This is a genomic window from Staphylococcus sp. HMSC061G12, from assembly GCF_001838465.1.
GTDB classification, from domain to species: domain Bacteria; phylum Bacillota; class Bacilli; order Staphylococcales; family Staphylococcaceae; genus Staphylococcus; species Staphylococcus simulans.
Genome location: NZ_KV837157.1, coordinates 84,285 through 136,133, shown reverse-complemented (window position 1 = coordinate 136,133; position 51,849 = coordinate 84,285). Strand labels below are relative to the sequence as shown.

Below are 51,849 nucleotides of genomic sequence, written 5' to 3'. Positions count from 1 at the left end.
TATTCTAAAGGCATGAAGGAGTTTGAAAAAATCATGGATACTGAAAACAATAAAGTAATGCGTGCAAAAAAATCGGGTAGATTTATAGCATATGCATCACTCTTTTTAGCAATGATGTACGGCACATACATTTTTGTAGTGTTGGATAAAAGTGTTATTACAGACTTATTGACTTCTCATCAGATTGATGCAACGAAAAACGCAGTCGGAAATTTCTTAAATAGTTATCGCTTAACAGGAATTATGTATTTATTGGCTTATTTATGTGGATTGATCGCAATTTGGAATCAACACCCTTATTTATGGTGGTTCTTATTTGCGGTTTATATTTCACAAACATTCTTTACAGCAGTAAACGCAGGCCCAATCTTACAAAGTATCGTCCATGTGAAATCATTCTATATGACATTACCATTATGGATTACACTAGCAGGATCGTTGATTTTGGCGCTGTATATGTTGATTATTTCTATCAAACGAAAAAGTACTTTTAATCGATAGAACCCTCAGTGTGTTATGAATTGAATTTGATAAATAGACACCTAACGTGTTATAATTGCTAGGTATATTATGAATGGAGGAGTAAAGCATGCACATTTTGTTGACAGTTTTATTAGTTATAGACTGTATCGCATTAATCACAGTTGTGTTACTCCAAGAAAGCAAAAGCAATGGACTTTCAGGAGCCATCAGCGGGGGCGCTGAACAGCTCTTTGGTGGAAAACAGAAACAACGCGGCGTGGATTTATTCTTAAACCGTGTCACAATTGTCTTATCTATTGTGTTTTTCGTTTTAATGCTCGCAATTACTTATCTCAATATGTAAATGTAAGGTCCGACAATGTTAAAGTCGGGCTTTTTTCATTATAATGGTAATTGTGTATTGTATATTTAGAAAGAGATGAAGGGATTGAACGACATGCAGATTAAATTGCCTAAACCGTTCTTCTTTGAAGAAGGTAATAGAGCAGTGTTATTATTACATGGATTTACAGGGAATTCATCAGACGTGCGCCAATTAGGCCGTTTTTTACAAAAGAAAGGTTATACTTCTTATGCGCCGCAATATGAGGGACATGCAGCACCGCCGGAAGAGATTTTACAATCTAGTCCGCATGTTTGGTTTAAAGATGCGTTAGATGGCTATGATTTCTTAAAATCTAAAGGCTATGATGAAATTGCGGTAGCCGGCTTATCCTTAGGTGGAGATTTTGCTTTGAAATTAAGCTTAAATAGAGATGTAGAGGGTATTGTAACCATGTGTGCGCCTATGTTTATTAAGACAGAAGGCTCAATGTACGAAGGTGTCTTAGAGTATGCACGCAACTTTAAGAAATACCAAGGAAAAGATCAAGAGACGATTGATCGAGAAATGGAAGCTTTCCAACCTACAGGTACATTAAAAGAATTACAACAAACAATTCAAAATGTCAGAAATCATGTAGATGAAGTCATGGATCCATTATTAGTCATTCAAGCTGAAAAAGATGACATGATTAATCCTGATTCAGCAAATGTGATTTATGAAGAAGCATCTTCTGACGAAAAAGATATTAAATGGTATGCCGATTCAGGGCATGTAATTACCATTGATAAAGAAAAAGAACAAGTCTTTGAAGATATATATGAGTTTTTAGAAGGACTTGATTGGTCAGAATAAGACGAATAAAAAATTATAAATAAGAAAGAAAGGAGGGGGCATCATGGATTTAAAACAATCTGTCACAGAAATTATAAAACAACCTGATTATGAACCCATGTCAGTTTCAGATTTCCAAGACCGTTTAGGTTTAGATAATGCCGACTCATTTAGAGATTTAATAAAGGTGTTAGTTGAACTGGAACAATCAGGTTTAGTTGAACGAACAAAAACAGACCGCTACAAAAGAAAGGGTAATCAAAAAAATATGAAAGATAACTTAGTAAAAGGAACGTTAAGCCAAAACAAAAAAGGGTTTGCCTTCCTTAGACCTGAAGACGAAGATATGGAAGATATCTTTATTCCACCGACAAAAATCAACCGTGCGATGGATGGCGATACTGTTATTGTAGAAGTACAGCCCTCACGCGGAGATTTCAAAGGTAAAGTCGAAGGTGAAGTCAAATCTATTGAAAAACACTCAATCACACAAGTGGTAGGAACTTATACAGAAGGCCGTCACTTTGGATTTGTGATTCCTGATGACAAACGTATTATGCAGGATATCTTTATCCCTAAAGGTCAAAGTTTAGGTGCTGTTGAAGGCCATAAAGTGTTAGTTCAAATTTCTAAATATGCTGAAGGAAATGATAATCCTGAAGGTCATGTGTCTGCGATTTTAGGACATAAAAATGATCCAGGTGTAGATATTCTTTCTATCATTTACCAACACGGTATTGAAATTGAATTCCCTGATGAAGTCTTAAAAGAAGCAGAAGCTGTACCAGAATATATAGAACCGTCAGAATTAGAAGGACGTAAAGATTTACGTGATGAATTGACGATTACAATTGATGGTGCAGATGCGAAGGACTTAGATGATGCGATTGCGCTTAAGAAATTGAAGAATGGTAATACGCAATTGACAGTCAGCATTGCGGATGTCAGCCACTATGTAAAAGAAGATTCAGCATTAGATAAAGAAGCGTATGATCGTGGAACAAGTGTTTACTTAGTAGACCGCGTTATTCCAATGATTCCACACCGTTTGAGTAATGGTATTAGTTCATTGAATCCTAATGTTGACCGTTTAACATTAAGCTGTCGTATGGAAATTAATTCAGATGGTAAAGTTGTTAAACATGAAATCTTTGATAGTGTCATTCAATCTGATCATCGTATGACGTATGATGAAGTCAACCAAATCATCACTGATCATGATGAAAATGTGCGTGCACAATACCCAGATGTGACACCGATGTTAGACTTAGCAAAAGAATTAAGTGAAACATTAATTCAAATGCGTAAACGTCGTGGTGAAATCGACTTCGATATTGATGAAGCGCAAGTGATTGTCAATGAAGAAGGAATTCCAGTAGATGTGAAGATGCGTGAACGTGGTGAAGGTGAACGTTTAATTGAATCATTTATGTTAGCAGCGAACGAAACGGTTGCTGAACACTTCAATAAAATGGAAGTACCATTTATCTATCGTGTCCACGAACAACCTAAATCAGATCGCTTAACGCAATTCTTCGAGTTTATTACGAACTTCGGTATTCTAGTAAGAGGCACAGGAGAAGATGTATCTCCAAGTACGCTTCAAGAAATTCATGAGAAAGTAAAAGGTCTGCCAGAACAAACGGTTGTATCTACAATGATGTTACGCTCAATGCAACAGGCACGTTATGAAGATGTGAACTTAGGTCACTTCGGCTTATCTGCAGATTATTATACGCACTTCACATCGCCAATTCGTCGTTATCCTGACTTAGTAGTACATCGTTTAATCCGCAAGTACTTGATTGAAGATTCAATGAGCGGCAAAGAACTTCGCAAATGGGAAGACAAATTGCCGGAAATTGCGGAACATACGTCTAATCGTGAACGTCGTGCTATCGAAGCAGAACGTGATACAGATGAACTTAAGAAAGCAGAGTTCATGCTTCAACATATTGGTGAAGAATTTGAAGGTATTGTCAGCTCAGTCGCGAACTTTGGTATGTTCGTAGAATTACCGAATACTGTTGAAGGTATGGTTCATGTATCAAGTATGACAGACGATTATTACCAATTCGCTGAAGGTCAAATGGCTATGATTGGTGAACGTACAGGTAATGTTTTCCGTATCGGTGATACAGTGAAGATTAAAGTCGTCAACGTAGATGTTGATCAACGTATGATTGATTTCCAAATCGTAGGTATGCCTGAACCAAGACGTAGAAAATCAAATGAACGTCCTGCACGTGGCACAACGATTCAAACGAAAACACGTGGTAAAAGCTTAGGCGGCGACAAGAAAAAAGGGAAGAAGAAACAGCGTAAAGGTAAAAACCAACGTAATCGTGATAAACAAAAGGACACGGACCACAAACCGTTTTACAAAAGTAAAAAGGTAAAACAAAAAGCGCGTAAAAAGAAAAAATAAGAGAAATTGAGTGGGATGGCCGCTCCTCTCTTTTTATAAAATTTTTCACAACAAGAGGTGAACACGATGTCGAAGAAGAAGAAAAAGTCTCCTGGTACTTTAGCGGAGAATCGTAAAGCCAGACATGACTATAATGTAGAAGATACGATTGAAGCGGGCATTGTGTTAAAAGGTACAGAGATTAAATCGATTCGTCGTGGCAGCGCAAACTTAAAAGATAGTTTCGCTCAAGTAAAAAATGGTGAAATTTACGTTCATAATATGCATATTGCGCCATACGAAGAAGCCAATCGATTTAATCATGATCCAGTGCGACCAAGAAAATTACTCTTACACAAAAGAGAAATTGAAAAATTAGGCACACGTACAAGAGAAATCGGTTATTCGATTATCCCATTAAAACTGTATCTGAAACATGGTGTATGTAAAATGTTGATTGGCGTCGCAAGAGGTAAGAAGAAATATGACAAACGTCAAGATCTTAAAGATAAAGCAATTAAACGCGACATGCAGCGTGCGATGAAAGATCGTTATTAAGGGAAAGCAGGTTAAACCTGCTTCCCGCATTCTTAGTTTATTTGAAAATCATTTATAAACAATTATATTGATTACTAAATGCATATTTGATATGATAAAGAGTGCTATTGGATTCTAGTGAATAGAATCTATTTAATATTATTTCGGGGGCGTTTTGGATTCGACAGGGGTCCCCAGAGCTTATTAAGCGTGTCGGAGGGTTGTCTCCGTCATCAACACACACAGTTTATAATAACTGGCAAAACAAACAATAATTTAGCAGTAGCTGCCTAATCGCACTCTGCATCACCTAACAGCATCGCCTATGTGCTGTTAACGTGATTCAACTTTAGTAGGATACGCTAGGCACTGCTGTTCGAAGTCTGTCTAGAAGAGATTAATCGAACTAGCATGATGTTGGTTGTCTATTTCCTACCATCATGTGAAATTTGAATAATAGACTACACACGTAGAAAGATTTGTATCAGGATCCTTGGACGCGGGTTCAAATCCCGCCGCCTCCATACATAGAGCCTTTAACCATTGCGGTTAGAGGCTTTTATTTTTTGTTGCTACAGAAAAAAGAACGGTGAGAAATTCACCGTTCCTAAATTGTTTTAGAACATAGACATTTATTTTAATTCGATTTTTGCTGTTTCTGTTCCCCAAAAACCAGACTGTACTTGCAATACTAAATTATCTTTTTCGGCAATACTAGGTGCTACATCAAATACAAGTTTTGCATTTTTTGTACTTTCGGGATTGATTTTGTCACCAATAAAACCTAAATCATCAGGCGATACAGCTTGGTTTGCAGTGATTGTTGCAGAACCATCAGCTTCAAATGTTTTTTTATCGCTTAAAAGTTTAAAGAACGAATCGGTAATGTCTACAGCTTTATCTCCGTTATTTTTAACTGTAATATCTAATACTATGAATTTGCCTTTTGCATTATTTGTCATTACATCTCCAACTTGATCTACAATGGCTTTATTAGTTACATTAAACTCCATTTTTCCGACTTTAACAACTTCGTTCATTTTATTCGATGATTTTGTTTCTGGTTTTTTATCATCTTTTTTTGCCTCTTGTTTATCTGATTTTTGTTCTGTTTTAGTCTTGCTTGTGTTATTGTCAGTCGGTGTCTTATTAGTCATTATATTAACCACACTTATTGCAACTAACACAGTAATCAAGATTTTTACCCATAACTTCCAGTTTTTCTTAAACTTCCACATTAGGAATAATCCTACTGGGAATACAAATAATAGCATTAAAATTGTGAACCAAGTTGACTGATACCACTTTTCTTTTTCTTTCATGTTGATTCCTCCTGATGTTGTTTGTTTTTATAATTAAGCGTAAGAAAACTCAGTTATCAATCTTAGATTTTATGAATCAAGTAAAGTTAAATACAATTTCCGCTTATTTATCAATGTAAATAAGTAGTTAGTATCTAAATTGCTGTCTTCATATAGAATCGAAGAGATAATAGATAACTAAATAGTTCAATATAGTCACCTTAATTATTTTATAACGTTTAAATTATATCACTTTAATCTTTGTTTTTAACAAAACGGGCTAAATAATTCAAAAAAATTGAGGTGACTGTCAAAAAAGTCTCATGAAAATATCACTAAAATATTTTAATATTAATCTTTGTGAACTGAATTAAATGACTTGTTCATGTATAAGTCCTTAAGATTTATGATGGTGCAGAAATATTATAGAATGTATGAATATGAATGAGAAAGGTGATATGAGTATGTATATAAATCCAAAAGACTTAGAAACAGGAAATATGTATAAAATGTTGATAGGTACAGTGACACCTAGACCAATCGCTTTTGTCACTTCACAAGATGAAAAAGGTAATGTAAATGCAGCGCCCTTTGCATTCTTTAATGTAGTGTGTCCTGAACCACCAATGTTAATGATATCTGTAGGTAAAGATAATGGAGCGCTAAAAGATACAAGTGCAAACATTCTAAGTACTAAAGAATTTGTGGTGCATATTGTAGATGAAGATATCGTAAAAGATGTAGTAAAAACAGGCGATAATTATGAGGCTGATGTGAACGAACTAGACATGACTGATCTTACAACAACTGATTCTAAAGTTGTGAATGTACCTAGTGTGAAAGAAGCCAAAGTTCGATATGAATGTGAATTAGTTCATCATTTAGAATTAGGAGATGAACAAAAAGGAACAGACATGCTTGTAGGACAAATAAAGTCAATTTACATTGATGATGAAATTTATGATGTAGATAAAGCTTATGTGGATGTTGAAAAATTAAATCCAATTACACGTGTAGTAGGTAATCATTATGTAAGAATTGGTGAGCCTGTAGAAGATTTATTAGATAAATAAAAGCCACTATTTGTATAAAAAGGTCTAACATTGATGGATGAATTTTATCAATGTTAGACCTTTCTTTTTTAACTTAAGCGTCTAGCAATGTGATCAAAGAGTCTTGCTGGTAAAATGGCATGTAAGAAAACAAGAGGTTTTGCTCCCATACCGATTAAATAACGTGCTTTAGGTTTCTTTTTTGAAGCGGCTTTTAAAATAGTATCGGCAATAATTTTAGGGTTTGAAAGTAAATTAGAATTATATTGTTTGTGCATACCTTCTGCTGCTTTAAAAGCCGCTTTTTCATATGCACCGCCTTTAGCTGATGCTGCTAATTGATCTGCTGCGATATGACCCCAATCAGTTTTGATGCCACCAGGTTCAATAATAGAAACTTCAATGCCAAATGGCTCAACTTCCATTCTTAAAGCATCACTGAAAGCTTCTAAAGCGTATTTAGTGGCATGATACCATGCGCCAAAGTATGAAGTGAAACGGCCACCCATCGAGGATATATTAATGATTTTCCCAGAATGTTGTTTACGCATATAGGGCAACACTAATTGAGTGAGTCGTGCTAAACCAAAAAGATTTACTTCAAATTGTTTTCTTGCTTCTGAAATTTCTACATCTTCTATAGCTCCGTACGAACCATAACCCGCATTATTAATGAGAATATCGATACGATTTTGTTCTGAAATCACTTGTTCAACAGTTTTTTGTATGGATGATTCATCTGTAATATCCATTTTTATTGCATGTATATTTTTTAAAGCGTTCAGTTTTTCTATTCTTCTACCAACGCCATAAACAATGTATCCTTTATCAGCTAAAAGTTGTGCTGTTTGAAAACCAATTCCACTTGTTGCACCTGTAATTAATACGACTTGTTTGGTCATATCATCACTCCTTTTCTATTTAGTGAATTAATCATACCTGATTAATGAAAATTATGGAATTAAATTGCATTCTAATCAATTTTACTTGATTTATTATAGTTTTATAGGTTTCGTTTTCCATCATCTTAATGACAAATATTTGTGATTTTAATGATTATATTGTCTGAATAATTGTGGTATCTAAATTATTTTGAAGAAATGAGGCAAAAGGGTATACAAACCTAAATAATGGGTGTAGTATAGTACTTAAGTAATTGTTCGTGAAATTGATTTGCAGTTTTAATTCGTATGAATTTACTCCCATTGATTTTTATAAACAAGTTACAAATATTCGTGCAAAAGCACATACGGAGGATTTTTATATGAATAGTGGTACAGTTAAATGGTTTAACGCAGAAAAAGGTTTTGGATTTATCGAAAGAGAAGATGGTAACGACGTATTCGTACATTTCTCAGCTATCCAAGGCGAAGGTTACAAATCATTAGAAGAAGGCCAAAAAGTTGACTTCGACATCGTTGAAGGCGACCGTGGCGAACAAGCTGCAAACGTTGTAAAAATGTCATAATTTTTACCTAAGCTGATTAAAACAGCACAACAATCTGAAAAGGTTGTTGTGCTGTTTTTTATTTACCTTCTTATTTATTGTTTGTAGTGATCGAATTTACCAGCTTCGATGTCTGCTTCTCTTCGTTCTATTTCATCATAAACTGCTTGTTGTTCAGCTTCATCACCATCATAGTATCCTTGTTCAATCGCATGTTTGGTTTGAATTTCAGCTGAAGATAATCCACCGTTATATTTTTTTCGTAAAGCATCGATATATTCTTCTTCTGTTTGCGCTGCATTGATTTCCGCATTTACATCTTCTGTTGGCTCCTCAGCTTGTGACTGTGCATTTTGATCATAGACAGATTGTTCAGCACCACTTTCTACACGAAGTGAGCTTTCATATGCGGCACTTGCAGGACCTTCTGTCACGTTGCCTTGTGGAATTACGCCATTCGCAACGGCACTATTATAAGCTTTGATCTTATCAATTTCTGCATAATTACCATAAATTACATTTTCTAAAGTTGTTCTGTCGGTGATATTGCTTAAATCAACTTGTTGGCTTTGTTGATTTTGTTTTTCTGCAGATGATTCATCTTTATTTTGCTGTTCAGTGTTTGCTTGTTGTTCGTTTTGCGTATTATTTTCTTTCTGTTGATTTTTGTCTGTTTGTTTTTTCTTTTCATTTTCTTCATTTTTAGATTGTGATTTGTCTTTCTTTTCAGTAGCTGCTTTGTCTTCGGTATCTTCTTTTGGTTTTTCATCATTTTGCCCGCATGCTGAAACGATTAATATACTCATGGCTAAGAGTGCGAATAACTTTTTCATTGAATCAACAACCTTTCTCTCTTTATGTGTATTACTTAACTATAGCCCTCTTTCAGATGGTATGAAACCCTTTTCAAAATAAAAAAGACCTGTAAAAACAGGTCTAGTGAAGATTAGGTTATAAATAGATATTACCTTTTGCATATTGATAAAATCGTTTTTTACTTGGGATGAAGAGTGCTAATACTGTGACAACACCTAATTTACCGCAAATCATCACAATAATAATGATGATTTTAGTTAATGTACCGTATTCAGAAGTGAAGTTCATACTTAAGCCGACTGTACCAAAAGCAGATACGACTTCGAAGATGACTTTCATGAAAGGTGTTGTTTCATTTAATAGACTAACAATAAATGTGACAGTTAATACAAAGATAAAGCTGACTGTTGTGACCGCAATGGCTTTCGCAATTGTTTTAGGCTTGATTGTTCTGCTGAAGATAGTGGTATGGTCTTCATTACGTAAAGTACTATAAACAAACATAATCATAACAATGAAAGTTGTGACTTTAATCCCACCAGCAGCACTAAACGGTGCACCACCGATAAACATAAGTACCATCATCATTAATGCGGTAGGGGTATGAATTAATTCTAAGTCAACAGATTGGAAACCTGCTGTTCTTGTTGTAACAGATTGAAAGAATGAAGTCCCAAGCTTACCCCACATACTGAAAGGTTTTAAAGTATTGTTGAACTCTAATAAAAAGTAAAGCGCCATGCCGCCAAAAATTAAGACTAATGTTGTTGAAAGCACAACTTTGGTATGTAGCTTTAGTTTATTTAATCTTCTAGTTTTTACTAAATCTGACATGACTACTGGTCCCAGTCCGCCCATAATAATTAAAATGGGGATGACAAGCGTAACAACTGGATCATCATTAAATCCAATCATATTCTTAGAAAATAATGCAAATCCTGCATTATTAAAGGCTGAAACAGAAGTAAAGATGCTGATAAATAATCCTTTGCCGAAGCCATATCTAGGTACGAAAGATAAGGCAAGTAATAACATGCCTATAAATTCTGTAGACAAGCTATAGAGTGTTAGTTGTCGAATTAAACGAACCATTCCGCCTGGCTCATCAACATTCCAAGTGACCATGATTAATTTGCGTTCATGCATAGAAATTCTGCGATTCGCTATGATTAAAGTGAGTGTTGTAATGGTCACAATCCCTAAACCACCGATTTGAATTAAAAACATAATAATAAGGTCACCAAGCCAGTTGAATTGCGAAGTAATATCCACAGTTGATAGGCCAGTGACTGTAAATGCGCTAGATGCGACAAAGAATGCATCAATAAAAGATGTATATTGTTTACCAGTCCATGGCAAATATAATAACAGTGCACCTAGTAATGTCGTGCTCAGAAATAGTAATAAATAAACAGTTAAGGGTTTCTTTAGGAAAGCCACATAAACACCTTCTTTAATAGGGTAGATTTTGGTGTATATTTCAAATACAACTGTTATTATACATCCATTTTCTGTAATTGCATCTGTCAATTATCAAAAAATAAAAATTAATTTTTTGTAAAGATTTTAAAGGTTGATTGCAATCTTCAACTTTAGCCAGATAGGGTATCAATATTGTATAATTAAAATGAATAATTTTAAGCAAAAGGAGAAATATATGAAGAAAATACTTACACCGCTTATTATTATCGGCATTGTTATTGTCATCATTGGAGTTACAATGATTGGCCCATATAATAAACTTGTCGGTATGGACGAAGATACGAATACAGCACTTTCAAACATCGATAACCAATTACAACGTCGTGTAGACTTAATTCCTAACCTTGTGAACACTGTTAAAGGTTACGCTAAGCATGAAGAAGATGTATTTAAACAAGTTTCTGATGCACGTAGTAAACTTGCAGGTGCATCAACACCAAAAGAGAAAGCGGAAGCTAATGGCGAAGTCAATTCTGCATTAAGCAGATTATTAGCTATCAGTGAAAACTATCCTGATTTAAAAGCAGATAAACAATTTACAGGATTACGTGACGAGCTTGCAGGTACAGAAAATAGAATTGCAGTAGCACGAAATGATTATAATACATCTGTTAACAAATATAACCAAGCGATTCGCCATTTCCCAACAACCATTGTAGCTAAGCTATTCGGATTTGATAAGAAAGAATACTTTAAAGCCGAAAGTGGTGCAGACAAAGCACCTAAAGTTGATTTCGGCACTGACTCATCTCAATGATCAGAAAAAGTGCCAGCGTCTTAGCTGTCATATGGGTTGGGATGTTACTCGTCGCACAAAGTATGTTTGCGGCATCAGATAAATTTCCGGAATTAGAACAACCTGTTTTTGTACAAGACCACGCAGATTTGATTACGAGCCAAGACAAAGATGAGATGGCTAAAAAAGGCCAAAAACTTCAAGACGGTACAGATTCAGATATTTTGGTGATGACCATGAAATCAATCGGACAAACACCAAAAGAAGATTATGCTTATCAAGCAGGCCGACATTATAAAGTCGGTGATCAAAAGCATAGTCGAGGCGTTGTAATTTTAGTCAATTTAGATAACGGCAATGAATATCAAAATCGTGGTATTCAAGTTGCGGTTGGCCGAGGGTTAGAAGGTGTCTTAAATGATGCTAAAGTCGGCGCATTGATTGATGATAACTTCATGCCTTATGCTGAAAAAGCAGGACAGACTGATAATAAAGAAAAACAAAAAGCATATTACAGTCAAGGCATTACACAACTTTATAATGCAATTTGGAAAGAAATAGCCAAAGCTTATGGCTATGATGGTGAAAAATTTACTGAAGATACACCTAAAGCGCAAAACCAATCAGAAGGTGATGGGCCATTCAGCTTATTTGGTATTATTTTTATTATTATCATTATCATCATTATTATCTCCATTAAAAATGGTGGCGGCGGACCTCCAAGAGGAGGCGGTCGCAGAAGAGATAATACAGGTACTTGGTGGGTCGGCACTGGAGGTTTTGGTGGCGGTTCATCAAGTGGCGGTGGTTTCAGCGGCGGCAGCTTCGGCGGAGGCGGCGGCTTCGGCGGCGGAGGTGCTGGACGCGGATTCTAACAACCGAATTGTATTTATCAGAAGCAGAGCATTTCGTGCTCTGCTTTTTTATGAGGTTTAATTGTTTAAAATGTAATGTTCATTCTGAACTCATAACTATTTAAAGATTCGCACGAAATTATGAATTTTATGTAAAAAATGTGTATAAAATATATCAATTTAAATAAGAATATCTTGTATTTCTTGTGTGTTTAGGCTAACTTTATAATTAAGATGTATAAATGATTGCATATAGAGAACAAAGTCATCTTAAAGTTTTCGAACATTGCGTTACAAAAGAGAAAAGGTTTGGATATAAATACAGTTGTTTGTTAAATAAGATTTTTTTATTAACTGTATTTTATTCCGATGCTTATGTTATACTGTTGAAAAAGCCTATTTAACTGATAAGAATGATTTCCTCTTTGGTGGAAATTTATCGTTGTTAATATTTTTTCATTCAGAAATATCTTTAAGTGGGGTTGTTACATGAGTTTTTATAAGTTTATTATTACTTTTATGGAAGATGATACGCCATTCGGACAATTAGCTGATTGCATTGTAAGAGATCATAATTTTCCTAAAGAAGAAACAGATATAGATAATATATATGATTATGTACATGAGAATTATTTTGAACATCATCTTTTAGAATCAGCTAACAGAGCCATCAGTGTATATAAAAGTAACTAAAAGAAAAGCAAGTGCATCTCAAAATTGTGCACTTGCTTTTCTTATAGATAAAAATAAATCGTAAAAATTACGATTTATGGTTTACAAATGACGAAACGTCATGTAATATAAAACGTAACCGTTACGATTTACGGTCACTTAATTACAACTTACTTTACTTAATCAATTCGGTACACGGGAATGTACCGAATTTTTTTGCGTTCACTAGTGTTTTTCACAACGTATTAATTAACGTCTGCAGCCTTTTTAATAGGATAGATCAACCAATGCTCATCAATATATTCATCGCCATATTTACGAGAATTCGTTTCAAAACCTATTTTTGAGAAACCGTACTCACTATAGAAAGTCAGTGCACTGATATTATTTGAAGCAACAGGGGCCATAATTTTCTCAATTTGAAGTTCAGTACAAAAGTTTGCGACAGTATTTAATAACTTCTCATCCAAATGGTCAATATCCTTCACATACATATTTTCAATTATAGCTTTATGTTGTGTTCCAACTATAATTGGATGGAATAATGTCAAAGCTCCCACTAATTCATTATTAAAAAATACACCGAACAGATATTGTGCATTGTTATTGGCGTCTATCAACTTTTTGAAATATTCCCTGCACACTTTGTCCTCATCATAAATCGCCCAAGTATAAATATTTTTTGGATCACTTGTAGCTTCTTTAAATAGCTGATAGACCTCTTCTAAATCATCAGGATTTAGTAATCTAATTTCTTTCATGGATTTAACACCTCTCTTATGACTTTCTTAACTTTTGCTTAAATTTAATAATGTGGTCATTATTGATAAGTTTAATTTAATATTATTATATACTTTTAATCAAAGCAACACTTAATAGGTGTCCCTAAGAAAAAAGTAAAGTTTGAAAAGCGATTGTTCACAATATTGGACGATTTTAACGAAAATATATGGTATATCAAAAAGCTAATCTTATTTTAAAGTAGTTTTTAATCACACCATGAATATTTCGCCAATAAAATATCTGCAAACTTTTAATATGAAACTGTCTAATGATTGGTAGTTTAAAAGTATAAAATAACGCGCATTACACTCTAATACGCTGACTAATGTTAAACTATTATTAAAGAAACAAACTGGCCATATTATATAAGCAAGGGGTAGATAGGATGACGCAAGTGGAAATTGCTGTAACGATAGCACCAGAAGCTGACATAACACAGAAGTTGCAAACGGAGTTGATTGAAGCGCAAGCAGCCATCGATATAATTGAACTAAGAATTGACCAACGTCAAACGATTGAAATTGCTGAGATTGAAACACTTATTGCCGCGTTACGAAAAAGTCTTCCTAAAGTTAAGCTGTTAATCACATATCGCACAGCTTCACAAGGTGGAAATGGCAATAAAGCGCAAGAATCTTATTATGCGCTATTACAAGAATTAATGCAAGTTCAAGGTTATGACATGATTGATATTGAATGGGAAGAAGCGTATAAGGAAAAAATCACTGAATTAGTGGCTGAAGCGCAAGCAGCAGGTTTAGAAGTGGTACTGTCTCAACATGATTTTGAAGAAACACCAGCAATTGAACAATTGAAATTCACTTATTTTAAAATGAGTAAAACAGAAGCTGATTATCTAAAACTAGCAGTAATGCCAAAAGATCCTGAAGATGTGACCTATCTGTTAGATGCACTCTATGTATCTTCTCAAAGTGTCGAAATGAAAGTAGTAGGTATATCTATGTCTCATCTTGGTTTAGTATCAAGAACGGCCCAAGGTGTATTTGGTGGAAGTATTTCTTATGGTTGCTTGGGAGAGCCGCAAGCGCCAGGACAAATACATGTTACTAAATTAAAAGAAATTTTGACATTATACGAATCAAACAAATAATTTGATATAATATGTATTTCAATCTATACTGTAATTGATAATGGTTATCATTAATATAAAGGAGAGTTAGATTGTGGAATTAAGAGATGCAATTTCATCAAGAAGAAGTGTGAAGATATTCGACCATGATATGCATATAGATGATACAGCGCTATATGAAGCACTAAAACTCTCTACAGATGCACCAAATCATGGGATGAGAGAACCATGGAGAATCATTCATGTCTCAAAGGACAGACTAGGGGATTTAAGTCGAACTGTTTCTCGTTATGCATTTAGAAATGAACCAGAGAAACAACAAAGTCACTATGATGCAGTGACAAAATTGGGTGGATTACTCGTATTAATTGTAAAACGAGATCCTAGACAAAAAGAAAATCTTGAAAATCATCTGGCATTCGGTGCTTATGCACAAAACTTGATGCTGCTGTTGCATGAAGCGGGTATCGGTACGTGCTGGAAGACACCGCCATATATTTTCATGCCTAAAGTGAGAAAAGTAATAGGTGTTGAAGATGATGAAGATTTAGTTGGATTTTTATATCTTACTGATATGGACACGAAGATTCCTCCAAAGAAACCACGTCACACTGAGAACTTTATTTCAGAGTATTAATTATATGAGTAAAGCCAAGCTGAAATCAGCTTGGCTTTATTTAGTCTATATTAAGTTATTTAAATGACTTAATTAAATGTTTCACTTAAGAAGTCTTCAACTTGCTCTGGTGATTTAGCATTTGCTGAGTGCAAGTGTGCTGTTTTTTCACCGTTTTTGAAAACAAGTAAACTTGGAATACCCATTACTTCGTAATCTTGAGCAACATCTTCTAATTCGTCACGATTTACGTTGTACCATTTATAGTCGTTGTATTTTTCAACAATTGGATCAATCCACATATCCATTGCGCGACAATCAGGGCACCATCCTGCTTCGAATTTAATAATCACAGGTTCGTTACTTTCGATAATTTTATCGAAATCTTCACGTGTTTTAATTGCTTCCATTTTCATTTCGCTCCTTTTTCTAATCCTATTATATATATTATAGCGAATTTGAACGTAAATTTAAAAATATTAAACCGACAATTTAAAGCGTTATTTTTAGAAATTTGGTATATTAGACATAATAGTTAAAGGAGGTCAAAAGATGATTAGATTTTATCAGTACCAAAACTGTACGACATGCAAGAAAGCAGCAAAATTTTTAGATGAATATGGTGTAAGTTATGAACCTATCGACATCGTAGAACTAAACCCTAATAAAAGAGAACTACAAGATATTATTGATAAAACCGGCGTTGAAATTGATAAGCTATTCAATAAACGCGGAGGTAAGTATCGTGAACTAGGTCTGAAAGATAGACTTGACAGTTTGTCTGATGATGAAAAACTAGATTTATTGGCTTCTGACGGAATGCTTGTTAAAAGACCACTTGCGGTTTCAGGCAATAAAATCACACTTGGTTTCAACGAAAAAGAGTACAAAGATACTTGGGTAAACTAATTTATAGTCATTATAGGTAGTAAATATCTTATTGCTATGCGCTTTATTTACACAAAAAATTAAAAAACTACAAGATGTCTATAAATAGTTGAATGAAAAGGTTTCATATGGCATCATAAAAGAGTATTCATTTATTAATTAGGAGGGGATTCGTGTGGCAGTGCCAGAGGAATTAAAATATTCAAAAGAACATGAATGGGTTAAAGTTGAGGACGATACAGTAACTATCGGTATCACTGAATACGCACAAGGAGAACTTGGTGACATCGTATTCGTTGAATTACCAGAAACTGACGATGATATCGAAGAGGGCGAATCTTTCGGAAGTGTAGAATCAGTTAAAACTGTTTCTGAATTATACGCACCAGTTTCAGGAACTGTAGTTGAAGTCAACGAAGAATTAGAAGACAGTCCAGAATTCGTAAATGAATCACCATACGAAAAAGCATGGATGGTTAAAGTAAAATTAAATGACACAAGCCAATTAGATGATTTATTATCAGCTGATCAATACAAAGAAATGATCGGTGAATAATCGGCTTTAAAAACCAAACTCCAAGATACTTTGTATTTTGGGGTTATTTTTTATTTGAAATAGGCTATAACAAACTAGAGCGCTAAAGTGCTGAACCTTTACAGCTGAATAATACATAATTTATCGTGTTTATTTAGTTGTTAAACAAGTTGCGTGTCTTTAAAACAACACCTGCGTTACAATGAAAGTATCAACTTACACAACAATTTTATATAAGTTGGCAGAACCTAAGCATTTACGTTTGCGAGTAATGAAGCAATGATATCACGAGAGTATTGGAGTGTAGTGAATATGGCATTGTTAGAAAAAGTAATCGTTGTTGAAGGTAAAACAGATAAAAAGCGTGTACAAGAAGTGATTGATGAGCCTGTACAAATTATTTGTACGCACGGCACAATGGGCATTGATAAACTTGACGATATGATAGAACACTTATATGAACGTCCTGTCTATATATTAGTGGATGCAGATAAAGAAGGCCGTCGCATCCGTCAATGGTTCAAACATTATCTATCAGAAAGTGAACATATCTTTGTCGATAGAACTTATTCTGAAGTCGCACGTTGTCCGCGCCCTTATCTTGCCAAAGTGCTTAGAAATCATGGCTTTATGGTAAAAGGTGAAGCACCCGTGAAAGGATTAGTTTATAAATGAACGTTAAGCAAGAAATTACAGATATCAAACAAAACTTTGATCAAGACAAGCACTTGATTTTCGGTTACACACCGATGTGTGGAACATGTAAAGTTTCAGAGAGAATGTTAGATATAGCTAATGAAATTTTACAGCTTCCGTTGGTCAAAGCAGATTTGAATTTCCATCCTGACTTCAGTGAAGCTTATCAAATTCAATCTGTTCCTGTTTTGTTAGTGATGTCGAAAGATAAGGAGATAGACCGTATTTACGCATTTCAGTCTGTTCCTTATTTGTTAGAAAATTTAAAATAGTTGTTGACTACTTCTGAGTGAAGTGGTAGGATAAATATCAATTAAATAGTTATCTCTTATCAAGAGAGGTGGAGGGATGTGCCCGACGAAACCCGGCAACCGTCTTATTTATAAGAAATGGTGCCAATTCACAAAAAGTTGAACTGCTTTTGAAGATGAGAGAAAGAAATTTCAAATTGCTTTCTCTTTAATGCTCATAGCAGCGATAAGGGAAAGCTTTTTTAATTTGTAGGTAGGTATTGCAAGGAAAGGGGAGAATGTAGTGATTCAACTGAAGCAAATCGTCAAAAGATATAAGACGAAACACCAAGAAGTACTGGCAGTTGATCATGTCGATTTAGATGTGTCGGAAGGTACCATTTACGGTGTCATCGGGTTTTCAGGTGCCGGTAAAAGTACACTTGTCAGAATTTTAAATTATTTAGAAGAACCAACATCAGGTCAAGTCATAATAGATGGAGATGAATTAGGACAACTCAGCAAAGCGCAACTAAGGAAAAAGCGTCAAAAGGTAAGTATGATATTCCAACACTTCAACTTATTATGGTCTAGAACAGTGTTAGATAATATTAAGTTTCCGTTGGAAATTGCTGGCGTGGATAAAGCGGCAGCGGAAAAAAGAGCGAAAGAATTAGTTGAGCTTGTAGGACTCAAAGGACGAGAAAAAGCATATCCGTCAGAGTTATCTGGTGGTCAAAAACAAAGGGTTGGTATCGCACGTGCCTTAGCCAACGATCCAAAAGTATTACTTTGTGATGAAGCTACAAGTGCTTTAGATCCTCAAACAACAGATGAAATTTTAGAACTCTTATTAAAAATCAGAAAAGAAGAAGATTTAACAATCGTGATTATTACACATGAAATGAATGTGATTCGCCAAATCTGCGACGAAGTTGCGGTAATGGAAAATGGTAAGGTCATCGAACGCGGTGAAGTTAAAGAAGTGTTTGAAAACCCTAAACATCAAGTGACGAAACGTTTCGTTAAAGAAGGCTTGAATGACCAATTTGATGAATCAATTCAGGAACTGATTCCAGAGTCGACAAACGGTTATATTGTACGTTTGAACTTCGTAGGTGAAGAGACGACAGAACCGATTGTGTCATATATCACTCAAAAATATAATCTGAATGTGAACATACTAGAAGCGAATATCCGCCATTCGAAAAGCGGACCAATCGGTTTTCTAATTGTACATATTGCAGACTTGAAAACTGAATTTTTCGATGATTTTAAAAACGAATTAGAGAATCGTAATGTAGGTGTGGAGGTGGTTCGTAATGGATAAATCGTTCAGTGATATATTACGTGAAATGGTCACAATGCCGAATGTTCAATGGGACCAAGTTTGGCTGGCTACATACGAAACACTCTATATGACAGCCATTTCTACAATTTTTGCGTTCGTGATCGGTTTAATTCTAGGCGTACTATTATTCCTAACAGCTAAGAGTAAATCACCGACAGCAAAAGTGTTTTATCAAATCGTGTCATTTATTGTGAACTTATTCAGAGCAATTCCATTCATCATTTTAATCTTGCTGTTGATTCCGTTCACAAGTTTATTACTTGGCACAATCAGTGGTCCGACAGGAGCACTTCCAGCATTAGTTATTGGTGCGGCTCCATTCTATGCACGTTTAGTGGAAATCGCATTTAAAGAAATTGATAAAGGCGTTATTGAAGCAGCGCGTTCTATGGGAGCAAACACATGGACGATTATTCGCAAAGTGTTAATTCCAGAATCACGTCCTGCCTTGATTTCAGGTATTACAGTTACTGCAATCGCATTAGTCGGTTCTACTGCAGTTGCCGGTGTTATCGGTGCAGGCGGTTTAGGTAACTTAGCATATTTAACTGGTTTTACTCGAAACCAAAATGATGTCATTTTAGTTTCAACAATCTTTATTTTAGTGTTTGTGTTCATCATTCAATTTGTGGGTGACTGGGCTACAAATAAAATTGATAAACGTTAATTCTATTTTGAAAGGATCAATCCAATGAAAAAAATTATTAGTATTTTAGCGGTTTTAGTATTAACTGTAGTTTTAGCAGCATGTGGCAGTAAGGATAAATCAGCAGGAGGCGAAGATTCTAAAACAATCACAGTTGGTGCTTCACCAGCACCTCACGCTGAACTTTTAGAACAAGCTAAACCTATCTTGAAAAAAGAAGGCTATGACTTGAAAATCAAAACGATCAACGACTATACAACACCTAACAAATTAGTAAACAGCGGTGAATTGGATGCGAACTTCTTCCAACACACACCTTATTTAAACACTGAGAAAAAAGATAAAGGGTACAAATTAGTATCTGTTGGTAACGTTCACTTAGAACCAATGGCTGTATACTCTAAAAAATATAAAAGCTTAAAAGAATTGCCAAAAGGTGCAACAGTTTATGTTTCTAACAACCCAGCTGAAGAAGGACGTTTCTTGAAATTCTTCGTTGACGAAGGTTTAATCAAATTGAAAAAAGGCGTTAAAATCCAAGATGCACACTTTAGTGATATCGTAGAAAACAAAAAAGATATCAAATTCAACAACAAACAATCAGCTGAATATTTACCAAAAATCTATCAAAACGAAGATGTTGATGCAGCAATTATCAACTCTAACTTCGCTATTGAACAAAAATTAAGCCCTAAAAAAGACTCAATCGCTCTTGAAAAACCTGATAATAACCCATACGCAAACTTAGTAGCGGTTAAAGAAGGTCACGAAAAAGATAAAAAAATCAAAGCTTTAATCAAAGCATTACAATCTCAAGATATTAAAGATTACATCAACAAAAAATATGATGGTGCTGTGATCCCAGCCAAATAAGAAATTATTAATCATTCTCAAGTATAGATGCTTGGGAGTGATTTTTTGCGTCTATTAATAGTATAGGAAGCAAGGATACCCTATCATAATATGTGACAAAGATATGGGTAATGATAATAGAAGGACAGAAAATGAGAATCAGTAGCTTTGAAATTCGTGCAACATTTCACATTGAAACGCTTTAACGAAACTCATTACAATTTAAGAATTCTTTTTATTTAGGTACTTAAAAGGTTTATTCTGGGGTTTAATTGCGTTATAATTTATAAATGTACCAATGTAGTGCAGTTTTGACTACAGATTAAAATTATTATAAACTAGTAATTGAAATACTATTTATGTTTACGGAGGGACTTTTAATGCCATCAACATTGGAGATTAAAGACTTACACGTGTCTATTGAGGATAAAGAAATTTTAAAAGGTGTTAACTTAACAATTAACACGGGAGAAATTCATGCAGTTATGGGACCTAACGGTACTGGTAAATCTACTTTATCAGCAGCAATCATGGGTCACCCAGCTTTCACAGTAACTAAAGGTGAAGTATTACTTGACGGTGTTAACGTTTTAGAATTAGACGTTGACGAACGTGCAAAAGCAGGTTTATTCCTAGCAATGCAATATCCATCAGAAATTACTGGTGTTACAAACGCAGACTTCATGCGTTCAGCAATTAATGCGAAACGTGAAGAAGGTAAAGAAATCAACTTAATGCAATTCATTAAGAAATTAGATAAAGAAATGGAATTCCTAGATATGGATCCAGACATGGCGCAACGTTACCTTAACGAAGGTTTCTCAGGCGGCGAGAAAAAACGTAACGAAATTTTACAATTAATGATGTTACAACCTAAATTCGCTATCCTAGACGAAATTGACTCAGGTTTAGATATCGATGCGTTAAAAGTTGTGTCTAAAGGTATCAACGAAATGCGTGGAGATGACTTCGGTTCATTAATCATTACGCACTATCAACGTTTATTAAACTACATTACACCTGATTTCGTACACGTTATGTACAACGGTAAAATCGTTAAAACTGGTGGTCCAGAATTAGCACATCGTTTAGAAAATGAAGGTTATGAATGGGTTAAAGAAGAATTCAGCGAAGCGTAAATCATTTACGTAAAGAAGAAACAACCGATTAAATGTTATAAGTATCGTTAGGAGGATATTAAGTTATGACGACTGAAACTTTGAACATTTCTGAAGCAGAACTTGTTGAGTATTCACAAGCCCAAAATGAACCTTCTTGGATGACAGAATTACGTAAAGAAGCGTTGAAACTAACTGAAACTTTAGAAATGCCAAAACCAGATAAAACTAAAATCACAAAATGGGATTTCGACTCATTTAAACAATTCGAAACAAAAGCTGAAACTTATCAAGATATCAGTGAAATTCCAGATTCAATTGAAAAAATCATTGATGTTGAAAAAACTGAAAACTTAGTGATTCAACACAATAATACACTTGCTTATACACGCGTTTCAGAAGAAGCGAAAAAAGACGGTGTAATTATTGAAGGCTTAGCAGATGCTTTAGTGAATCATGGAGATTTAGTTCAAAAATATTTGATGAAAGATGCGGTTAACGTAGATGAACACCGTTTAACAGCGTTGCATACTGCATTAATCAATGGCGGCTTATTCGTATATGTACCGAAAAATGTAGTCGTTGAACATCCAATTCAATATGTAGTTTTACATGATGATGAAAATGCAAGCTTCTTCAATCACGTTATTATTGTGACTGAACAAAGTGCAGAAGTGACTTATGTTGAAAACTACTTGTCAGATGCGAGCGGCGAAGGCAATCAAGTGAACATTGTTTCTGAAGTGATTGCTGGCGCGAACTCTAAAATCACTTATGGTGCAGTAGACTATTTAGATAAAGGTTTCACTAGCCATATTATTCGTCGTGGTATTACTGAAGCGGATGCATCAATTAACTGGGCACTTGGATTAATGAACAAAGGTAACCAAATTATTGATAACACAACTAATTTAATTGGGGACCGTTCTACAAGTGTATTAAAATCAGTAGCAGTAGGTACTGGAGATCAAAAATCAAACGTAACATCTAAAATCGTTCAATACGGTAAAGAAACAGATGGTTACATTCTTAAACACGGTGTAGTTGAAGAAGCAGCGACTATTATCTTTAATGGTATCGGTTATATCAAACACGGTGGTTCAAAATCAGTTGCGAACCAAGAATCACGTGTGTTAATGCTTTCTGAAAAAGCACGCGGAGATGCGAACCCAATTCTATTAATCGATGAAGATGACGTAGAAGCAGGTCACGCAGCTTCAGTTGGTCGTGTTGATGACGAACAACTTTACTATTTAATGAGTCGTGGTATTTCTCAACAAGAAGCTGAACGTTTAATTATTCATGGTTTCTTAGATCCAGTAGTAAGAGAACTGCCAATCGAAGATGTAAAACGTCAATTACGTGACGTTATTGAATTAAGAGTATCAAAATAAAAAGTATAAGCTAGGCAGGAGAGATTAAAAACAGGAGGAAGTCAGCTGATGATATGTGCATCACTGCGTTGTATTCCTCCTTCTCTTTACGCTTTTGAATAACCTGTTCGCAGTCAATTATTATTCATTAAATCCTGTCAGCTTGTAAGTTATTTTGTACGACAAGTGATTATTAATGAAGAAAGGTCTGTGGATATAGTGGCCGAAACAACACTAAATGTTAATGAAGTTATTGAAGATTTTCCAATCTTGAAACAACAAGTCAATGGCAAACGCTTAGCTTATTTAGATACAACAGCGACAAGTCAAACACCACTTCAAGTAATCGAAGCGATTGACGATTATTATAAACGTTACAATTCTAATGTGCATCGTGGTGTACACACACTCGGCTCATTAGCAACAGATGGTTATGAAGGTGCACGCGAAACAGTAAGACGTTTCATTAATGCACGTTACTTTGAAGAAATTATTTTCACAAGAGGTACAACAGCTTCTATTAACTTAGTCGCACGTAGTTATGGAGATGCGAATGTTTCAGAAGGCGATGAAATTGTCGTAACTGAAATGGAACATCATGCTAACATCGTACCTTGGCAAGAATTAGCACGCCGTAAAGGTGCAACTTTAAAATTCATCCCGATGACAGAAACAGGTGAATTAAACATCGAAGATGTGAAAGCCACAATTAATGACAACACTAAAATTGTAGCGATTGCACATGTATCTAACGTTTTAGGTACAATCAACGATGTGAAAGAAATTGCGAAAGTTGCGCATGAACATGGTGCAATTATCAGTGTGGACGGTGCACAAGCAGCACCACACATGAAAATTGATGTGCAAGATTTAGATGTAGACTTTTACAGTTTCAGCGGACACAAAATGCTTGGTCCTACAGGTATTGGTGTCTTATATGGTAAACGCGGTCTGCTTAAAGATATGGAACCTATCGAATACGGCGGTGACATGATTGACTTCGTAGGTAAATATGAAGCAACTTGGACAGACTTGCCAACAAAATTCGAAGCAGGTACACCTTTAATTGCACAAGCTATTGGCTTAGCTGAAGCAATTAAATACCTTGAAAACATTGGTTTTGATGCGATTCATCAACATGAAAAAGAGTTGACTGAATATGCATACGAACAAATGGATGCGATTGAAGACTTAGAAATCTATGGTCCGCCAAAAGACAGACGTGCTGGTGTAATTACTTTCAACTTGAAAGACATTCATCCACATGACGTTGCGACGGCTTTAGACACAGAAGGTGTTGCTGTACGTGCAGGACATCACTGTGCACAACCATTAATGAAATGGTTGAATCAATCTTCAACAGCAAGAGCAAGTTTCTATATCTATAATACAAAAGAAGACATTGATCAATTAATTTACGCTTTAAACCAAACGAAGGAGTTTTTCTCATATGAATTTTAATAATTTAGATCAACTATATAGATCTGTAATTATGGACCATTATAAAAATCCGAGAAACAAAGGTAAATTAGATAACGGCTCTTTAACTGTTGATATGAATAACCCAACATGCGGAGACCGAATTCACCTTACTTTCGATATTGTTGATGGCATTATTGAGGATGCTAAATTTGATGGTGAAGGTTGTTCAATTTCAATGTCTAGTGCATCTATGATGACTGAAGCAGTTAAAGGTCATTCGTTAAAAGAAGCATTAGAAATGAGTCAAGAATTTTCTAAAATGATGCTTGGCGAAGATTATGAATTAACTGAAGATATGGGAGATATTGAAGCATTACAAGGTGTTTCTCAATTCCCTGCACGTATTAAATGTGCAACACTTGCTTGGAAAGCTTTAGAAAAAGGTACTGTGGAACGTGAAGGTCAAGCAGATACTGATTCTGAAGAAAATGCAAAGTAAACACCCATAACGGGTAAAGAATAAGTAACTGGCAAGGTGGTTTCTAACTTGTCAGTTCCATGATAGACTGGTTTATACAAGTAGCAATATTCAATAGAATGTTGTGAAAGCTATAAATCATCATGAAGTTCTATCAATTGATTGAAATATTGCCACGTGTCTATGTATCGTGTTGATTATATAAAAGGAGTGATTGAAATGGCTAAAAAAGCACCTGATGTTGGGGATTACAAATATGGTTTCCACGACGATGATGTGTCCATTTTCAGATCAGAACGCGGATTAACAGAAAATATCGTAACTGAGATTTCAAAAATGAAAGAAGAACCTCAATGGATGTTAGACTTCCGTCTAAAATCTTTAGAGTTATTCTATAAAATGCCAATGCCACAATGGGGCGGCGACTTGTCAGAGTTAAACTTTGACGATATCACTTACTATGTAAAACCTTCTGAACAAGCAGAACGTTCATGGGACGAAGTACCTGAAGAAATCAAACGTACTTTCGACCGTTTAGGTATTCCTGAAGCAGAGCAAAAATATCTTGCTGGGGTTTCTGCACAATATGAATCAGAAGTTGTTTACCAAAACATGGAAGCTGAATTAGAAGAGAAAGGTGTTGTCTTCAAAGACACTGACTCTGCATTACGTGAAAACGAAGAATTATTCAAAGAATACTTCGCTTCAGTAGTTCCAGCTGCAGATAACAAATTCGCAGCATTGAACTCAGCAGTATGGTCAGGTGGTTCATTCATTTATATTCCTAAGAATATTAAATTAGATACACCACTACAAGCATACTTCCGTATTAACTCAGAAAACATGGGTCAATTCGAACGTACTTTAATCATCGCTGATGAAGGTGCTTCAGTGCACTACGTTGAAGGTTGTACAGCACCTGTGTACACTACAAACTCACTACACTCAGCTGTAGTTGAAATCATTGTACACAAAGATGCACACGTTCGTTATACTACAATTCAAAACTGGGCTAACAACGTTTATAACTTAGTTACAAAACGTACTTTAGTTCATGAGAATGGTAACATGGAATGGGTTGACGGTAACTTAGGTTCTAAGTTGACTATGAAATACCCTAACTGTGTATTAGCTGGTGAAGGTGCGAAAGGAAGTACACTTTCAATCGCATTAGCTGGTAAAGGACAAGTTCAAGATGCGGGTGCGAAAATGATTCACTTAGCACCAAACACATCTTCAACTATCGTCTCAAAATCTATCTCAAAAGATGGCGGTAAAGTTGTTTACCGTGGTATCGTTAAATTTGGACGTAAAGCTAAACGTGCACGTTCAAACATCGAATGCGATACGTTAATCTTAGATAACAAATCAACTTCAGATACGATTCCTTATAATGAAATTATGAACGATGACATTTCATTAGAACACGAAGCGAAAGTATCTAAAGTATCAGAAGAGCAACTCTTCTACTTGATGAGCCGTGGTATTTCAGAAGAAGAAGCAACTGAAATGATTGTAATGGGCTTCATCGAACCATTCACAAAAGAACTACCAATGGAATATGCCGTTGAAATGAACCGTCTAATCAAATTCGAAATGGAAGGTAGTATTGGATAGCTGTAAACCGCGTGGTTGTGTGATTCTTATAGTCGGAAAATGGCTATTGATACCATTTTGATACCATTTACTCATCAAAAATGGCTATCGCATCATGCTTTTTCTGGGTGTATAAATGGCTATAAGTGCCCATCGTTTCAGTGATTTGAGCGTGTCTCATGAGTGACTGTAAAACGAAAATATCTACACCATTATTCGCAAGGTATGATGCATAAGAATGTCTCAGCGTGTGAATATTATAATGTGGGAAAGCCTTTTGAAATTTTTTATGAACATGACTATAATGTTTAGGTGCAATACCACCAAAAATAAAATAGCTACGTTCATCAAAATATTTGTTAGCTGCTTTTTCACGTTGGTAGCGATCAGCTAACATTTGGTTAATAAATTTAGGTAAGGGGACAATATCTTCAGAGCTTTCAGTTTTAGCTCTGGGATATATAGTTCGATTAGAGATGTCCATAGTTTTGTCTATGGATATCTCTCTTTTATATTTATTAAAGTCTGTCCATACTAATGCCATTGCTTCTCCAATGCGCAACCCGGTATAAAACATCAACTTAAATAATTCTTGATAATCTTGTTCTTCCACTTCTTTTACACGCTCATCAAATTCTTCTCTTAACATATACTTTGGTTTAGGTTTAACACGTGGAATCGGTTTGATTGAGATAGTAGGATCTATACGCAAGCCGAAATATTTTTTAGCGTAGTTGATAACTACTTTGAACCCAGACCATATTGTGCGTGCGGTGTTAGTGGAAGGAATATTATCCATTAAATATTTTCGAAACTCTTGACACTGGTTCTGCGTAATTTTATTCATATTAATATGACCGAACTTATTTTTAAAGTGTCTGTTATATTCATTGATTTTACGTTTTTTAGTTTTAGGTCTTAAGTCGCTATGCTCTAAATAATGCATGAACACATAGTGGAAGGTATTCGAATCGCTATAATCCTCATTAATATCATTTAAAAACGCAGCTTCTGCATATTTAGCTTCTCTTTTAGTACTGTAACCTCGTTTCATTTTACGCTTGTTATTACCGTAAACATCTTTATATCTGATAGAAAAATACCATTTGTTTGTACTATCGTCTTTATATACTGGCATTTTTACTCATTCCTCCTCAAAAAAGGTAAAAAATAATAAGGGTACGGTGGTGTACCCTAAAGCTATTGATTTCTTAAGTGGAAATAATTTTACAATTCATCATAAACAGTATTGTGAATTTCAAGTTTCAAAACTTTATTGTCAGCGTCGATATAAAAGTCGCTATTGTAATTTATTTTGTTTACTTTTAACACTCCGCCATTATCTCTTACATACAACGCAACATCGTCGTCTTGGTCGATAATTACTAGGGTGTTCTCGTTTGTAAGAACTTCGTGTTCTCCGTCATACTTTACTTTAATAAGCCAATCGTTAAATTTCATTTTGATCATTCCTTTTTATTCTTATAAATATCTATAATGTGTTAAAATAAATATGCGGTTGAAACCGCAGAGAAAACCCCTCTATTTACAAAAAGTGAAACAACCTCTATTTACTAAAATTGATACCAGCTTCTTTTGCTCCTACGCTATATAGAAGCTGGTATTTTTAAATTGATTTTGGTATAATTAATCCAATCCCAAATTAAGTTTATAAACAACACCCATTTTTTTGGAAAGTAGACTGCAAAACCTCGGCTATTAATATCATTAGTAGTTGAGGTTTTTTGTATTACATACACTACGCTCCTTGTTTATTTTGCTCTAATTTATTAGCTATTTCTATTAACTTCTCTCTTATTTCTCTAACTGTTTGGTCGTCACTAAATACATAGCTGAAAGGTATACCTGACTCTGTCTCAGCATAAATGGTAACGAGATCCCTATAATTGTCATAAGTTAATGAATAATTTTTAATTTTCATGTTTGTTTCCCCCTTTATGTCTACTTATGCAGACGTCTTCTTTTATACCAAATCCCCCAGAGTGGAGGGGGGTTAATATCCGTATTCAGCCCTCATTATTTGGTTATACTCTTCTAATTGTTCGCCGAGCATTTCATCGAGAAATGATATATACGTTTCCATGTGCCTATGTTCAAACATAGATATGTGTTCTTCTAAACCACTATCCATATGTTCATCAAAGATGTCTAACGCTACTTTTGCAGCTTGATAACTTATTTTGAACATATCTGCTACATCACCTATATTTAATACATTACGATATTTGTATCGAATATCCAGAGGGAATAACAAACAAGAGGCAAAGGAATTTGCTTCATATTCCTCAATACGAGTGCGTTGAGCGTCATGAAAAATAGGTGTGCTCTTATAACTCATACCGTCATGTTGCATAATATAATGCCCATATTCATGAGCTAACGTAAAACGTAATCTTCTATTATAAACATTTTCATTGTAAATAATGGCAAACTTACTGCCTTTCTTAATATGAAAAGCTTCATCAGAACCACCATAGGTTAGTAATTCTTTCAATGTATAACCAGTCATGTTGCAAAATTCTTTGAAAGTAAATAATTCCACATTACTATCATTTTCAATAATTTCTTTAATGGGTAAAGGGAATTCATCTATATAGTTAGTTTCAATTACGGCGTTTACAGCACGCGCTGCTTTTAAAAATGAATTTTGATAAATAAAATGCACAATAAAATCCCCTTACTTGTCTTTAGTGTATTCATCCCAATTATCAAAGAAAGTTTCAAACATTTTTAGTGCTTTTTCTCTCTCTTCTTTAGTCATATTTTTTACACCACGATGCATAATACGAATTTCTTCGTCTTCTTGCTCGCCAGTGTATTCATCTTTTTCTCTACCTAATAAGTAGTCAACAGATACATCGAAGTAGTCGGCTACAAGTTGTACTTTATTAATTCCAGGAACTTGCTTTCTCCACTTACTTATTTGTCCGTTAGATAATCCGATTCTTCTTTCTAATTCTGCAACCGTGATCCCTTGTTGTTGACATAAAAATCTAATTTTTTGAACTATATCCATCGTTTTTCTCCTTGTTAAACCAAAATAATTATCCAAAAAGATATTTTGTGTTTGAAAATTATCCAATAAGATAATATACTATGGTTACGCTAATTGTTAAGCCAATAAAAAACACAAAGCTAGTAACGTTGGGGAACGTTGATGTAACAGTACTTTGTTATGTCTTATTTAGCTATGCTTATATATTAGCACATTGGATAATCAAATTCAATATTTATCCAATAACATTATCCAAAAGGAAGTGAAAATTATGGCAACAACAGAATTTGGTATGAAAGTAAGAATGGAATTACTTAAACGTAACATCACGAATAAACAACTTGCAGATATGTTAGGTATTTCAAGTGCTTATTTATCTGACATCTTGCGTGGACGCAGAGATGCATTTGAGCAAAAGAAACGTATTGCAAAAATTTTAGAAATTAAAGAAGAGGTGAAGAATTAATGAACGAAATTCAACAACTTTTTAATTTGAAGCGAAATGAAGATGGAACAGTCGCAGTAAGTGGACGTGAATTACACAAAGGACTAAAAATTAAAACTCCGTATCCAAAATGGATGAACAGAATGATTGCTTATGGATTTGAAGAAAACATTGATTACATTACAAACAGACAAAAAAGTCCAATTGCAAATGGTGGCTACAAGCTTACCGATGACCACATCATGACACTCGACATGGCAAAGGAAATTTCGATGATACAACGTAGTGAAATCGGAAGAAAAATCAGAGGTTACTTCATCAAAGTAGAAAGACAACATAATCAATTAGCAAGCGCTTATGGAATTACTTCATTAGAGGATATGAACCAACTCATTGAACAGTTAGTAAGTGACAAACTTGATTATTTAATTTCAACAGGACAAGTAAGCAATAAGAAATTAGATGAACTCAACAACAAATTTGAAGGCGAATATGTAACGCCACAAGATTTATTAGCAATCAAATATGCTGTTAAGGATAAAGCGGAAGAAACACTTAAATATCAAGGGTTGCAAATGACAATAGATACTATCGGTGATGTGTACGAGCAAGCGATCGCTTATAAAAAAGCAGAAGAACAAGAGAAGTTTCATATAGGCAAAGCCAAACGCAAATTACTCGTACTGACTAAAAAACACTTAGGCATGAAAGGTAACGCACCTAATAATCACATCAAACGTAAAGATGTAGATCTAGCAATTCAATTTATTAATGACGTTAGATTATCAGCGATTGAGATTTAAAGAAAAAGAATCACAAACAACTTAAAGGAGGAAATCACATGCAAGGACTTAAAAGAACAGCGTACCCACAGATTCATAGTATTAATGCAATGAATGATTCACTCAACGATGAACAAAAGCTACTAAAAAAAGATTTAAACGAAGGAATTAAAAACGCCAAACTTTCATACGTAGAAATAAAAGAAGTTCTCTACCTAATAGATAGAGAACAACATTATCTAGCTAATCATCGTCGTTAGATTGGAATTGACTAAAAAAATTCTTATTAGCTTTTTCAGAATCAGCAATGTACTTTTCATACTGTTCCTTAGTTCCGCCAAGAACATATTCAGTATTGTAATAAGCTTGTCCGTTATCCAAAATATCAATCAATTTTGTGCCAACGTGAACAAGTTCCCAACCATCTTTAAGAAAGCTATTAGCAGATTTTTCAGCTACATCATCATAAAAAGTTAAAAGATGATAATAATTTTTCATAATTTATCCACCTCCTTAGGTTGATAACAATATTATACATGAAAGGAGCATAAACATTATGCAAGCATTACAAGTAATACAAATTGAAAACAACTCGGAATTAGGAGCAGTCGTTTCTAGTCGGGTAGTAGCTAATGAATTAAAGAGAAGACATGATCATGTAAAAAGAGATTTGGAGAATATTTTATTATCCCCAAATGTGGGGACATTAATTGTTCCTAGTAACTATAAAGATTCACGTGGACGAAAACAGAAGGAATATCTCTTAACTAAAGACGGTTTCATTTTATATATGTTCAATATTCAAGGTCACAACGATTTTAAAATGGCGTACATTAATAAGTTTAATGAAATGGAACGACAAATCGCACAACCTATCGCAAGTTATATGATAGATGATCCAGTTAAGCGTGCTGAATTGTGGATTGAAGAGCAGAAAGAGAAACAACAGTTACAACTTGAAAATAATATGCAGAAGCAAAAGATTGCTGAATATGAACCTAAAGCATCTTACTTAGACACTATTTTAAACAACAAAAGTTTAGTGACAGTAGGTCAGATTGCAAAGGACTATGGTATGTCAGCTCAAGCACTAAACAAGTTGCTGCATGAATTGAAAGTACAGTACAAACAATCGGGACAATGGTTACTTTATTCAAACCTACACGATAAAGGCTATACGCATTCATCAACTACAGAAATCGAGCATAAAGACGGTAGCACATCAGTACGTATGAACACTAAATGGACGCAAAAGGGCAGACTGTTTATTTATGACTTACTTAAAGATAACAACATCCTACCCACAATCGAGCGGGATTAAAGGAGGTGGAACAAAGTGAACATTCAAGAAGCAACAAAGTTAGCAATGGAAAAAGGAGTTGCTATAAGACGCAATAATCAAAATGCATACGGAATATTACCAACCAATTTGGTCAATTACCAATGTTTGATTGTGACGAAAAATTATAAAACCAAAGGACAAACCGCCTACGCAAGGTGGCAGCCTAGCGCAGACGATTTAATAGCTGATGATTGGGTTTTAGATTATTAGTTTTTTTAGGTCAGAAATAGCTTGTATTAATACGGAATAATTTTTGTTAGTTTCATTCTCACAATAAGCGATTCCTTCATTGGATAAAGCCATTTCGGCAAAACCACCGTCCCCTGCAGCAACAATTGCGTAACCATGACTGCCGATCTGGTGGACAGACGACACATATGTGTCAAAATCCATACCTAAAAAATAATTTCCATGAGAAACTTCGTCACTACCAAAATAAGATGCAGAATTAATAGATTCTCCATCTTCAATTCTATCTAAATAAATTTTGTAAAGATGAAGTATCACAAATTTACTGTTTTTAGTTAGCATCCCTATCACCTCCTCAATAGGAGTATAGCAGAAAATTTATGAACAAAACCCACAATCGAGCGGAATTTAAGGAGGTGAGACACAATGCAAGGAAACAACAAAAAAGTCATCTATTACTACTATGACGAAGGAGGTAATAGACGACCATTAGACCTTCAAGTAAATGAAGGTTATGACTTGATGATTCAAGAAAGGGTTATCGAAGAGATTTTAGAAAGACATCCATATTTAACAAATAATTTTTATGCATTAGTAGATGGAAAGGAATTTAAGTTAAATTAAATTTTTGGGTTAGATATTGAAGGGCAAGCTTACTCAATAGAGTCAGAGACATACTAGAAGTTTTATTTGCAACTTTTTTAACTTCTTTCCAAGTATTATTGTCTCGGATGTTGTCTAAGAACTCATGGCCTTTCCAAGTCACATCATTGATTAAAAAGCTTTCAACAGATCCAGATTCCCAAAGTAACTGAACATTGAGATATTCAGCTTCATTCAGTTTTAACAGTGAATACATCACCGTATCAAAACCATATTTTTTAAAGACGATATTATCTTTGAAATTGTGTTCAGTAAGTGGTTCTCCAATTCTCTTATTAGATTCAATTTCTAATAATAATAGCCTTACACAATCATGATTTAATTTCATATTAACTCATCTCCCTTAACAGGAGTATAGCAGAAAATTTATGAACAAATCCCATAATCGAACGAACTAAGGAGGAAACAAAGTGAACAAACTCAAAGCAATCAAAATAGCACTCCTCTTATATATCGCTGCAAAGATATTAGAGAAAGTGCTGAAAAGAAAAAGTCATGGAATTAAATTATCCATAAATAAAAATGGTACCTCTATAGAATACTTTTGAAATGAAGAAGTAACTATAAATTACTCATCAACAATTAGTTCTTGAATCAGATCAACTAAAGCAACATGTTCAACATGACGAGTTACTAATTGTTTTAATACAAATGATTTTACTTGTTCATCAAGATTAGGCAATTCGTTTTCAATTAAATGATTATAGGATTGTTTAGTTTCGAAATCATTTTCATATTGGCTAATAGCTGAATCTAACTTAGATCTATAAATGTCAAAAAACTCATCTTTAGACATAGAAATCACCTCCTCAGGTGATTATACCAAACAATAGAGCGAACAAATTAAAGGAGGAAACAAAAATGAACAAACTCAAAGCAATTAAAATAGCACTCCTAATCGTCATCTTGGCGGAGGAGATTAGGAATGCTAAGGAAATACAAAACAGATTAAATTACTTAGATTCTGAGATGACAAAGTTAAAAGTTATTCGAAAGTAATATAATCTCCATTTACTGTCACTTTACACATGTTTTTCTTGGCTTCTTCAACAATCTCATTCTTAGACATAATGTAATCATTAACATCTATAGTCGCGTTAGGATTTCGAACATCCTCATCATTGAAGAGAGATTGCAACATCTTATCTAAATCTTCCCAAGATTTTTTACGGTAAAAGTGACCTGGTTTTGGAGAAAGTGACATATCAACACTCCCAATCCATCGCAGTAGCGATAACAACCATTATACACGAAAGGAGACGACACTTTATGATCATAAACTATTTAACTATAAAAGATATTCAAGTTCTAGCAGGAGTTAGTAAAAGTAAAGCAACTTCTATTGTAAGAGAGATGAACAATGAACTTAAGGAAGAAGGATTTATTGCAATTAGTGGAAAAGCACCTATTCAATTAGTGAGAGAGAAGTTTCCATATTGTGATTTATCAGATGAAAAGATACGAGAGTTAAAAGAAATCACCGTATAAAGTAGGAGGTAATTAAAATGCATAAATCATTTTGGATAGCATATGTATTTTGTTTTGTAAGCACAACTATTCTTACATTTGTAACACAAGATTTCATTCTATCTTCAGCGATTTCTTTACTTCTGTCACTTGCGGTATATCTGTTCTTTTTAGTCTGGTACTACGAAGTAGATATATTCAATGATGAAGGTGAAGTAGTAGATGATGGTGAAGAGTATATTACGTTATTCACAATCAAATATTAAAAAAAGACTGAATGCTAGTGGTTAATAGCAAACAGTCGGTAGGATATGAGATTACTCATATCCATATATTACCAAAATTATTAGGGGAGTCAATCATATATGGATAATATAGCAATAACTTTTGAGACATACAATATGAGTAAGCATGATTGCTATAGAAAAGACTGCTAGCACCGAAATTTGCTAACAGTCAAAGATGAAATGAATCCCCTTACATCATAACAAATTTTTACAGGAGGTACTACATGGACCTTAAAAAATATTCACATAAATTTATCGACATGTTAGATGAGTCCGATGTACAAGGTACGATCGAATACTCTAATTATGATAAAAAGCAAACACTAGTACTCACATACAGAAAAGACTTAGACGTCCAACATGTGATTGTAGGTAGCGATAATAGCGAAGAATACAAAAAGCAATGCATAACAAATATAGAAAAAATATTGAGTGACAGAAAAAAGGTGAATTCCAATGCCTAAACAAACAGTTACCTATCTTATTAAGATTACTGATACCAACCTATATGTTACAAACAGACCCACTGAACAAAACACTACAATCAAATATTCAACTAGCCTTAGTGACGCTAGAGAGTTCAACGGAATGGAAGATGCAGCAGTAGATATGACATACCACACTGCGATAAAAAAGACGGTAACTGAAACAACTGAATATGAGGAGGTCGCATATGACGCAAGAAATGAACCTGTTCCAGAAAATAGCTGATGTTAAAGCTAATATAGATGGATTCACTAAAGATACAAAAGGCTACAACTACTCATATGTTAGTGGTTCGCAAGTATTACACAGAATCAGAAGTAAAATGATTGAACATAATTTATTGCTTGTTCCATATACAGAGCATGAAGAAATAATTGAAACTAAAAATGCAAAAGGAAAGACAGAACATATCGTCAAGTTAAAGCTAACTTACATTTGGATCAATGCAGATAAGCCAGAAGAAAAATTAGAAGTTCCGTTTTTTGCAGTAGGACAACAAGATGACGTTTCTAAAGCACATGGTACTGCACTAACTTATGCTGAACGTTACTTTTTAATGAAGTTCTTCAATATCCCTACTGATGAGGATGATGCGGATGCTAAACAAAAGCAAGAAAGGTATGCAACATCAAGTAATCAATTGAAAGAGTTGCTTAGACAAGAAGCAGATAGTTTTATCAAAATTGCTGAAAGAAGCAATGCTGCAAGTAAATATCAAGAACAGATAGCAAAATTAAAAAATATGAACGTAAATGATTTAAACAAACAACAAATCAACTTTACAAGACAACAAATTAATAAATGGCTTGGAGGAATTGAAGAATGATTAACAGAGTCGTATTAGTAGGTCGCTTAACAAAAGACCCAGAATTCAGAACGACCCCGAGCGGTTTAGACGTAGCAATGTTCACACTAGCGGTCAACCGTAATTTTAAGGATAAAAACGGAGAGCAACAGGCGGACTTTATCAACTGTGTTGTATTCCGTAAACAAGCAGAAAACGTCAATAAATATTTGAATAAAGGCAGTTTAGCAGGTATCGATGGTCGCTTACAATCACGCAGCTATGAGAATAAGGAAGGACAAAGAATATTTGTTACGGAAGTTGTGTGTGACAGTGTGCAATTCCTAGAACCTAAGAATACACAACCTTCAAATAATAACCAATCAAATAACCAAGTGCAGCAAAGAGAGAAGGCACTTCAAAGCGACAATCCATTCAATAATAGCAACAACTTTGATATGGATACGGATGATTTACCTTTCTGATGAGGTGATTAAATGCAAAGAATCACTAATTACATTCAAGAAGATGACGGTACAATTACTGCCGTCATCAAGAATGTAAAACTTGGCAACAAAGAAACCTTGTTACTGGATAATGGAATGGATGTAGAAGTCGAAGTAAAGGTAGTAGATCCTTTTCTGATTAGCGATAAACAACGCAGGAAAATATTCGCCTTATGTAACGACATAGAGAGCCACACAGGGCAACCCCGAGACTATATGAGGTATTTGTTCATGGATTACGTAGAAGTCCTCTATGGGTATGAAAAACGCCTCTCATTAAGCGACTGTACACGTACCCAAGCAAACCAAATTATAGAGGTCACACTTGATTGGATATTTCATAACAACATTCCATTAGCTTATAAAACAAGCGATCTGCTTAAACAAGATAAATCTTTCTTGTACTGGTCTACAGTTAACCGTAACTGTATTATATGCGGTAAACCTCATTCAGACCTTGCACATCATTATGCAATAGGCAGAGGAAAGAACCGTAAGACAATGGACCATTACGGATATGAAGTGTTAGCGCTATGCAGAGAGCATCATCAATCCCAACATAATATGGGCGTTGAAAGCTTCGATAAATTACATCATTTAGAAAACAGTTGGATTTCAGTAGATGATCGGCTTAACAAAATGTTGAAAGGAGGAAAAGCGGATGACTGAAACACCTAGTTATTACGCTATTATAACTGCCAATGTCCGATACGATAACAGACTTACTGACAGTGAAAAGTTGTTGTTTGCAGAGATTACAGCATTGAGTAACAAATTCGGCTATTGTACAGCAACAAATAGTTACTTCGCAAGATTATATGAAGTAGTGAAAGAAACAATATCAAGAAGAATATCAAACCTTAATAAATACGGTTATTTAAAAATTGAAATAATCAAAAGTGATAACCAGGTGAAGCAAAGAAAGATGTACCCATTGACGCAATCATCAATACCTATTGACGCAAAAATCAATACCCCTATTGATAATTCTGTCAATACCCCTATTGACGCAAATGTTAAAGAGAATATTACAAGTAATAATATTATAAATAATAATACTACAAGTATAAATAACAATAGCGCAACTGACGTTACGCGTGAGCAATTTGAGGAGTGGTGGCAACTTTATGATAAAAAACTAGACAAAAAGAAAGCTGCATCACTATTCAAGTCAGCACTAAAAAAACATGACTTCGATACTATCATGAACGGTACTAGAGAATATCTGAAAACAATTACTAATAAACAATATCAAAAGTACCCTAAAACATTCCTAGGACAAGAAAGTTATTTAAATGACTTTACACAAGAAACAGTACCAAACGGAATGGATCAACTAGAACGAATGAAATACGACCCTAGTTATTGGGAGGAATAAAATGCAATCATTTTCAAATATTATGCAAGGAAGCAGACTGAAGAAAAATATAGTTGAAGAAGAACACGGACTTAAATGTGAAAGTTGCGGCAGAACTTATGACTATTACAAGTTCAGCAATGGTCAGGAATTTAGACATGGTTGTGATTGCGCAATGATTGAAGCTGGTAAAGAAGCTACTAAAAAAAGACAGCAACGTAAAATAGACGACTCATTCAATCAATCTACAATTAATCCATCTATTAAAGACGCAACAGTTAATAACTATATTCCTAACAATGAATCGCAAGTAAAAGCCAAGAAAACTGCAATAGAATATGTTCAAAATTTTACGACGGAAAAAGACAAGATGAAGTCTATTCTTTTTAGAGGAAGCTATGGTACAGGTAAATCACATTTAGCTTATGCTATTGCAAAAGCAATTAAAAATAAAGGTTATAAAGTTGCATATATGCAGATACCCGATTTGATGGATAGAATTAAAGCAACATATAACAATCAATCCTATGAAACATTTGATGAACTTAAAATGCAGTTAATTAATTTAGACTTATTAGTGTTGGATGACATAGGTGTTAGCAATAGTGATCATGATTTAGGAAAGCTATACACGATTGTTAACAATAGACAGAATAAAAATAATATATTTACTACCAATTTTAAAGAGTCGGAACTTAATCAAAATGTACATTGGCATAGGATTAATTCAAGAATGAAAAAAGGAAGCCGTAAAGTAAATGTTATCGGCGATGATTATAGGGAGCGAGATGCATGGTGATGTTAACCAAAGAGAATATCATTGAAATATTAGGGTGTAGTCCAGTATATGCTCAGTACCACATAGATAAAGCAAACGGCGACCCTTATAAATTAAAGAAACAAATAGATAGGGAACAGATGAAAAGAGCATATACGCCCGGTGTGCGTCAAATAGAGGTGTTTTATGGAGATAGAAATTAAATTCAATGAAACACATAAAGCACCTATGGCTTCACCAAGACCGAGATTTGCGAATAGAGGAAAATATGTACAAACCTATATGCCTGCAACTTATACAGCGCATAAAGACTTTATACAAAAGCAGATGCCTAAACTTATGTTGGAAAATAGCGTGATTGTAACATTGAAATTTATTTTTACACCACCTAAAAGCTGGAGTAAGAAAAAACGTTTGGCAATGGTCGGTAAGTATAAGCGTACAAAGCCTGATGTAGATAATTTGATGAAAACTGTTTTAGATGCCGGTAATAAGCACTTGTGGAAAGATGATGGCCAGATTGTAGATGTAAGAACCTTAAAGCAATACGGTAATGAAGCTAAAATCATCATGGAACTCGAGGAGGTAGATTAATTGAATATCGACAATGACGATGTAGAAATGCAATTCAAATGCACAGTGACGTTTACAGCTAAAGTCAAAGATACATTTCACAAACACACTGACTTACAAGCTATGGAAGATAGTTTGAGAAATAAAATTTATGATGAACCGGAAGCCTACATGGATGATTTAGAAGTCATAGATGTAGAGCGGTTATTGTAGGAGGTTAAAGTAATGGGGAAATTTATTTATAAAGGTGAAACGATTGAGATTGGAACTCAAAAAATCTTATATGCATCTCAAAATTTAAAAGTATCTTCTAAAGATTTGCAAGAAAGATTTGATAAAGGTTGGGATATAGAAGATGCGCTTAAATACAATTTCAATCATGTGATGTACAAAGGTAAAATATGCCGAAAGATTAAACATAAAGGTCTCATTTTTTACATCGTAGCTGAAGATTTGAAAAGGTCTAAAGTTCCGCCGCAAGCGATTATTAAATATTTAAATGATGGACACATTATGGACGATATTTTACCGCTGGAAACAGAGTTTTATATTGTGGAACGTGAAAAAGATGCTTTGCGCAATTTGGTTTATAAAGACCGTTTACGTAAAGAACGTCAAAAAGAACAAGCAGAAGCACGTAAAAGAAAAGAGCGTCCTTGGTTATATGACGGCACACCTCAAAGTGTTAAACCTAGTCCTTGGTACTTACACTTATGTGAAAATGACTTAATTGTAAAGGCGGTGCGCTAATGAATGAGATTAAAGATTTAAGAAGAGATGATTGTATTATTTTATGGCAATATCGTGGATTGAATGTGCAGGACGGACACGCAGGTGTCGTTATTCGAGAGGTTGATAGACTTGGCAAACAATCGGTCATAGTTCAGTTAGATGGTATCGAAGACCCGTTCGAGTTGACTGATGAGGATTACTTCGATAAGAAAGCTGAACATTTCGAAGATTACAAAAATAACTCAGTACATCAACCTAATCATTACCAGTTCGGTCAATTTACAGCAGCAATAATTATTGAATTAGTAGGAAGAACTTACAAATCAGCTCCAGTCTTTTATCACGTAGGTAACGCCTTAAAATATTTGATGCGTGCGCCTAGAAAGAATGGATTGGAAGATATTAAAAAAGCGAGACAGAGCATTGAATTTGCGATTGAGTGTTGGGGTAATTAGATGCGAAATTTATCAAACACAATTAAACAACGTTTCAAATCAGACACACGAGGACGTAGTTTAACGCAGCTAGAGCAAGAGTTACAGAGCAGAGATGTAAAGGGGTTTGTGATTGATGCAAGCCCTACACGCATTACTGCAATCGTTGCTAGAGAGGATTATTTGAATAATAGGAGGGATTGGGATGGGCGAACTTAACTATGAAGATGTGACAAGAATCCAAAGCATAATATTATCTTCGGATTATCCAGATGATTTAGTAGAACGATATGTAGATGGTATCGAATCTGTGTATAAAAAAGCGAGGGCATGGGACAACTATTGTAAAAGTGTAGAAAAAGATTTGAGAAACGAATTTGGTAATGACGATAAAAGAATTCAAGTAGGAATGCAGTTGAATAATAACATTTTTATGGAGGGTGAAGCATAATGGCATACAAATACATGGAAAAACAAGTAGAAGGTGCTAAAGCATTGGCAGAAAAATACCCACACATGCAAACACATCAAGATATTTACAAAGAGCATGTGGAGGTGCTGGAAAAGGCAAAGGCGTTTGACCGCATTAAAGAGATGATTGACGACCAACAAGCAGAAGGCGAACCAGATAGTGAAGTGTTGAGTGGAATTAGATATGAAGTATCAAAAGTGGAGGACAAAAACAATGACTAAACTACAAATTAAGTTACTCTCTGAAAACGCAACAATGCCGAAACGCGCTAATGAAACTGATTCCGGTTTAGACCTATATGTGTCTGAAACAACAGTGATTGAATCTCATACAACAGTAGCAGTTAAAACAGATGTTGCAATTAACTTACCTTATGGTTATGAAGCACAAATCAGACCACGTTCTGGTAAATCGCTTAAAACTAAACTGCGTGTAGCGTTGGGTACGATAGATCAAACCTACCACAAAGAGATAGGAATTATCACAGATAATATCAGTAATGAACCTATAACTGTTAAACAAGGCGAACGTTTAGCACAGCTAGTCATCGCACCCGTTTCTTATATGCAGCCGGTAGAAGTAGAAGAGTTTGAAAATGAAAGTAACAGAGGTGCATATGGAAGCACAGGAGAATAAATGTTAACCGCCTCGAATTCGATACGTATAAAAAATTAAACCGGTTGGATTCGACGGGTTTAAAAAACAAGCTTAGCGGTTCGTCCGCCTTGCTTTTAGGAGGTAGAAGATGAATAAAATAAAATTAATAACGTGCAGTAATAATATATACTTCGCATATACGCATAAGTCATTCGATGAGTATGCTGAAAATATTTTAAATACCATCGGATATGTGCTTGTTGAAAATATAATTAAAAAGAAGTGTTGGGTTAAAACAGAATACATCGAATCGTTAATTTTGGAGGAAGACAATGATTAAAACAATACTCAAACTAATTTTAACTCTTGCACTATACGAAGCAGCTAAATACATCACTGAACAACTTATTATTTACCGTACACAGAACGATGATGTGGAAGCACCTGCAGACTTCGACATACACGATCATATACATCTTAACAATTTAAAAGCAGAGGTGAGTGATTAGTGGTTTTAGTATATTGGCTACCTGTAATCATCTTATTTCTTACGTGTGCATACACATTATACAAATGGATAAAGTCTGAAAGAGAATTAGATAAATCTAAAGAAGAAGTTCAAAATTATCGAGAAGAAAAAATAAGAGCTGAAAATGATTTATATAAATGTTTAACATCTAAAAAACCAATAACGCAAGAACCATTAATAAATACATCAAAACATAAAATAGACTCTAAAAAATGGTTAGATGCTCAAAAAGAAAATGGATTAATACCAATCAAACAATCATTTGTATTGAAAAGTAAAAGTGGTAGATATTTCGAAGATATATTTGAAATACATGCAGAACACGTACTTTTAGAAAGAGTAATGGAAACTACTGATGATATTTTAAAAGCAAAGAAATATCTTACACATAAAGAAGCTAGTGAAGAAGCAATAAAATACGATTTCAAAGTTCTAGCACTTAATACTTACGTAAAGGAGTTGTAATGTATGTGGATAGCACTAACCATTCTCTTCGCTCTCCTCTCTCTTGTGCTTTACATGGCGAACAGAGAGTTGTATGAAGAGTTGGAGTTGAGGGATAATATAATAGAAAAATTGATTGAAAGGAATGGAAGAAAATGAATAAGAGAGATTATTACTTAAAGTTAATTAAACAAGTAGAGGAACGTATAGAGTTCCGCGAAGAAGAAGTGCATGATATTGAGGAAAGTATTAAAAAAATGAGTCGGCGTTTGAATGAGTTAGAAGAAGAACTAAATACACTTGAAGCAGTTAAAGAAGATATCTTCAGTAAATTGTTATAAGATTAGGTTATCGTTTGTCGGCAAAACCATAAGTAAATGTTATAATAGGTGTATACATTATTTGTCAATGGAGGTTATGCATGTATACTCGTGATGAAGTGAGAGAAATGATTCATAGTTATAAGTGGATGCAAAATATCGTAGAGTCTCAAATCTATGATAACGATAGCACATCAATTGCACAATATGGTATCGAAGCAGCAATGCCTAAAGGCAAAGGTGGTACGAGAGATAAAGTGTTCGTTAAGGTGATGGATCGTAATAGGCAGCACAGACGCAATATAAAGTTAGTAGAAAAGATATCTTTCATTGATAAATATGAAGACTGTATTATAGACGAAAGAAACTATCATATGCTCCAGATGTTGAAGTTGCGTATGAAGCATAAGACTATAAAAGATATCTTAGAAATAAATAGCGATTCAAAATTTTATGGCTGTATGAATGAAATTATAAATGTATATATGGATGCACAACGTGGATATTATGATTGAGAAGTGAATCGATGATATCGAGGACATCGAGGAGAAAGAAGTGTATGTGCATTCAATGGATTAGGTTTATTATAATTGAGTTACAACAATATTATCAATTTGCAAAGATACGCGCGATCAATACTATATTATAACTGAGGCACATCACTAACGTGGTGTGTCTCTTTTATTATGAGGTGAACAATGGAATTTAATAAGTATCAGTCTCTAAAGAAACCTAAAGAGAAACAGCATCATATACTGCATCTGATGACAACAGTAGGTAACATTGCTGATGTATATAACAATAATATTGAAAATATAGGTAATGAAGAACTTACAGTTATGTTAGGAGAAGTGTTAGAAGATTTAACAGCGTTAGCTACATTGAATAACATAACGCTAGATACAGTCGCTGGTATCAATATAAATAGTTATCAACCTAACATGCATAAGCTAATTGATGTAGGAGATACTGTTACGTATGAGAAAGAAAAGTATATTGTACATGATGTTATTGGTGGTCAATTGTTGATTGCTAACAGAGATAAAGACTTAGTAATTGATATTAATTCATTAAGAAGGTGAAAATAATGGGGATAATGCGTAGATGTGGTCATCCAACATGTAATACGTTGATAAGCCACAATGAAACATATTGCAACAAGCATAAGACTTATATTAATGATAAATACAATGATTTGAGACAAAGAAATGACCCAGAATACTTAAGGTTTTATAAATCAAAACAATGGCAGAACATGAGGGAACTTGTGATGATAGATAATCATTACTTGTGTAGACAATGTGGAAGGCAAGCAAATGTTGTTGACCATATCATACCAACAAAAATAGATTGGTCGAAAAGATTGGAAAAAGAAAATCTTCAACCATTATGCAATGAATGCCACAATAGAAAAACGAAAAGAGAACAAAGTGAAGTCCCCCACAGGAAATAACGGGGTGTAATATTAAACTACTCGAGAACGAGGCAGAGTTTTCTTCTCAAAAAATTCCCTTTATCTAGAAATTTTATTAGGAGGTACTAAATTTGGCTGGTAGACCTAAAAAATTATTGATGAATTCCAATAAAAATTATACAAAAGAAGAAATTATCGAAAAAGAACGACAAGAAACACAGTTGAGTAAATTCTCCAAAATAGATTCTACACCACCAAGCTTTTTAGATGAAATTGCAAGAGAGGAATACTTACGGATTATCCCTCATATGCAAGAATTACCAATTTCTAACTTAGATAAAGGTCAAATTGCACAATATTGTAGTTTCTATAGTGATTTTGTAAAAGCAAGTTTAATTTTAGAAAAAGAAGAACTAATGATTGAAGACACACGAGGTAATATGAAGGTCAATCCCGCTTTCAATGTAAAAGAGAAGGCGGGTATTCGTATGCAACAAACAGCCAACACATTAGGATTAACTATTGATAGTAGACTGCGAATAGTTGTTCCTGAAGAGGAAGAAGAGGACGACCCATTTGCACAATTTGCGAGTGATGCTCAATGATAGATTTTGTAACACTATACGCTAAGAAAGTTGTTAGTGGAGAAATCTTAGCAAGTAAGAAAAATATAGCAGTGGCTCAAAGACACTTAGATGATTTGAAAAATGCTCCATTAGATTGTTATTTCGATGTTGACCAAGCAAATAAAGCTATTAAATTTATAGAAATGCTTCCTGATCCTAAAACAAATCAACCTATGCCTTTAATGCTATTTCAAAAGTTCATTGTAGGTAGTATATATGGATGGCGTAGACGCGGTGGTTTCAGACGTTTTACGAAAGCTTATATTAGTATGGCAAGAAAACAAGGTAAGTCATTAATTGTCTCAGGTATGTCACTGAATGAATTGTTATTTGGTCAATATCCTAAATATAATCGTCAAATATATGTATCATCTTCGACGTATAAACAAGCACAGACGATTTTTAAAATGGCAAGTCAACAAATTAAATTACTACGTTCTAAAAGTGATTTAATCCGTAAATCTACAGAAGCGCGTAAAACAGACCTTGCGCATATAACATCAGAGAGTGTGTTTGAACCGCTTTCTAATAATCCAGATGCGGTTGATGGTAAAGACCCTACCGTTGCGATTTTAGATGAATTGGCCAGTATGCCGGATGATGAGATGTATTCAAGGTTTAAAACAGGTATGACGCTTCAAAAGAATCCCCTTACTCTCTTAATATCTACAGCAGGTGATAATTTAAATAGTCAAATGTATCAAGAGTATAAATACATCAATAATATTTTATCTGGAGAGGTGAAAGCGGATAATTACTTCGTATATTGTGCAGAAATGGATTCAGAAGATGAGGTAAATGATGAATCTTTATGGATTAAAGCAATGCCTTTGTTGGAATCAGATGAACATAGGGATACAATTCTTCGTAACATTAAAGCGGATATTCAAGATGAGTTAGAAAAAGGGACATCATTCCATAAAATACTAATTAAAAACTTCAATCTTTGGCAAGCTAATAAAGAAGATAGCTTAATAAACATCCGAGAGTGGGAAAATGCGGAAATTGAGAAAGACGTATCAAAAATATATGGAAGCGATGTTTATATTGGGGTTGACCTTTCAAGGTTAGATGATTTAACCAGTGTAGGTTTCTTATTTCCACAAGAAGATAAAACAATGTTGATTGATAGTCACTCATTTGTAGGCTTACGAACTACATTAGAGCAAAAATCAAAAAGAGATAAGATTGACTATCAAAAAGTTATTCATAATGGAGAGGCAGAAACAACCCGTTCACCTTCTGGAATGATTGATTATCGACAAGTTATTGAATTTATTGCAGATATCATAGACAAATACAATCTCAATGTTAAAGCTGTTTGTTATGACCCTTGGAATGCACAATCTTTTATCACTACCCTAGAAACAATGATGATTGATTGGGATTTAATTGAAGTAGGCCAAAACTTTAAACAACTTTCACAGCCCATAAAAGAATTCAGAATGTGGATAGCTGAAAGGCGATTAAAACATTTTGGTAATGACTTGCTAACAATAGCAGTGAATAACGCAGTATTAACTTTTGATTACGAAGATAATGTGAAAATTGATAAACGTATCAACAGACAAAAAATTGACCCTATTATTTCAATAATCACAGCATTTAGTGAAGCACGTATGCATGAATTTGAAATTGATTGGTCATCTATTTATGAAAGTGCTGAATTTGGTTTCTAGGTGGTGAGTAAATGAATTTTAATAAGATATATATTTTTTTGAAATTGCTAATTGTTAATATCGTCAGTATCTTATTTTTAATAGGTTTAACTGTGGTTAATATTGCAATGTATATTGGCTTTGGTTTAGTTTTCGGATTAATTGCTACAGGTTTAACTTTGATTCTGATTGCGTTAATTATCGATCATGAGTCTAAAGAAAGGGGGTAAATAAGTGGGTATTTTCTATAAAACAGAAAAACGAGATTTACAGTACAACGAAGAAGACTTGCAAATGATGGTTAGTACATTGCCAGGATTTCAAGGGAGTAATATTCGTGAATATGCGTCTGTTGATGCTATTAAACACAGCGATGTATTTACTGCTGTCACAATGATTGCATCTGATTTGGCTCGTATGCCCATCAGGCTAATGGAAAACAGAGAAATAGATTATAATAATCGTATTACTCACTTGTTGAATACAAGACCAAATGCAGTATATAACGGCTATATCTTTAAATTAGTTGTGTTTATCAATGCACTATTAACATCTCATGGTTATGTAGAAATTATCAGAGATAAATTGGGGTTACCAGAAGCGTTAGTTTTTAGAAAAACATCAGAAGTTCAATTGAAAGTATCAGATGGTGGTTATTATTATTATAAATTTAGAACAATCACTGAAAATGGAAAGATGATTGAACGAAAAATTAATTTTGATGATATGTTAGATATAAAATTTTACTCATTAGATGGTATTAATGGTTTATCTTTATTAGATACACTCAACAAAACCATTGATGCAGATAATAATGGTAAAGATTTTCTTAATAATTTCCTGAGAAATGGTACACATGCAGGCGGTATTCTTAAAATGAAAGGCGTTTTAAATGATAAGAAAGCAAGAAACCGAGCAAGGGAAGAATTCCATAGAGCTTTCAGTGGTACTAAACAGGCAGGTAAGGTTGTTGTTCTAGATGAATCAATGACATTCGATCAACTTGAGGTAGATACAGAGGTTTTGAAACTTATTAGAGAAAATAAGTCGTCTACTCGAGAGATTGCCGGAGTATTTGGGATACCCCTTCATAAATTTGGTGTAGAAACAACTAATATGAGTATCACAGATGCTAATTTAGACTATTTATCTACATTAAAACCTTATACAACATGTGTATGTGCAGAATTAAACTTCAAGTTTAATGATGAAATCACAGATGATTTTAAAGAGTTTATCTTTGACACTACTGAAATTCGTGTGGTAGATGAAAAAACACAAGCAGAAATAGATAAAATCAACTTGGATAGTGGAAAAACAAATATTGACGAAATTAGAAAGCGTGATGGCTTACCACCTATTCCTGGTGGACACGGCAGTATTCATCGTGTTGACTTAAACCATGTGAATATCAGTCTGGTAGATGAGTACCAAATGAATAAATCGAAAGGTACAGACAACAAACTGAAAGGTGGTGAACAAAATGGATAAAGAAATCAGAGTAGGCGTTGTTGATGAGGTAAGGACTAGTGATGACCAAAAAATGATTATTGAAGGTTATGCGTTAAAGTTTGATACATGGTCAGAAGATTTAGGTGGTTTCAAAGAAACAATCTCTAAAGAAGCATTAAGAAACACAGACTTATCTGATGTACGTTGTTTAGTTGACCATCAACCATCGCAAATCATTGGAAGAACAAGCGCTGGTACCTTAGCACTTCGAGTAGATGATGTTGGATTGAAATATCGTTGTGAGTTACCTAATACAACATTCGCACGTGATTTATACGAAAATATGCGGCTTGGTAACATAAATCAATGTTCATTTGGTTTTATGTTAGATAAGAAAGGCGATGAACTGCGTTATGATGAACAAGAAGGTATTTATAAACGTACTTTAAAAAGCATCAGTCAATTAACTGATGTATCGGTGGTTACTTATCCAGCCTATAAAGATACTGATGTTAAACCAGCAATTAGAAGTATAGAGAATTTTGAACGAGAAAAACGCAAGTTCAAACTTAGAAACAAAATTAATGAATATGCTAATCAAAAATAATATTCGGTGAAGTTGAACACCATAAAAAATACAACCTAGGACATGTCTATAAGATGATGTCTTTTTTTAATATTAAAAATTGGAGGTTCTATAATGAATAAAAAACAAAAACTACAAGCATCGATTAAAGATGCACAACGTCAAATTGACCTAAAAGTAAAAATCGCTACGCGTGCGTTAGATAATGATGAGTTGGAGAAAGCAGAACAACTTGAACAGGAAATTGCAGAATTACGCAAAAAAATTCAAGAAAAAGAAGAAGAATTATCTAAAATTAAAGAAGATGATGATAATAAAAGTAACGAAGGAAATACAGAACCAAGTCAAACTGAAGGTAATGTGAATATACGTTCAATGGGTAAATATGGTAATGTTTTCGATTTAGCTATTCCTGGGCAACAAACACAAGTAACTTCACAAGAAGTTAGGGATTTCCAAAATTATCTTGAAACTCGAGATGACATTCAAGGTGGATCATTAAAAACAGATTCTGGTTTCGTTGTCATTCCAGAAGAAATTGTGACTGATATTTTAAAACTTAAAGAAGTTGAATTTAACTTAGATAAATATGTAACAGTTAAGAAAGTTAATAATGGTTCTGGAAAATATCCAGTTGTACGACAATCAGAAGTTGCAGCGTTACCAGAAGTTGAAGAACTTGCTGAAAATCCTGAGTTAGCAGTTAAGCCATTCTTCCAACTGGCATATGACATCAAAACACGCCGTGGTTATTTCCGAATTTCACGTGAAGCAATTGAAGATGCGAAAGTCAATGTGCTACAAGAATTAAAATTATGGATGGCTCGTACGATTGCGGCAACACGAAACCAAGCTATTATTGATGTAATCCAGAATGGAGGACCAGGAGAAAATGGAGACAGTACAAAATTACGTTCTGTTGAGGCTGCAGGTATCGATGGCTTAAAAGATGCAATTAATTTAAATGTGAAACCTAACTATGAACATAATGTGGCGATTGTATCACAAACATTGTTTGCTAAGTTAGACAAGTTGAAAGACAAAAATGGTAATTACTTAATTCAACCGGATGTTAAAGAGAAAACACAACAACGTTTGTTAGGTGCTAAAGTAGAGATTTTACCTGATGAAATGTTAGGAGATTCTGGAGCGGAAACGTTAATTATTGGTAACTTAAAAGATGCTATTGTGTTATTTGATCGTTCACAGTACCAAGCTCAATGGACAGACTATATGCACTTCGGTGAGTGCTTGATGGTTGCTGTTCGTCAAGATTGCCGTATTTTAGATTATAAAGCAGCAGTGGTTGTTCACTTTAAAGATGAAGCAACTGAAGAAGTACAAACTTTATAAGGAGGAATAGAACATGGCTAAATATAAAGTGAATCAAGCATATATTGATAAAGAATTAAAACGTACCTTGCAAAAGGGTGAAGAAGTAGAAATGACTGTGAAACGTGCAAATGAAGTTAACAAAAATGGCAAACCTAAAAATGGTATATTAACTAGAATTGATGACTAGAGGTGAAGTGTGGTGGACTTAACACTTTTAAAAAAGCATTGTAAAATCGACCACAATTCTGAAGATGACTTGCTAGAAGAATACTACACTTGGGCGAAATACGATATAGCTGATGCAGTTACAGATGATATAGAGTGGTTGGAGGAACAACCGTTGTTTAGAGCGGCTGTATATCCTTTGACCGCTTATTATTTTGAAAATCGTATTGCTTTTGAAGAACGAGATTTGAATTATGCGCCACATATGGTTCTAAGTGTAGTTCATAAGTTGAGGGATGCATATGAAATTCAATTCAAATAGATTAAACGAGCGGGTTACTTTTTGTGAAGACATAAGTAAATCTATTAACGGCTTACCACAAAAACCTGTCCCACAAGAATTATATAGTTGTTATGCAGCCATTCAAGACGCGAGAGAATCAGACACACAAACAAGTATCAGTACAGGATCTAAATTTATTAAAACTATTATCATTAGAGATCCTCGTGGTGAATATAAGCCAAATAACAAGCACTATGTGTTACATGAAGGTGAAAGGTATGACATTATTTATGTAAAGAAGGATTATCAAGATAAAGCTTTCATTCGAGTATATTGTGAGGTTATTTTATAATGCCTGCTAAAATTGAAAAAAATGACATTGAGCAAGGTCTTGTTAGAAAGCAGCTTGAATTTAATGCTAAGCAAAATCAAGTGTTAAGAGAAGCAGCTCAAGCGTTAGTACCTGAATTAGCCAGAACCACTCCCGTCAGCGATAGAAAAAAACATGCAAAGAGTCACGTAACTATTTCTAATGTAAGGACTGATAAAAACAGTTATGAAAAGTACATTGTTGTAGGTTACGAAAAAGGTTATTCACATCGTATACACGCAACAGAGTTTGGAACCATGTATCAACGTCCGCAATTATGGATTACTAAGACAGAGAAAAACAATAGACAACTCGTTTATCGAAAGATGTTAAGTGCCATGAAGAAGGTGATTAAATGAGTATAACCGAATTAATCTATAATGAAATCATTAAAGATGAGCGGATTACTATAAAAGATAATATTTTTAGGTATGTAGTACCTCAAAACTTTCATACACAGACTAGTAAACCAATTGTTAGGATATTTCCTTTGCCTTTTAATCCTGAAGAATATGCTGACAATGAAGAAATGACTAGAGAATACGATGTTCAAGTAGATATTTGGTGGTCTGAAAATGAGCCAAGCGAGCAAGCTGAACGAATTACAAAAAGATTAAAGGAATTAGATTTTAAATCATATTATAGAGAACCCTTGTACGAAGTAGAAACAATGACGTTTCGTGAAATAATTCGTGCAAATGGTTCTCTTTTTATTTAGGAGGAATTTTTATGGAAAAATTAAAGTTAAATTTACAGCATTTTGCAGAAAAGGATACAGGAGTTTCCGGTATTGCAATTGGTGTTACAAATTTCTATTGGGCGCCTATTGTTAAAGATACAAGTGAAAACTGGGAAGTAAAACCAGGTTCTCGTACACGTTTCTTGAAAGAAATCGAAGTTGACCGACCACAAGAAGTGGAAGAAGAATATGGAGATAATATGGTTGCAGCAACTGCTGTTTCTAACGGTAAATTATCAGTTAAAACAACTTTCGTTTCCATCCCTGCAGATCAAAAAGCTTTCTTATCCGGTGCTAAAAAAGGTGACGGAGGATATAAATACGGAGCGAATGATATTCCACCAGATGTAGCGGTAGTATTCGAGCGTACAAACCATGATGGCTCATCTGAATGGGTGGGA

The 51,849-nt window shown here is 34.3% G+C and carries 84 protein-coding genes, 1 other RNA gene, 1 pseudogene and 1 riboswitch (1 of these 87 cut by a window edge); of the genes and pseudogenes, 70 read left to right on the top strand and 16 right to left on the bottom strand.

Features of this window, described 5'->3' with window-relative positions; genetic code table 11:
* The first annotated feature begins 33 nt into the window (after positions 1-33).
* The 6 genes from HMPREF2937_RS11670 (at position 34) to ssrA (ending at position 5,110) form a co-directional block, all read left to right on the top strand.
* A complete protein-coding gene (locus HMPREF2937_RS11670) occupies positions 34-501 on the top strand; it encodes a hypothetical protein (RefSeq protein WP_002481571.1) in 468 nt (155 codons plus the stop codon).
* Positions 502-589: 88 nt separating this feature from the next.
* Positions 590-826: a preprotein translocase subunit SecG gene (gene secG, locus HMPREF2937_RS11665; RefSeq protein WP_002481572.1), complete on the top strand. Its 237-nt coding sequence runs from the start codon at positions 590-592 to the stop codon at positions 824-826.
* Positions 827-919: 93 nt separating this feature from the next.
* Positions 920-1,660, top strand: coding sequence for an alpha/beta hydrolase (locus HMPREF2937_RS11660; RefSeq protein ID WP_070864635.1), 741 nt, complete (start codon positions 920-922; stop codon positions 1,658-1,660).
* A 43-nt stretch (positions 1,661-1,703) separates the two neighbouring features.
* Positions 1,704-4,067, top strand: a complete 2,364-nt coding sequence (gene rnr / locus HMPREF2937_RS11655; protein WP_070864634.1) for a ribonuclease R — start codon at positions 1,704-1,706, stop codon at positions 4,065-4,067.
* Between the two features lie 66 nt (positions 4,068-4,133).
* Entirely contained in the window at positions 4,134-4,604 is a 471-nt protein-coding gene (gene smpB / locus HMPREF2937_RS11650) for an SsrA-binding protein SmpB (RefSeq protein ID WP_002481575.1), read from the top strand.
* Positions 4,605-4,749: 145 nt separating this feature from the next.
* Positions 4,750-5,110: a transfer-messenger RNA gene (gene ssrA / locus HMPREF2937_RS11645) on the top strand.
* Positions 5,111-5,215: 105 nt separating this feature from the next.
* Here ssrA and HMPREF2937_RS11640 read toward each other — a convergent pair.
* Positions 5,216-5,905: a DUF4352 domain-containing protein gene (locus tag HMPREF2937_RS11640; RefSeq protein WP_083326948.1), complete on the bottom strand. Its 690-nt coding sequence runs from the start codon at positions 5,903-5,905 to the stop codon at positions 5,216-5,218.
* 419 nt (positions 5,906-6,324) lie between these two features.
* Here HMPREF2937_RS11640 and HMPREF2937_RS11635 point away from each other — a divergent pair, with 419 nt between their 5' ends.
* Positions 6,325-6,957, top strand: coding sequence for a flavin reductase family protein (locus HMPREF2937_RS11635; RefSeq protein ID WP_257245408.1), 633 nt, complete (start codon positions 6,325-6,327; stop codon positions 6,955-6,957).
* A gap of 68 nt (positions 6,958-7,025) precedes the next feature.
* Here the strand turns inward: HMPREF2937_RS11635 and HMPREF2937_RS11630 are convergent, their stop codons facing one another.
* Complete coding sequence (locus HMPREF2937_RS11630) at positions 7,026-7,838, bottom strand: oxidoreductase (RefSeq protein ID WP_002481578.1); 813 nt, start codon at positions 7,836-7,838, stop codon at positions 7,026-7,028.
* Between the two features lie 362 nt (positions 7,839-8,200).
* Between HMPREF2937_RS11630 and HMPREF2937_RS11625 the strand changes: the two genes are divergently transcribed.
* Positions 8,201-8,404: a cold-shock protein gene (locus tag HMPREF2937_RS11625; RefSeq protein ID WP_002481579.1), complete on the top strand. Its 204-nt coding sequence runs from the start codon at positions 8,201-8,203 to the stop codon at positions 8,402-8,404.
* 74 nt (positions 8,405-8,478) lie between these two features.
* Here HMPREF2937_RS11625 and HMPREF2937_RS11620 read toward each other — a convergent pair whose 3' ends face one another.
* Positions 8,479-9,216, bottom strand: a complete 738-nt coding sequence (locus HMPREF2937_RS11620; protein WP_070864633.1) for a hypothetical protein — start codon at positions 9,214-9,216, stop codon at positions 8,479-8,481.
* Positions 9,217-9,334: 118 nt separating this feature from the next.
* Positions 9,335-10,639, bottom strand: a complete 1,305-nt coding sequence (locus tag HMPREF2937_RS11615) for a TrkH family potassium uptake protein (protein WP_002481582.1) — start codon at positions 10,637-10,639, stop codon at positions 9,335-9,337.
* 217 nt (positions 10,640-10,856) lie between these two features.
* Between HMPREF2937_RS11615 and HMPREF2937_RS11610 the strand changes: the two genes are divergently transcribed.
* From HMPREF2937_RS11610 to HMPREF2937_RS11600, 3 genes are all read left to right on the top strand, one after another.
* Positions 10,857-11,438, top strand: a complete 582-nt coding sequence (locus tag HMPREF2937_RS11610) for a LemA family protein (RefSeq protein WP_002481583.1) — start codon at positions 10,857-10,859, stop codon at positions 11,436-11,438.
* On the top strand, positions 11,435-12,292 hold the full coding sequence (locus HMPREF2937_RS11605; protein ID WP_031262601.1) for a TPM domain-containing protein: 858 nt from the start codon (positions 11,435-11,437) through the stop codon (positions 12,290-12,292). The genes HMPREF2937_RS11610 and HMPREF2937_RS11605 overlap by 4 nt, the downstream gene beginning before the upstream one ends.
* A gap of 468 nt (positions 12,293-12,760) precedes the next feature.
* Positions 12,761-12,964, top strand: a complete 204-nt coding sequence (locus tag HMPREF2937_RS11600) for a sterile alpha motif-like domain-containing protein (protein WP_023015356.1) — start codon at positions 12,761-12,763, stop codon at positions 12,962-12,964.
* Positions 12,965-13,188: 224 nt separating this feature from the next.
* On the opposite strand, the gene HMPREF2937_RS11595 is transcribed toward HMPREF2937_RS11600, so the two are convergent.
* The gene (locus tag HMPREF2937_RS11595; RefSeq protein ID WP_002481585.1) at positions 13,189-13,704 is read right to left on the bottom strand and encodes a GNAT family N-acetyltransferase; all 516 of its coding nucleotides are present in this window, start codon (positions 13,702-13,704) and stop codon (positions 13,189-13,191) included.
* A gap of 407 nt (positions 13,705-14,111) precedes the next feature.
* Between HMPREF2937_RS11595 and aroD the strand changes: the two genes are divergently transcribed.
* Both aroD and HMPREF2937_RS11585 read left to right on the top strand, forming a co-directional pair.
* Positions 14,112-14,837 carry a type I 3-dehydroquinate dehydratase gene (gene aroD, locus HMPREF2937_RS11590; RefSeq protein WP_070864632.1) on the top strand — a complete coding sequence of 242 codons (726 nt, stop codon included), beginning with the start codon at positions 14,112-14,114 and terminating at the stop codon, positions 14,835-14,837.
* Between the two features lie 73 nt (positions 14,838-14,910).
* Complete coding sequence (locus HMPREF2937_RS11585; protein WP_002481587.1) at positions 14,911-15,453, top strand: nitroreductase family protein; 543 nt, start codon at positions 14,911-14,913, stop codon at positions 15,451-15,453.
* Positions 15,454-15,521: 68 nt separating this feature from the next.
* Here the strand turns inward: HMPREF2937_RS11585 and HMPREF2937_RS11580 are convergent, their stop codons facing one another.
* A complete protein-coding gene (locus tag HMPREF2937_RS11580) occupies positions 15,522-15,842 on the bottom strand; it encodes a thioredoxin family protein (protein ID WP_070848055.1) in 321 nt (106 codons plus the stop codon).
* A gap of 142 nt (positions 15,843-15,984) precedes the next feature.
* On the opposite strand from HMPREF2937_RS11580, the gene HMPREF2937_RS11575 reads away from it, so the two are divergent.
* The 12 genes from HMPREF2937_RS11575 to sufB all read left to right on the top strand — a co-directional run bounded on the left by HMPREF2937_RS11575 (position 15,985) and on the right by sufB (position 26,638).
* On the top strand, positions 15,985-16,341 hold the full coding sequence (locus tag HMPREF2937_RS11575) for an arsenate reductase family protein (RefSeq protein WP_002481589.1): 357 nt from the start codon (positions 15,985-15,987) through the stop codon (positions 16,339-16,341).
* Between the two features lie 154 nt (positions 16,342-16,495).
* Entirely contained in the window at positions 16,496-16,876 is a 381-nt protein-coding gene (gene gcvH / locus HMPREF2937_RS11570) for a glycine cleavage system protein GcvH (RefSeq protein ID WP_002481590.1), read from the top strand.
* A gap of 291 nt (positions 16,877-17,167) precedes the next feature.
* On the top strand, positions 17,168-17,530 hold the full coding sequence (locus tag HMPREF2937_RS11565) for a toprim domain-containing protein (protein WP_002481591.1): 363 nt from the start codon (positions 17,168-17,170) through the stop codon (positions 17,528-17,530).
* Positions 17,527-17,823 (top strand): thioredoxin family protein, encoded by a 297-nt coding sequence (locus HMPREF2937_RS11560; RefSeq protein WP_002481592.1) that lies wholly within the window; start codon positions 17,527-17,529, stop codon positions 17,821-17,823. Before HMPREF2937_RS11565 ends, HMPREF2937_RS11560 begins: the two co-directional genes overlap by 4 nt.
* Positions 17,824-17,876: 53 nt before the next feature.
* Positions 17,877-17,985: riboswitch (SAM riboswitch) on the top strand.
* Between the two features lie 100 nt (positions 17,986-18,085).
* The gene (locus tag HMPREF2937_RS11555; RefSeq protein WP_070626477.1) at positions 18,086-19,111 is read left to right on the top strand and encodes a methionine ABC transporter ATP-binding protein; all 1,026 of its coding nucleotides are present in this window, start codon (positions 18,086-18,088) and stop codon (positions 19,109-19,111) included.
* Complete coding sequence (locus tag HMPREF2937_RS11550; protein ID WP_002481594.1) at positions 19,104-19,799, top strand: methionine ABC transporter permease; 696 nt, start codon at positions 19,104-19,106, stop codon at positions 19,797-19,799. Before HMPREF2937_RS11555 ends, HMPREF2937_RS11550 begins: the two co-directional genes overlap by 8 nt.
* Before the next feature lie 24 nt (positions 19,800-19,823).
* Positions 19,824-20,651 (top strand): MetQ/NlpA family ABC transporter substrate-binding protein, encoded by an 828-nt coding sequence (locus HMPREF2937_RS11545; protein WP_070864631.1) that lies wholly within the window; start codon positions 19,824-19,826, stop codon positions 20,649-20,651.
* 359 nt (positions 20,652-21,010) lie between these two features.
* Positions 21,011-21,769, top strand: a complete 759-nt coding sequence (sufC, locus tag HMPREF2937_RS11540) for a Fe-S cluster assembly ATPase SufC (protein ID WP_002481612.1) — start codon at positions 21,011-21,013, stop codon at positions 21,767-21,769.
* 65 nt (positions 21,770-21,834) lie between these two features.
* Positions 21,835-23,142: a Fe-S cluster assembly protein SufD gene (gene sufD, locus HMPREF2937_RS11535; protein ID WP_057510817.1), complete on the top strand. Its 1,308-nt coding sequence runs from the start codon at positions 21,835-21,837 to the stop codon at positions 23,140-23,142.
* A 189-nt stretch (positions 23,143-23,331) separates the two neighbouring features.
* Positions 23,332-24,582 (top strand): cysteine desulfurase, encoded by a 1,251-nt coding sequence (locus HMPREF2937_RS11530; protein WP_023015333.1) that lies wholly within the window; start codon positions 23,332-23,334, stop codon positions 24,580-24,582.
* Positions 24,572-25,042, top strand: coding sequence for a Fe-S cluster assembly sulfur transfer protein SufU (gene sufU / locus HMPREF2937_RS11525; RefSeq protein ID WP_023015332.1), 471 nt, complete (start codon positions 24,572-24,574; stop codon positions 25,040-25,042). The genes HMPREF2937_RS11530 and sufU overlap by 11 nt, the downstream gene beginning before the upstream one ends.
* A gap of 198 nt (positions 25,043-25,240) precedes the next feature.
* Entirely contained in the window at positions 25,241-26,638 is a 1,398-nt protein-coding gene (gene sufB, locus HMPREF2937_RS11520) for a Fe-S cluster assembly protein SufB (RefSeq protein ID WP_002481616.1), read from the top strand.
* A 67-nt stretch (positions 26,639-26,705) separates the two neighbouring features.
* On the opposite strand, the gene HMPREF2937_RS11515 is transcribed toward sufB, so the two are convergent.
* From HMPREF2937_RS11515 to HMPREF2937_RS11495, 5 genes are all read right to left on the bottom strand, one after another.
* Positions 26,706-27,755 (bottom strand): site-specific integrase, encoded by a 1,050-nt coding sequence (locus HMPREF2937_RS11515; protein ID WP_070864630.1) that lies wholly within the window; start codon positions 27,753-27,755, stop codon positions 26,706-26,708.
* A gap of 89 nt (positions 27,756-27,844) precedes the next feature.
* Positions 27,845-28,078, bottom strand: coding sequence for a hypothetical protein (locus HMPREF2937_RS11510; protein ID WP_070864629.1), 234 nt, complete (start codon positions 28,076-28,078; stop codon positions 27,845-27,847).
* Positions 28,079-28,376: 298 nt separating this feature from the next.
* Positions 28,377-28,559 (bottom strand): hypothetical protein, encoded by a 183-nt coding sequence (locus HMPREF2937_RS11505; protein ID WP_070864628.1) that lies wholly within the window; start codon positions 28,557-28,559, stop codon positions 28,377-28,379.
* A 72-nt stretch (positions 28,560-28,631) separates the two neighbouring features.
* A complete protein-coding gene (locus HMPREF2937_RS11500; RefSeq protein WP_070864627.1) occupies positions 28,632-29,303 on the bottom strand; it encodes an ImmA/IrrE family metallo-endopeptidase in 672 nt (223 codons plus the stop codon).
* A 12-nt stretch (positions 29,304-29,315) separates the two neighbouring features.
* Positions 29,316-29,654 carry a helix-turn-helix domain-containing protein gene (locus tag HMPREF2937_RS11495; protein WP_070864626.1) on the bottom strand — a complete coding sequence of 113 codons (339 nt, stop codon included), beginning with the start codon at positions 29,652-29,654 and terminating at the stop codon, positions 29,316-29,318.
* 250 nt (positions 29,655-29,904) lie between these two features.
* Between HMPREF2937_RS11495 and HMPREF2937_RS11490 the strand changes: the two genes are divergently transcribed.
* Genes HMPREF2937_RS11490 through HMPREF2937_RS11480 form a run of 3 tightly spaced genes read left to right on the top strand, consistent with a single transcriptional unit; the run spans position 29,905 to position 31,120 of the window.
* Positions 29,905-30,099: a helix-turn-helix domain-containing protein gene (locus tag HMPREF2937_RS11490; RefSeq protein ID WP_053018059.1), complete on the top strand. Its 195-nt coding sequence runs from the start codon at positions 29,905-29,907 to the stop codon at positions 30,097-30,099.
* A complete protein-coding gene (locus tag HMPREF2937_RS11485; protein ID WP_070864625.1) occupies positions 30,099-30,881 on the top strand; it encodes an antA/AntB antirepressor family protein in 783 nt (260 codons plus the stop codon). The genes HMPREF2937_RS11490 and HMPREF2937_RS11485 overlap by 1 nt, the downstream gene beginning before the upstream one ends.
* Before the next feature lie 38 nt (positions 30,882-30,919).
* Positions 30,920-31,120: a hypothetical protein gene (locus HMPREF2937_RS11480; RefSeq protein ID WP_070864624.1), complete on the top strand. Its 201-nt coding sequence runs from the start codon at positions 30,920-30,922 to the stop codon at positions 31,118-31,120.
* Here HMPREF2937_RS11480 and HMPREF2937_RS11475 read toward each other — a convergent pair.
* Positions 31,104-31,358, bottom strand: coding sequence for a hypothetical protein (locus HMPREF2937_RS11475; protein ID WP_070864623.1), 255 nt, complete (start codon positions 31,356-31,358; stop codon positions 31,104-31,106). The genes HMPREF2937_RS11480 and HMPREF2937_RS11475 overlap by 17 nt on opposite strands.
* 58 nt (positions 31,359-31,416) lie before the next feature.
* Between HMPREF2937_RS11475 and HMPREF2937_RS11470 the strand changes: the two genes are divergently transcribed.
* Together HMPREF2937_RS11470 and HMPREF2937_RS11465 are read left to right on the top strand one after the other, a co-directional pair.
* The gene (locus HMPREF2937_RS11470) at positions 31,417-32,181 is read left to right on the top strand and encodes a phage antirepressor KilAC domain-containing protein (RefSeq protein WP_070864622.1); all 765 of its coding nucleotides are present in this window, start codon (positions 31,417-31,419) and stop codon (positions 32,179-32,181) included.
* A 15-nt stretch (positions 32,182-32,196) separates the two neighbouring features.
* Entirely contained in the window at positions 32,197-32,412 is a 216-nt protein-coding gene (locus tag HMPREF2937_RS11465) for a Thoeris anti-defense Tad2 family protein (protein ID WP_070864621.1), read from the top strand.
* Here HMPREF2937_RS11465 and HMPREF2937_RS11460 read toward each other — a convergent pair.
* Positions 32,401-32,733: a hypothetical protein gene (locus tag HMPREF2937_RS11460; RefSeq protein ID WP_070864620.1), complete on the bottom strand. Its 333-nt coding sequence runs from the start codon at positions 32,731-32,733 to the stop codon at positions 32,401-32,403. The genes HMPREF2937_RS11465 and HMPREF2937_RS11460 overlap by 12 nt on opposite strands.
* Positions 32,734-32,817: 84 nt before the next feature.
* Here HMPREF2937_RS11460 and HMPREF2937_RS11455 point away from each other — a divergent pair, with 84 nt between their 5' ends.
* Positions 32,818-33,015 carry a hypothetical protein gene (locus HMPREF2937_RS11455; protein ID WP_070864619.1) on the top strand — a complete coding sequence of 66 codons (198 nt, stop codon included), beginning with the start codon at positions 32,818-32,820 and terminating at the stop codon, positions 33,013-33,015.
* On the opposite strand, the gene HMPREF2937_RS11450 is transcribed toward HMPREF2937_RS11455, so the two are convergent.
* Positions 33,002-33,382 (bottom strand): DUF2513 domain-containing protein, encoded by a 381-nt coding sequence (locus HMPREF2937_RS11450; RefSeq protein ID WP_070864618.1) that lies wholly within the window; start codon positions 33,380-33,382, stop codon positions 33,002-33,004. The two genes, HMPREF2937_RS11455 and HMPREF2937_RS11450, sit on opposite strands and share 14 nt — an antisense overlap.
* Before the next feature lie 82 nt (positions 33,383-33,464).
* Here HMPREF2937_RS11450 and HMPREF2937_RS13845 point away from each other — a divergent pair, with 82 nt between their 5' ends.
* Positions 33,465-33,602, top strand: coding sequence for a hypothetical protein (locus tag HMPREF2937_RS13845; protein ID WP_180364651.1), 138 nt, complete (start codon positions 33,465-33,467; stop codon positions 33,600-33,602).
* Positions 33,603-33,622: 20 nt separating this feature from the next.
* Here the strand turns inward: HMPREF2937_RS13845 and HMPREF2937_RS11445 are convergent, their stop codons facing one another.
* Positions 33,623-33,850 (bottom strand): hypothetical protein, encoded by a 228-nt coding sequence (locus HMPREF2937_RS11445; protein ID WP_070684121.1) that lies wholly within the window; start codon positions 33,848-33,850, stop codon positions 33,623-33,625.
* A 65-nt stretch (positions 33,851-33,915) separates the two neighbouring features.
* Here HMPREF2937_RS11445 and HMPREF2937_RS13840 point away from each other — a divergent pair, with 65 nt between their 5' ends.
* Positions 33,916-34,053: a hypothetical protein gene (locus tag HMPREF2937_RS13840; RefSeq protein WP_180364650.1), complete on the top strand. Its 138-nt coding sequence runs from the start codon at positions 33,916-33,918 to the stop codon at positions 34,051-34,053.
* Here HMPREF2937_RS13840 and HMPREF2937_RS11440 read toward each other — a convergent pair.
* Complete coding sequence (locus HMPREF2937_RS11440) at positions 34,040-34,258, bottom strand: hypothetical protein (RefSeq protein ID WP_070864617.1); 219 nt, start codon at positions 34,256-34,258, stop codon at positions 34,040-34,042. The two genes, HMPREF2937_RS13840 and HMPREF2937_RS11440, sit on opposite strands and share 14 nt — an antisense overlap.
* Positions 34,259-34,323: 65 nt before the next feature.
* On the opposite strand from HMPREF2937_RS11440, the gene HMPREF2937_RS11435 reads away from it, so the two are divergent.
* The 37 genes and pseudogenes from HMPREF2937_RS11435 to HMPREF2937_RS11260 form a co-directional block, all read left to right on the top strand.
* Positions 34,324-34,542 carry a hypothetical protein gene (locus HMPREF2937_RS11435; protein ID WP_057510828.1) on the top strand — a complete coding sequence of 73 codons (219 nt, stop codon included), beginning with the start codon at positions 34,324-34,326 and terminating at the stop codon, positions 34,540-34,542.
* 17 nt (positions 34,543-34,559) lie between these two features.
* Complete coding sequence (locus HMPREF2937_RS11430; protein ID WP_060804183.1) at positions 34,560-34,787, top strand: hypothetical protein; 228 nt, start codon at positions 34,560-34,562, stop codon at positions 34,785-34,787.
* Positions 34,788-35,032: 245 nt separating this feature from the next.
* A complete protein-coding gene (locus HMPREF2937_RS11425) occupies positions 35,033-35,272 on the top strand; it encodes a hypothetical protein (protein WP_070864616.1) in 240 nt (79 codons plus the stop codon).
* Positions 35,265-35,519: a DUF2483 family protein gene (locus HMPREF2937_RS11420; protein WP_070864615.1), complete on the top strand. Its 255-nt coding sequence runs from the start codon at positions 35,265-35,267 to the stop codon at positions 35,517-35,519. Before HMPREF2937_RS11425 ends, HMPREF2937_RS11420 begins: the two co-directional genes overlap by 8 nt.
* The gene (locus HMPREF2937_RS11415; RefSeq protein WP_070864614.1) at positions 35,482-36,120 is read left to right on the top strand and encodes an ERF family protein; all 639 of its coding nucleotides are present in this window, start codon (positions 35,482-35,484) and stop codon (positions 36,118-36,120) included. The genes HMPREF2937_RS11420 and HMPREF2937_RS11415 overlap by 38 nt, the downstream gene beginning before the upstream one ends.
* Positions 36,117-36,563, top strand: coding sequence for a single-stranded DNA-binding protein (gene ssb / locus HMPREF2937_RS11410; protein ID WP_070864613.1), 447 nt, complete (start codon positions 36,117-36,119; stop codon positions 36,561-36,563). The genes HMPREF2937_RS11415 and ssb overlap by 4 nt, the downstream gene beginning before the upstream one ends.
* Positions 36,564-36,575: 12 nt before the next feature.
* Positions 36,576-37,253 (top strand): putative HNHc nuclease, encoded by a 678-nt coding sequence (locus tag HMPREF2937_RS11405; protein ID WP_070864612.1) that lies wholly within the window; start codon positions 36,576-36,578, stop codon positions 37,251-37,253.
* Entirely contained in the window at positions 37,246-37,962 is a 717-nt protein-coding gene (locus HMPREF2937_RS11400; RefSeq protein WP_070864611.1) for a helix-turn-helix domain-containing protein, read from the top strand. The genes HMPREF2937_RS11405 and HMPREF2937_RS11400 overlap by 8 nt, the downstream gene beginning before the upstream one ends.
* A 1-nt stretch (position 37,963) precedes the next feature.
* Positions 37,964-38,740, top strand: coding sequence for an ATP-binding protein (locus HMPREF2937_RS11395; protein ID WP_070864610.1), 777 nt, complete (start codon positions 37,964-37,966; stop codon positions 38,738-38,740).
* A complete protein-coding gene (locus HMPREF2937_RS11390) occupies positions 38,734-38,922 on the top strand; it encodes a hypothetical protein (protein WP_070864609.1) in 189 nt (62 codons plus the stop codon). Before HMPREF2937_RS11395 ends, HMPREF2937_RS11390 begins: the two co-directional genes overlap by 7 nt.
* Positions 38,906-39,313: a RusA family crossover junction endodeoxyribonuclease gene (locus HMPREF2937_RS11385; RefSeq protein WP_070864608.1), complete on the top strand. Its 408-nt coding sequence runs from the start codon at positions 38,906-38,908 to the stop codon at positions 39,311-39,313. The genes HMPREF2937_RS11390 and HMPREF2937_RS11385 overlap by 17 nt, the downstream gene beginning before the upstream one ends.
* A complete protein-coding gene (locus HMPREF2937_RS11380) occupies positions 39,314-39,505 on the top strand; it encodes a hypothetical protein (protein WP_070864607.1) in 192 nt (63 codons plus the stop codon).
* Positions 39,506-39,517: 12 nt separating this feature from the next.
* On the top strand, positions 39,518-40,042 hold the full coding sequence (locus HMPREF2937_RS11375; RefSeq protein WP_070864606.1) for an SA1788 family PVL leukocidin-associated protein: 525 nt from the start codon (positions 39,518-39,520) through the stop codon (positions 40,040-40,042).
* Complete coding sequence (locus tag HMPREF2937_RS13895) at positions 40,042-40,479, top strand: DUF3310 domain-containing protein (RefSeq protein WP_083326947.1); 438 nt, start codon at positions 40,042-40,044, stop codon at positions 40,477-40,479. The genes HMPREF2937_RS11375 and HMPREF2937_RS13895 overlap by 1 nt, the downstream gene beginning before the upstream one ends.
* Positions 40,480-40,677, top strand: coding sequence for a hypothetical protein (locus HMPREF2937_RS11365; protein WP_070864605.1), 198 nt, complete (start codon positions 40,480-40,482; stop codon positions 40,675-40,677).
* A complete protein-coding gene (locus tag HMPREF2937_RS11360; RefSeq protein ID WP_096754555.1) occupies positions 40,664-40,909 on the top strand; it encodes a hypothetical protein in 246 nt (81 codons plus the stop codon). The genes HMPREF2937_RS11365 and HMPREF2937_RS11360 overlap by 14 nt, the downstream gene beginning before the upstream one ends.
* Positions 40,909-41,151, top strand: coding sequence for a hypothetical protein (locus tag HMPREF2937_RS11355; RefSeq protein WP_070864604.1), 243 nt, complete (start codon positions 40,909-40,911; stop codon positions 41,149-41,151). The genes HMPREF2937_RS11360 and HMPREF2937_RS11355 overlap by 1 nt, the downstream gene beginning before the upstream one ends.
* The gene (gene dut / locus HMPREF2937_RS11350) at positions 41,144-41,566 is read left to right on the top strand and encodes a dUTP diphosphatase (RefSeq protein WP_070724772.1); all 423 of its coding nucleotides are present in this window, start codon (positions 41,144-41,146) and stop codon (positions 41,564-41,566) included. Before HMPREF2937_RS11355 ends, dut begins: the two co-directional genes overlap by 8 nt.
* Positions 41,567-41,675: 109 nt before the next feature.
* Positions 41,676-41,867 carry a hypothetical protein gene (locus HMPREF2937_RS11345; RefSeq protein WP_023016055.1) on the top strand — a complete coding sequence of 64 codons (192 nt, stop codon included), beginning with the start codon at positions 41,676-41,678 and terminating at the stop codon, positions 41,865-41,867.
* Positions 41,860-42,036 carry a transcriptional activator RinB gene (gene rinB, locus HMPREF2937_RS11340; RefSeq protein ID WP_070864603.1) on the top strand — a complete coding sequence of 59 codons (177 nt, stop codon included), beginning with the start codon at positions 41,860-41,862 and terminating at the stop codon, positions 42,034-42,036. The genes HMPREF2937_RS11345 and rinB overlap by 8 nt, the downstream gene beginning before the upstream one ends.
* On the top strand, positions 42,036-42,521 hold the full coding sequence (locus HMPREF2937_RS11335) for a hypothetical protein (RefSeq protein ID WP_070864602.1): 486 nt from the start codon (positions 42,036-42,038) through the stop codon (positions 42,519-42,521). The genes rinB and HMPREF2937_RS11335 overlap by 1 nt, the downstream gene beginning before the upstream one ends.
* A gap of 134 nt (positions 42,522-42,655) precedes the next feature.
* On the top strand, positions 42,656-42,841 hold the full coding sequence (locus tag HMPREF2937_RS11330) for a hypothetical protein (protein ID WP_070864601.1): 186 nt from the start codon (positions 42,656-42,658) through the stop codon (positions 42,839-42,841).
* 80 nt (positions 42,842-42,921) lie between these two features.
* Positions 42,922-43,335, top strand: a complete 414-nt coding sequence (locus HMPREF2937_RS11325) for a hypothetical protein (protein WP_070864600.1) — start codon at positions 42,922-42,924, stop codon at positions 43,333-43,335.
* Between the two features lie 183 nt (positions 43,336-43,518).
* Complete coding sequence (locus HMPREF2937_RS11320) at positions 43,519-43,902, top strand: hypothetical protein (RefSeq protein WP_070864599.1); 384 nt, start codon at positions 43,519-43,521, stop codon at positions 43,900-43,902.
* A gap of 5 nt (positions 43,903-43,907) precedes the next feature.
* On the top strand, positions 43,908-44,273 hold the full coding sequence (locus HMPREF2937_RS14195) for an HNH endonuclease (protein WP_070864598.1): 366 nt from the start codon (positions 43,908-43,910) through the stop codon (positions 44,271-44,273).
* Between the two features lie 92 nt (positions 44,274-44,365).
* Positions 44,366-44,839 (top strand): phage terminase small subunit P27 family, encoded by a 474-nt coding sequence (locus tag HMPREF2937_RS11310; protein ID WP_070463402.1) that lies wholly within the window; start codon positions 44,366-44,368, stop codon positions 44,837-44,839.
* The gene (locus tag HMPREF2937_RS11305) at positions 44,836-46,539 is read left to right on the top strand and encodes a terminase large subunit (RefSeq protein ID WP_070864597.1); all 1,704 of its coding nucleotides are present in this window, start codon (positions 44,836-44,838) and stop codon (positions 46,537-46,539) included. The genes HMPREF2937_RS11310 and HMPREF2937_RS11305 overlap by 4 nt, the downstream gene beginning before the upstream one ends.
* 38 nt (positions 46,540-46,577) lie before the next feature.
* Positions 46,578-46,748, top strand: a complete 171-nt coding sequence (locus HMPREF2937_RS11300; protein ID WP_226956288.1) for a hypothetical protein — start codon at positions 46,578-46,580, stop codon at positions 46,746-46,748.
* A 4-nt stretch (positions 46,749-46,752) separates the two neighbouring features.
* Positions 46,753-48,009 carry a phage portal protein gene (locus HMPREF2937_RS11295; RefSeq protein ID WP_070864596.1) on the top strand — a complete coding sequence of 419 codons (1,257 nt, stop codon included), beginning with the start codon at positions 46,753-46,755 and terminating at the stop codon, positions 48,007-48,009.
* Positions 48,002-48,577: an HK97 family phage prohead protease gene (locus HMPREF2937_RS11290; RefSeq protein ID WP_023016043.1), complete on the top strand. Its 576-nt coding sequence runs from the start codon at positions 48,002-48,004 to the stop codon at positions 48,575-48,577. Before HMPREF2937_RS11295 ends, HMPREF2937_RS11290 begins: the two co-directional genes overlap by 8 nt.
* A 93-nt stretch (positions 48,578-48,670) precedes the next feature.
* Entirely contained in the window at positions 48,671-49,909 is a 1,239-nt protein-coding gene (locus HMPREF2937_RS11285) for a phage major capsid protein (protein WP_070864595.1), read from the top strand.
* A 13-nt stretch (positions 49,910-49,922) separates the two neighbouring features.
* Positions 49,923-50,078, top strand: coding sequence for a hypothetical protein (locus HMPREF2937_RS13830; protein WP_180363400.1), 156 nt, complete (start codon positions 49,923-49,925; stop codon positions 50,076-50,078).
* Between the two features lie 9 nt (positions 50,079-50,087).
* On the top strand, positions 50,088-50,378 hold the full coding sequence (locus tag HMPREF2937_RS11280; RefSeq protein WP_031262785.1) for a head-tail connector protein: 291 nt from the start codon (positions 50,088-50,090) through the stop codon (positions 50,376-50,378).
* Positions 50,359-50,691 carry a phage head completion protein gene (locus HMPREF2937_RS11275; RefSeq protein WP_023016039.1) on the top strand — a complete coding sequence of 111 codons (333 nt, stop codon included), beginning with the start codon at positions 50,359-50,361 and terminating at the stop codon, positions 50,689-50,691. The genes HMPREF2937_RS11280 and HMPREF2937_RS11275 overlap by 20 nt, the downstream gene beginning before the upstream one ends.
* Positions 50,691-51,068 (top strand): HK97-gp10 family putative phage morphogenesis protein, encoded by a 378-nt coding sequence (locus HMPREF2937_RS11270; RefSeq protein ID WP_060804534.1) that lies wholly within the window; start codon positions 50,691-50,693, stop codon positions 51,066-51,068. Before HMPREF2937_RS11275 ends, HMPREF2937_RS11270 begins: the two co-directional genes overlap by 1 nt.
* Complete coding sequence (locus tag HMPREF2937_RS11265) at positions 51,065-51,427, top strand: DUF806 family protein (protein ID WP_070724761.1); 363 nt, start codon at positions 51,065-51,067, stop codon at positions 51,425-51,427. The genes HMPREF2937_RS11270 and HMPREF2937_RS11265 overlap by 4 nt, the downstream gene beginning before the upstream one ends.
* Positions 51,428-51,438: 11 nt before the next feature.
* Positions 51,439-51,849: pseudogene (locus tag HMPREF2937_RS11260) on the top strand (major tail protein) (its annotated part continues 276 nt past the right edge of the window); the annotation flags it as partial.

Excerpts from the sequence above, each read along its gene's own strand:
- HMPREF2937_RS11670 (WP_002481571.1), top strand. The coding sequence starts at position 34 with ATGGATACTGAAAACAATAAAGTAATGCGTGCAAAAAAATCGGGTAGA.
- secG (WP_002481572.1), top strand. The coding sequence starts at position 590 with ATGCACATTTTGTTGACAGTTTTATTAGTTATAGACTGTATCGCATTA.
- HMPREF2937_RS11660 (WP_070864635.1), top strand. The coding sequence starts at position 920 with ATGCAGATTAAATTGCCTAAACCGTTCTTCTTTGAAGAAGGTAATAGA.
- rnr (WP_070864634.1), top strand. The coding sequence starts at position 1,704 with ATGGATTTAAAACAATCTGTCACAGAAATTATAAAACAACCTGATTAT.
- smpB (WP_002481575.1), top strand. The coding sequence starts at position 4,134 with ATGTCGAAGAAGAAGAAAAAGTCTCCTGGTACTTTAGCGGAGAATCGT.
- HMPREF2937_RS11640 (WP_083326948.1), bottom strand. The coding sequence starts at position 5,905 with ATGAAAGAAAAAGAAAAGTGGTATCAGTCAACTTGGTTCACAATTTTA.
- HMPREF2937_RS11635 (WP_257245408.1), top strand. The coding sequence starts at position 6,325 with ATGAATGAGAAAGGTGATATGAGTATGTATATAAATCCAAAAGACTTA.
- HMPREF2937_RS11630 (WP_002481578.1), bottom strand. The coding sequence starts at position 7,838 with ATGACCAAACAAGTCGTATTAATTACAGGTGCAACAAGTGGAATTGGT.
- HMPREF2937_RS11625 (WP_002481579.1), top strand. The coding sequence starts at position 8,201 with ATGAATAGTGGTACAGTTAAATGGTTTAACGCAGAAAAAGGTTTTGGA.
- HMPREF2937_RS11620 (WP_070864633.1), bottom strand. The coding sequence starts at position 9,216 with ATGAAAAAGTTATTCGCACTCTTAGCCATGAGTATATTAATCGTTTCA.
- HMPREF2937_RS11610 (WP_002481583.1), top strand. The coding sequence starts at position 10,857 with ATGAAGAAAATACTTACACCGCTTATTATTATCGGCATTGTTATTGTC.
- HMPREF2937_RS11605 (WP_031262601.1), top strand. The coding sequence starts at position 11,435 with ATGATCAGAAAAAGTGCCAGCGTCTTAGCTGTCATATGGGTTGGGATG.
- HMPREF2937_RS11600 (WP_023015356.1), top strand. The coding sequence starts at position 12,761 with ATGAGTTTTTATAAGTTTATTATTACTTTTATGGAAGATGATACGCCA.
- HMPREF2937_RS11595 (WP_002481585.1), bottom strand. The coding sequence starts at position 13,704 with ATGAAAGAAATTAGATTACTAAATCCTGATGATTTAGAAGAGGTCTAT.
- aroD (WP_070864632.1), top strand. The coding sequence starts at position 14,112 with ATGACGCAAGTGGAAATTGCTGTAACGATAGCACCAGAAGCTGACATA.
- HMPREF2937_RS11580 (WP_070848055.1), bottom strand. The coding sequence starts at position 15,842 with ATGGAAGCAATTAAAACACGTGAAGATTTCGATAAAATTATCGAAAGT.
- HMPREF2937_RS11575 (WP_002481589.1), top strand. The coding sequence starts at position 15,985 with ATGATTAGATTTTATCAGTACCAAAACTGTACGACATGCAAGAAAGCA.
- HMPREF2937_RS11565 (WP_002481591.1), top strand. The coding sequence starts at position 17,168 with ATGGCATTGTTAGAAAAAGTAATCGTTGTTGAAGGTAAAACAGATAAA.
- HMPREF2937_RS11560 (WP_002481592.1), top strand. The coding sequence starts at position 17,527 with ATGAACGTTAAGCAAGAAATTACAGATATCAAACAAAACTTTGATCAA.
- HMPREF2937_RS11550 (WP_002481594.1), top strand. The coding sequence starts at position 19,104 with ATGGATAAATCGTTCAGTGATATATTACGTGAAATGGTCACAATGCCG.
- HMPREF2937_RS11545 (WP_070864631.1), top strand. The coding sequence starts at position 19,824 with ATGAAAAAAATTATTAGTATTTTAGCGGTTTTAGTATTAACTGTAGTT.
- sufC (WP_002481612.1), top strand. The coding sequence starts at position 21,011 with ATGCCATCAACATTGGAGATTAAAGACTTACACGTGTCTATTGAGGAT.
- sufD (WP_057510817.1), top strand. The coding sequence starts at position 21,835 with ATGACGACTGAAACTTTGAACATTTCTGAAGCAGAACTTGTTGAGTAT.
- sufU (WP_023015332.1), top strand. The coding sequence starts at position 24,572 with ATGAATTTTAATAATTTAGATCAACTATATAGATCTGTAATTATGGAC.
- sufB (WP_002481616.1), top strand. The coding sequence starts at position 25,241 with ATGGCTAAAAAAGCACCTGATGTTGGGGATTACAAATATGGTTTCCAC.
- HMPREF2937_RS11515 (WP_070864630.1), bottom strand. The coding sequence starts at position 27,755 with ATGCCAGTATATAAAGACGATAGTACAAACAAATGGTATTTTTCTATC.
- HMPREF2937_RS11510 (WP_070864629.1), bottom strand. The coding sequence starts at position 28,078 with ATGAAATTTAACGATTGGCTTATTAAAGTAAAGTATGACGGAGAACAC.
- HMPREF2937_RS11505 (WP_070864628.1), bottom strand. The coding sequence starts at position 28,559 with ATGAAAATTAAAAATTATTCATTAACTTATGACAATTATAGGGATCTC.
- HMPREF2937_RS11495 (WP_070864626.1), bottom strand. The coding sequence starts at position 29,654 with ATGGATATAGTTCAAAAAATTAGATTTTTATGTCAACAACAAGGGATC.
- HMPREF2937_RS11490 (WP_053018059.1), top strand. The coding sequence starts at position 29,905 with ATGGCAACAACAGAATTTGGTATGAAAGTAAGAATGGAATTACTTAAA.
- HMPREF2937_RS11485 (WP_070864625.1), top strand. The coding sequence starts at position 30,099 with ATGAACGAAATTCAACAACTTTTTAATTTGAAGCGAAATGAAGATGGA.
- HMPREF2937_RS11480 (WP_070864624.1), top strand. The coding sequence starts at position 30,920 with ATGCAAGGACTTAAAAGAACAGCGTACCCACAGATTCATAGTATTAAT.
- HMPREF2937_RS11475 (WP_070864623.1), bottom strand. The coding sequence starts at position 31,358 with ATGAAAAATTATTATCATCTTTTAACTTTTTATGATGATGTAGCTGAA.
- HMPREF2937_RS11470 (WP_070864622.1), top strand. The coding sequence starts at position 31,417 with ATGCAAGCATTACAAGTAATACAAATTGAAAACAACTCGGAATTAGGA.
- HMPREF2937_RS11460 (WP_070864620.1), bottom strand. The coding sequence starts at position 32,733 with ATGCTAACTAAAAACAGTAAATTTGTGATACTTCATCTTTACAAAATT.
- HMPREF2937_RS11455 (WP_070864619.1), top strand. The coding sequence starts at position 32,818 with ATGCAAGGAAACAACAAAAAAGTCATCTATTACTACTATGACGAAGGA.
- HMPREF2937_RS11450 (WP_070864618.1), bottom strand. The coding sequence starts at position 33,382 with ATGAAATTAAATCATGATTGTGTAAGGCTATTATTATTAGAAATTGAA.
- HMPREF2937_RS11445 (WP_070684121.1), bottom strand. The coding sequence starts at position 33,850 with ATGTCTAAAGATGAGTTTTTTGACATTTATAGATCTAAGTTAGATTCA.
- HMPREF2937_RS13840 (WP_180364650.1), top strand. The coding sequence starts at position 33,916 with ATGAACAAACTCAAAGCAATTAAAATAGCACTCCTAATCGTCATCTTG.
- HMPREF2937_RS11440 (WP_070864617.1), bottom strand. The coding sequence starts at position 34,258 with ATGTCACTTTCTCCAAAACCAGGTCACTTTTACCGTAAAAAATCTTGG.
- HMPREF2937_RS11435 (WP_057510828.1), top strand. The coding sequence starts at position 34,324 with ATGATCATAAACTATTTAACTATAAAAGATATTCAAGTTCTAGCAGGA.
- HMPREF2937_RS11430 (WP_060804183.1), top strand. The coding sequence starts at position 34,560 with ATGCATAAATCATTTTGGATAGCATATGTATTTTGTTTTGTAAGCACA.
- HMPREF2937_RS11425 (WP_070864616.1), top strand. The coding sequence starts at position 35,033 with ATGGACCTTAAAAAATATTCACATAAATTTATCGACATGTTAGATGAG.
- HMPREF2937_RS11420 (WP_070864615.1), top strand. The coding sequence starts at position 35,265 with ATGCCTAAACAAACAGTTACCTATCTTATTAAGATTACTGATACCAAC.
- HMPREF2937_RS11415 (WP_070864614.1), top strand. The coding sequence starts at position 35,482 with ATGACGCAAGAAATGAACCTGTTCCAGAAAATAGCTGATGTTAAAGCT.
- ssb (WP_070864613.1), top strand. The coding sequence starts at position 36,117 with ATGATTAACAGAGTCGTATTAGTAGGTCGCTTAACAAAAGACCCAGAA.
- HMPREF2937_RS11405 (WP_070864612.1), top strand. The coding sequence starts at position 36,576 with ATGCAAAGAATCACTAATTACATTCAAGAAGATGACGGTACAATTACT.
- HMPREF2937_RS11400 (WP_070864611.1), top strand. The coding sequence starts at position 37,246 with ATGACTGAAACACCTAGTTATTACGCTATTATAACTGCCAATGTCCGA.
- HMPREF2937_RS11395 (WP_070864610.1), top strand. The coding sequence starts at position 37,964 with ATGCAATCATTTTCAAATATTATGCAAGGAAGCAGACTGAAGAAAAAT.
- HMPREF2937_RS11390 (WP_070864609.1), top strand. The coding sequence starts at position 38,734 with ATGGTGATGTTAACCAAAGAGAATATCATTGAAATATTAGGGTGTAGT.
- HMPREF2937_RS11385 (WP_070864608.1), top strand. The coding sequence starts at position 38,906 with ATGGAGATAGAAATTAAATTCAATGAAACACATAAAGCACCTATGGCT.
- HMPREF2937_RS11375 (WP_070864606.1), top strand. The coding sequence starts at position 39,518 with ATGGGGAAATTTATTTATAAAGGTGAAACGATTGAGATTGGAACTCAA.
- HMPREF2937_RS13895 (WP_083326947.1), top strand. The coding sequence starts at position 40,042 with ATGAATGAGATTAAAGATTTAAGAAGAGATGATTGTATTATTTTATGG.
- HMPREF2937_RS11365 (WP_070864605.1), top strand. The coding sequence starts at position 40,480 with ATGCGAAATTTATCAAACACAATTAAACAACGTTTCAAATCAGACACA.
- HMPREF2937_RS11360 (WP_096754555.1), top strand. The coding sequence starts at position 40,664 with ATGGGCGAACTTAACTATGAAGATGTGACAAGAATCCAAAGCATAATA.
- HMPREF2937_RS11355 (WP_070864604.1), top strand. The coding sequence starts at position 40,909 with ATGGCATACAAATACATGGAAAAACAAGTAGAAGGTGCTAAAGCATTG.
- dut (WP_070724772.1), top strand. The coding sequence starts at position 41,144 with ATGACTAAACTACAAATTAAGTTACTCTCTGAAAACGCAACAATGCCG.
- HMPREF2937_RS11345 (WP_023016055.1), top strand. The coding sequence starts at position 41,676 with ATGAATAAAATAAAATTAATAACGTGCAGTAATAATATATACTTCGCA.
- rinB (WP_070864603.1), top strand. The coding sequence starts at position 41,860 with ATGATTAAAACAATACTCAAACTAATTTTAACTCTTGCACTATACGAA.
- HMPREF2937_RS11330 (WP_070864601.1), top strand. The coding sequence starts at position 42,656 with ATGAATAAGAGAGATTATTACTTAAAGTTAATTAAACAAGTAGAGGAA.
- HMPREF2937_RS11325 (WP_070864600.1), top strand. The coding sequence starts at position 42,922 with ATGTATACTCGTGATGAAGTGAGAGAAATGATTCATAGTTATAAGTGG.
- HMPREF2937_RS11320 (WP_070864599.1), top strand. The coding sequence starts at position 43,519 with ATGGAATTTAATAAGTATCAGTCTCTAAAGAAACCTAAAGAGAAACAG.
- HMPREF2937_RS14195 (WP_070864598.1), top strand. The coding sequence starts at position 43,908 with ATGGGGATAATGCGTAGATGTGGTCATCCAACATGTAATACGTTGATA.
- HMPREF2937_RS11305 (WP_070864597.1), top strand. The coding sequence starts at position 44,836 with ATGATAGATTTTGTAACACTATACGCTAAGAAAGTTGTTAGTGGAGAA.
- HMPREF2937_RS11290 (WP_023016043.1), top strand. The coding sequence starts at position 48,002 with ATGGATAAAGAAATCAGAGTAGGCGTTGTTGATGAGGTAAGGACTAGT.
- HMPREF2937_RS11285 (WP_070864595.1), top strand. The coding sequence starts at position 48,671 with ATGAATAAAAAACAAAAACTACAAGCATCGATTAAAGATGCACAACGT.
- HMPREF2937_RS13830 (WP_180363400.1), top strand. The coding sequence starts at position 49,923 with ATGGCTAAATATAAAGTGAATCAAGCATATATTGATAAAGAATTAAAA.
- HMPREF2937_RS11275 (WP_023016039.1), top strand. The coding sequence starts at position 50,359 with ATGAAATTCAATTCAAATAGATTAAACGAGCGGGTTACTTTTTGTGAA.
- HMPREF2937_RS11270 (WP_060804534.1), top strand. The coding sequence starts at position 50,691 with ATGCCTGCTAAAATTGAAAAAAATGACATTGAGCAAGGTCTTGTTAGA.
- HMPREF2937_RS11265 (WP_070724761.1), top strand. The coding sequence starts at position 51,065 with ATGAGTATAACCGAATTAATCTATAATGAAATCATTAAAGATGAGCGG.